Origin of the sequence: Pseudomonas sp. TH37 (assembly GCF_016650735.1) — a bacterium.
Classification (GTDB): Bacteria; Pseudomonadota; Gammaproteobacteria; order Pseudomonadales; family Pseudomonadaceae; genus Aquipseudomonas; species Aquipseudomonas farris.
Map to the genome: position 1 here is coordinate 454,408 of NZ_JAEKFD010000004.1, position 49,987 is coordinate 504,394.

Genomic DNA, 49,987 nt, shown 5'->3' on the forward strand with positions numbered 1-49,987 from the left:
CTGCGCCTGAACCATCAGTTCACCGAGTTTGCCGCCGACAAAATTGAGGTCGGTGTCGATGCGTTTCGGCGTGAGTTTGCTGGTGAGTTTCAGGGTCTGGTACGGGAAGTCCAGCCATTGCTCCTTCTCGCGCATACGCAAGGTGCCGCCACTGGCGTCGATGCTGATCTGGCCGTTCGGGCCGCTGGCCGGCAAGTCCAGTTGCAGGTCGGCGTTGAGCTTACCCTTCCAGGCAAAATCCTTCGGCAACCATTGCGCGAGGCTGTCGATGGGGAACTGCTTGAGGTGATAACGCAGCTTCGGCTCGGGCATCAAGCGCTGGTCTTCGCCGCACAGGCTGGCCGGGCCGGACATCCAGCAATGGGCGCCGAAGTTGATTTTGCCATCCGCCAGTCGCTCGAGCTTCGCCGGATTTTGCAGCTTCCAGTCCTGACCACCAGCCTGGATATCGCCACTGGCCAGGCGCCCGCGCCAATTGCCCTTATCCAGCGTGCCGTCGAGACCGAGCGCCAGTTTCAGCTTCGGTCCTTGCAGGTCGAGGGCGAGTTTTTGGTTTTTGATGTCGCCCTGACCGCTGGCGGTCAACGTGCCCAGTGACGTGTCGCCGGTCTGAATGCCGCCGCCCTTGAGGTCGATCTTCGCCCGCTGGGCGCTGTCGAGGGTGGCGTCCAGATTGAGGCTTTGCAGGCGATTGTCTTCGAAGGCCAGTTGCGTGCCTTGCAGGCCGAGCTTGCCTTGGGGCGCCTTGAGCGTGCCGGCGACATCGACCCGGCCATTGAGCTGACCGCGCAATTGAGGCCAGAGCTGCGCCAGACGCGGCATCTTGATGTCGATCCGGCCGGCGAGTTTCTGTTGCAGGCTGCCCTGGCCATTGATGCTGTTGTCACCAAGGCGAATCTGCAACGCGCTGAGGTTCCATTGCTCGCCGCCGCCATCGGCCTTGGCTTGCAACACCGCCGGTTGCCCGCGCAGCTTGCCTTTCAAGTCCAGGTCGGCGGTCAGGCTAAGCGTTTCGTTCTTCATCTCACCTTTGCTGCGCAATGGCCCAGCCAAGGTGCCTGGCAACTCCGCGAGCCAGTACGCCGGGTTGATTGCCGAGAGGTCCAGCGCCGTATCCCAGGCGATACCGTCGGCAAACTGCAGATTCAGGTGCCCTTCGGCCTTGCCCTGCCCGGCTTCGAGTTTGAATTGCGGCAGGTGGATTTTGGTCAGATCGCCGCTGAACGGGCTGTTCAGACTGAACGCCCCGGCCGGGCCATCCAGTGCGGCTTTGAAGTTACCGATGTAGTTGCCGTCGGTGTAGGAGACTTCACCGTTGAAGCTGCGCAGCGCTACTTGCGGCTCGTCGATCAGCGGATAGAGACGGTGCCATGGAAAATCCAGCCAATCGATTTTTGCATCAAAACTCAGGCCTTTGCTCCAGTCCACTTTCCCGGTGAGCTTGAGGCTTTGTTTGTCGTTGGCCGTCAGATCAAGGCCGGCGATTTGCGCGCCCCTGGCGTCGACCTTGCCTTGCAGCACCAGCGCAACCGGGCCTTGCTCTGCGGGTAACGTGGCTTTGCCGAGCAACTGGTAACCGTTTTTCAGGTCGCCGTCGCCAGTGAGTTCCAGTTGATTGAGTTGCAAGGTATCCGGTAGATCGGTGCTGGCCTTGAAGCCGTCGGCGGTGATGCGCACTTTGGCCGGCAGGTTTTCCGCCAGCGGTTGCAGCTCGCCAGTGAGTTGGCCGTTCAGGTAGCCGCTGCTGTCGGCTTTCAAGTTCAGGGTTTTCAGCAGATCACCGTCGACCTTCAGGGCCAGTGCCCATGGTTCGGTACCCGGCGACGGCAGGGTCAGTTTGCCTTCAGCGGTCAGCGGCCAGTTACCGCTCGGTTGCAACAGACCGGACAGGTTCAGACTCAGTTCATCACGCTGCAAGTGCACCGAGTCGATCTGCAAACCCTTCTCGGTCCAGTGCGCCGCCAGTTGCAGCCCCTTGAGTTCTTCACTGCCGTTGAACAGCAGGCGGCCGATTTTGACGTCACCCAATTCGATGGCCAGCGGCAATTTCAAGTCCGGGAGACTGATCGGGCCGCTGCTTTCCTCTTCCACGCCCGGCGGGAATTGCAGGCTGACCTGCTCGGCCTGCAATTGCTCGATGCACAACGTCATGCGCATCAGGCACAGCGGCGACCAGGCAAAAATTGCTTTGTTCAGCTCAACCCGGCTGCTGTCCTGCTGCCACACCAGATGATCGGCGCTCCACTGCCCACCCAAACGGCCCTGGAAATTTTCCACGGTCAAACCCGGCACAAACCCGAGTGCCCAGCGACTGCCCGTCGGAGTGCCCAGCACGGCGACCAGTGTCAGCACGATCAGCATCAGCAGCGCCGGAATCGCCAGCAGCGTTATTTTCAAACCACGCTTCACAGCTCAGGCCCCATGGAAAAGTGCAGTCGAATGCCGCCGTCGTCGTCCATCGCGTGGGCCAGGTCGAGGCGAATCGGCCCCACCGGCGAAACCCAGCGTACGCCGATACCGACACCCGTCTTCAGGTTCGGCAGTTCGAGTGTGTTGAAGGAGTTGCCCTGGTCGATGAAGGTAGCGACCCGCCATTTTTCGGCGACAGAGTATTGATACTCGACGCTGCCGGCCACCATGTAGCGGCCACCGATACGGTCGCCATCGGAGTTTTCCGGGGACAGGCTCTGGTAATCGTAACCGCGCACGCTCTGATCGCCACCGGCGAAGAAGCGCAAGGACGGCGGCACCGATTTGTAGCCGTTGGTGGCACTGCCGCCGACCTGCACCCGACCGAGCAAGCGGTGTTTGTCGAAGACCGTGGTCAGGCCTTTGACCAGCGCCGTGCCGTAGACCAGATTGGTGTCCGAACCCAATCCTTCCTTGGCGACTTTGGTTTCGAATTGCAGGCGATAACCGTTGTGCGGATCGATGCGGTTGTCACTTTTGAGGTAGGAATAGCTCACGCCGGGCATCAGTAAGGTGCTGAGCCCCGAATCGTCACCGAGTTTGTATTCCTCGCGTTGCCACTTGAGCGACACCACCCGCTGCCAGCCGCTGGGCAACTTGCTGTGCCACTCGGGGCCGAGGGTCAGCAGTTTGCTGAGGGTATCGGTGCCAGAGATTTCTTCATATTGATAACCACCGGCAAAGCGCAGTTTGTCGGTCAATGGTGGATCCAGCGGAACGTCGTAAAACAGCCCGACGTTCTGCCGTGGCGCCGAAATCTCGGCTTCCCAGCCGTAACTGTGCCCTTGGGGATTGACCCAATGCCGGGTCCAGTTGGCTTTGACCCGTGGACCGACGTCGGTGGAAAAGCCCAGACCGAGGCCCATGGTCCTTGGCTTGCGGGTTTCCAGTTTGACCGCCACCGGGATCACGTCGTCCTTGGACGCGATCGGTGCCGCATCCACGCGCACGCCCTCGAAATAGCCGCTCGATTGCAGCGCCTGATTGAGTTCGGCGATCAGTTCGGAGTCATAGGGCGTGCCGGCCTTGAACGGCACCATGCGTTGCAGCAGGTCTTCGTCGAATGGCGTATCGCCTTCAAAACTGACCTTACCCAGCGCATAGCGCGGGCCGCTGTCGTAGATCAATTCGATGTCGGCGACGCCGGCACGCGGGTCCACCAAGAGCTTCTGGCGGGTGAAGCGCCCACTGAAAAAACCGTAGCGCGAGGCCTGGTTCTGGATCAACCGCTTGGCGTCCTCGTAACGGCCGTGGTTGAGCACCGCGCCGGGTTTCAGTAGATCGCTTTGGGGTACACGGAAGGATTTGAACGAGGCCGCCGGGCCTTCGATGCGCACCGTGACATTGCGCAAATGGATTGGCTCACCGGGCTCGATGTTCAGCACCAGGCGCGGTGTCTTGCCGCCCTTCACGTCGCTGTCGATTTGCGGCTGGTAATAGCCCAAAGCCTGGGCGGCCTTGCGCGCCTGTTCTTCGGCGCCACGACTGAAGCGCAGCAAGGCTTCTTCATCGCGATCGCCGAGGCTACCGATATAGCCCTCTATATTGGCCTTCAGTTCATCGTTGGACGGTTTGATCCGCACATCCAATTCACTTTGCGCCAGCGCCGCGCAGCTGGAGATCAGCATCAGCACGCCACTGGTAAATCTTCGTGGAAACTTCATAGGCGCGGATGCTATCACGAGCTTGGGAGCGTGATAGAGCCTGGCGTGCGCTGAAAGTTCTACCGTTATGCTGTTGCCGTTTGTAACACCTGCGGATTCGCGTGAAAAAACACGTGTTCAAGAATCGGTCCTACTGCCACTTCGCCGATTTCCTCATAGCCCTGACGCTTATAGAACTCCAGATAACGAGGATTCCCGGTGTCGAGGATCACGCCTTGGGAGTGTTCATCGACCGCGCACCAGTTGTGCACCGCTTGCAGCAATTGTTCGCCGAAGTGCTTGCCCTGGAATTGCGGATGAACCCCCAGCAATGGCAAAACGTGTACCGAATCGGACGGCACGCACGCCATTACGGCGGCGTGGTAATCGAGGTAGCGTCGGGTGCAACGAAACCCGGTGCTGAGCACCATCCGCAAGCGCCAGGCCCAGCTTTCGGTGATACCCAAGCGGCGTTGCGGCGGTGCGATCAGGGCGATGCCGATCAAACGGTCATTCACCAGCAGGCCGATGGCTGGCAAATCCTGCAAAAAGTGCTGTTTGACCAGTTCGCGCACCGTTGCCCTTACCCGTTGTTCATAACCAGGGCGCTCGGCCTCGAACAGGTAGCCGAACGTCGGCTCGTGCCGGTACGCCTGGTACAACAGGGAACGTGCTTCGCGGGAATAGCCGCTGTCGAGCATGTGAATATCGGCGATGACAGTCGAGGTTTCGGGCATAACGGTAGATCTCCCCTGGGCGCGGCTCAGAAGGCCGCGTTCTTATTGGTACGAGCCTTTGGGTGGCGTCACAGTTCCCCAGACAAAGGTATAGACCAAGCCAGGATCTTCATCGACTGAACTGACGCCTTCGCGGGCAAGCCACGCTCCCACAGTATCCGTGGCGCTCATAGATTTTGTGTACGCCACGGACACTGTGGGAGCGGGCTTGCCCGCGAAGAGGCCCGATTTGCCAACACATCTCTGACAGAACACAACGAATCCCCTCACCCCAAGGCTGGCCCCATTCCTACATGTCAGCTAGCATCGCACTTTTGCCAGGACTGCCGACCATGAAGATCGTCTCCTTCAACATCAACGGGCTGCGCGCTCGCCCGCATCAGCTGGCGGCGCTGATTGAGAAACATCAACCAGATGTGATCGGATTGCAGGAAACCAAGGTCCACGACGACCAGTTTCCCCTGGCCGAGGTTCAGGCACTGGGTTATCACGTGCATTTCCATGGGCAAAAAGGCCACTACGGCGTAGCCCTGCTCTCGCGCCAGGAACCGATTGCCTTGTACAAAGGTTTCACCACTGACGAAGAAGACGCTCAGCGACGCTTCATCTGGGGCACTTTCGCCGACACCAATGGCGTGCCGGTAACCATCATGAACGGCTATTTCCCACAGGGCGAAAGTCGCGATCACCCTACCAAGTTCCCAGCCAAGGAACGTTTCTACAGCGATTTGCAGCAGTTGCTGGAAAGCCAGTTCAGCAACGAGCAGCCGATTGTGGTGATGGGCGATGTGAATATTTCCCCGGAAGACTGCGACATCGGAATCGGCCCGGACAACATGAAACGCTGGCTGAAAACCGGCAAATGCAGCTTCCTGCCCGAAGAACGCGAATGGATGGCCCGCCTGAAGAATTGGGGCCTGGTGGACAGTTTCCGTCACTTGAACCCGGACGTTGCCGACCGTTTCAGTTGGTTCGACTACCGCAGCCGTGGTTTTGAGGATGAGCCCAAGCGCGGGCTGCGGATTGACCTGATCATGGCGTCCCATGGGTTGTTGCCGCGAGTGAAGGATGCCGGCGTGGATTACGATCTGCGCGGGATGGAAAAGCCTTCCGATCATGCGCCGATCTGGCTTGAGTTGAGCTAAAAGCAAAAGATCGCAGCCTTCGGCAGCTCCTACAGGATGTACGCCGACCCAGTGTAGGAGCTGCCGAAGGCTGCGATCTTTTGATCTGTCATCGTTCAGAAACCTTACTGACTTATTCTCCCGGCACTTTCCCAGGCTTATAAGGTGCCGGCATGACGCTGCGCGTGTTGTTTCTGTCGATGCTCGCCGCCCTGCTGCCGTTAACGGTATCGGCCGGCGACTTGCCGACGCCCGAACGTGGTCCGGTGCTGCGCATCCAGGGCTCCAACACTATTGGCGCGGCATTAGGCCCGGCGCTGGTCGAGGGGTTGATGCGTGAACAGGGCCTGCTCAAGGTTCATCGCGAAGCCCCGGACAAAGCCAACGAACAACGCATCGTCGGCGAAACCGTTCAGGGACGCCGAGTCGAAGTGGAAGTCGCGGCCCACGGCTCCAGCACAGGATTCAAAGCCCTGAAAAACGCCGCTGCCGATCTCGCAGCCTCGTCGCGCCCGATCAAGGACAGCGAACGGGTGGATCTCGAACCACTAGGCGACCTGAAAAGCCCGATTGCCGAGCAAGTCATCGCCATCGACGGGCTGGCAATCATCCTTCATCCGCACAATCCGCTGAAGCAACTCAACACCGTACAGCTGGCGCGAATCTTCAGCGGCGAAGCGAAAACCTGGGAAGAACTCGGCGGCACCGGCGGGACGATTCATCTCTATGCGCGGGATGATCAATCGGGTACCTATGACACGTTCAAGGAATTGGTCCTCAGCCCGCGTGGGAAAACCCTGAGCGGCAACGCGAAACGCTTCGAATCCAGCGAGCAATTGTCCGACGCGGTCAGTCTGGACCCGCAAGGTATCGGCTTCATCGGGTTGCCTTATGTGCGCCAGGCCAAAGCCGTGGCCATTGTCGATGGCGACTCCCAGGCCATGCTGCCGCTCAATAGCCTGATCGCGACGGAAGATTACCCGCTATCCCGTCGGCTGTTTTTTTACCTACCGCCGACCGGGAAAAATCCCTGGGCCAAGGCCTTGGTGAAGTTTGCCCAAAGCAGCAAAGGCCAGGCGATCGTCGCAACCAATGGCTTTATCGCACAGACTGTTCAGGCCATGGCGGTCACGCCGAATGCGTTGATGCCCGAGGGTTATCAGGCGCTCAGCCGTCATGCCCAGCGGCTGACGGTGAATTTCCGTTTCGAAGAAGGCAGCGCGACGCTGGACAACAAGGCCCGACAGGATCTGTCGCGGGTGCTCGACTATATAAAGCAGCACGACAAAACCAATCGGCAAGTGACGCTGGTAGGGTTTGGCGACGCCAAGAGCGACCCGGCGCGGGCCGACCTGCTGTCGAAACTGCGGGCCATGGCGGTGCGGCGAGAGCTGGTGAAAAGCGGTGTGGTGTTTCGCGAGATTCGCGGTTTCGGCGCCGAGATGCCGGTGGCGACCAACAGCGGGGATGAGGGGCGGATCAAGAATCGGCGGGTTGAGGTTTGGGTGTATTGAATCTGATGTTGATGGGTTGAATGGGCCGACGCCATCGCGGGCAAGCCCGCTCCCACAGTTGCAGTGGTGTTCACAGATTTTGTGTACGACACGGACACTGTGGGAGCGGGCTTGCCCGCGATGAACGATGACGCGGTGCCTGTCAGTGCCCGCTGCGCGAAACCAGACAACCCGGTACATCTGAAACAACCGGGTTGCCGTATTTCAGGGCCGCTTCGCGCCCCAGCGGGAGCAAGCTCCCTCGCCACAAAAGCCCACCAGTCTTACTGCCCGCTACGCATCATCTCTTTCGGCACGTACTTGCCGATCTCGAACTTGCCGATCGCCGCGCGGTGCACTTCGTCCGGGCCGTCGGCCAGGCGCAGGGTGCGTTGCATGGCGTACATGTAGGCCAGCGGGAAATCGTTGGAAACCCCTGCCCCGCCATGGATCTGGATCGCCCGGTCGATCACCCGCAATGCCACGTTCGGGGCCACGACTTTGATCTGCGCGATTTCGCTCTTCGCCACCTTATTGCCAACGGTGTCCATCATGTACGCCGCTTTCAACGTTAGCAGGCGCGCCATGTCGATCTCCATCCGTGAGTCGGCGATTTTGTCGATGTTACCGCCCAGACGCGCCAAAGGTTTGCCGAACGCAGTGCGGTTGACCGCACGTTTGCACATCAGCTCCAACGCACGCTCGGCCATGCCGATCGAACGCATGCAGTGGTGAATCCGGCCTGGGCCGAGGCGACCTTGAGCAATTTCAAAGCCGCGTCCTTCACCCAACAAGACGTTTTCGTACGGCACCCGGACGTTTTCGAACAGTACTTCGGCGTGACCGTGAGGCGCGTCGTCATAACCGAACACTGGCAGCGGACGCACAATCTTCACGCCTGGGGTATCCACCGGCACCAGAATCATTGAGTGCTGCGCATGGCGCGGAGCATCCGGGTTGCTCAGGCCCATGAAGATCAAAATCTTGCAGCGTGGATCGCAGGCCCCTGAGGTCCACCATTTCTTGCCGTTGATCACCCATTCGTCGCCATCACGCACAGCGCGGGCGGCCATGTTGGTGGCGTCGGACGAGGCCACGTCCGGCTCGGTCATGGCGAACGCCGAGCGGATCTCGCCGCGCAACAGCGGTTCGAGCCAGCGTTGCTTCTGTTCTTCATTGGCGTAACGCACCAGCACTTCCATGTTGCCGGTGTCTGGCGCGGAGCAGTTGAACGGCTCAGGGCCCAGCAGCGAGCGGCCCATGATTTCCGCCAATGGCGCATATTCGAGGTTGGTCAGGCCGGCACCGAGTTCGGATTCAGGCAGAAACAAATTCCACAGGCCTTCAGCTTTGGCCTTGAGTTTGAGTTCTTCCATGATCGCCGTCGGCTGCCAGCGATCGCCCTCGGCGACCTGGCGTTCGAACACCGCCTCAGCGGGATAAACGTAGGTGTCCATGAACGCGGTTACGCGCTCACGCAGTTCTTGCACTTTGGGCGAATAAGCGAAATCCATGGGCAGCTACCTTCTTACTTAAGGGAGGTTGTTCAGGGCATGCATTCGATGCTAGAACAGCGCTGATAATTTACCTAGCCTATTCTCGGCGTGTATTAACATTCATCACCGATATATGATCGACTGATAGAGCCACCTTCCTAAAACAAGAAGCAGAGAGCGCAGCGCAATGAATCTGAGCAAGGTCGACCTCAACCTTTTCATCGTCTTCGACGCGATCTACACCGAAGCCAACCTGACTCGCGCCGGGCAAATTGTCGGCATTACTCAACCGGCAGTCTCGAACGCTCTGGCCCGCCTGCGCGAGACCTTCAACGATCCGCTTTTCGTGCGCACCGCCCAAGGCATGGTGCCCACGCCAATGGCGCAGAACATCATCGGCCCCGTACGCAACGCCCTCTCCTTGCTGCGTGTGTCGGTGCAGGAAAGCCGCATCTTCAACCCGTTGCAGGCGGTCAAGACCTACCGGATCAGCATGACCGACCTCACCGAAGCGGTGATCCTGCCGCCGCTGTTCCAGCGCCTGCGACGCTTGGCGCCGACGGTGATCATCGAAAGCTTCCTGTCCAAACGTCGTGAGACCACCAAGGAATTGGCCGCCGGTCGTCTCGATTTCGCGGTGGATGCGCCGCTCAACACTGACCCGCAGGTGCGTCACGTCAAGTTGATGGAGGACCGTTACGTGTGCGCCATGCGCAAGGGCCATCCGTTGGCGGGCAAAGAGAAATTCACCCTCGACGATTATCTGTCCCTGACCCACATCCATATCTCCAGCCGTCGCAGCGGTCTGGGTTATGTCGACCTGGCCCTGGGCAAAATGGGCATCCAGCGCAAAATCGCCCTGCGCTCCCAGCATTACCTGATGGCGTCCCAGGTGTTGCAGCAGACCGACATGGTCATGACCGTGCCGGAACGCTTCGCCCGTCGCCATGACTTGTACTCGGTGAACCTGCCGGTCAAAGAAGTTCCGCCGGTGGAAACTCACCTCTACTGGCACGAAAGCACTGACCAGGACCCGGCCAACCGGTGGATGCGCGAGCAGATGATCGAGTTGTGCCAACAGGTCACGGCGCATGAGAAGAAGTTCGATAAGGTGTAGGGCTTTTGACCGCGTCATCGTTCTTCGCGGGCAAGCCCGCTCCCACATTTGATCGCATTCCCCTGAGAGAACGCGGTCACCTGTGGGAGCGGGCTTGCTCGCGAAGAGGCCGGTGATACCAACGAAGATCCATGCCCCTTGACGTAAACGTCAACCTGCCATTAGCTTAGCGCCATGACCTTTTTCGAGCGCTTCCATGAGCAGCCAGACCTATAGCATTTCCGACCTCGCCCGCGAGCTCGACATCACCACCCGGGCCATTCGCTTCTATGAAGAGCAAGGCCTGCTCAGCCCCGAGCGTCGTGGCCAGGAACGCATTTATTCGCCCCGTGACAAGGTCAGCCTGAAGCTGATCCTGCGGGGCAAGCGCATTGGTTTTTCCCTGGCCGAATGCCGCGAGCTGATCGAGCTCTATGACCCCTCCAGCGGTAACACCAAGCAACTGCACAGCATGCTGGCGAAAATCGCCGAACGTCGGGAACAACTCGAACAGCAATTGCTGGACATCGAACAGATGAAACTGGAACTCGACACGGCCGAAGAGCGCTGTACCCAGGCGCTGGAGCAAACGATCAAGAGCCAGCAAGCGGTTTAACAATCCCATTGTGGGAGCGGGCTTGTGTGGCGAGGGGGCTTGCCCCCGTCCGAGTGCGCAGCGCTCGCAGATCCTGGGTCCGCTACGCGGCCCAACGGGGGCGAGCCCCCTCGCCACACAAGCCCGCTCCCACAGGGTTCTCTGAACATTCAGACAATCAGCACAGGTCGATTCCCATGTCCCTACCCACCCACGTACGCCTGGTCGAAGTCGGCCCTCGCGACGGTCTGCAAAACGAAGCCCAGCCCATCAGCGTTGCGGACAAGGTGCAACTGGTCGACGCGCTGACAGCCGCAGGTCTGGGTTATATAGAAGTCGGCAGTTTCGTCTCGCCCAAATGGGTGCCGCAAATGGCCGGTTCCGCCGAGGTCTTCGCGCAAATCCAGCGCAAGCCGGGCGTGACCTATGGCGCCCTCGCCCCCAACCTGCGGGGCTTTGAAGATGCCATCGCCGCCGGGGTCAAGGAAGTCGCCGTATTCGCTGCAGCATCCGAAGCGTTTTCCCAGCGCAACATCAATTGCTCGATCAGCGAGAGCCTGGAGCGCTTCGTGCCGATCATGGACGCCGCCAAACAACACGGCGTCAGTGTGCGCGGTTACGTGTCCTGCGTGCTGGGCTGCCCTTACGAAGGTGACATCGCACCGGAACAAGTCGCCCGGGTTGCTCGCGAGCTCTATGCGATGGGCTGCTACGAGGTTTCGCTGGGAGACACCATCGGCACCGGCACCGCTGGCGCGACCCGCAAGATGTTCGAAGTGGTTTCGGCTGACGTACCACGTGAAAAACTGGCCGGACACTTTCACGATACCTATGGCCAAGCCATGGCCAACATCTACGCCAGCCTGCTGGAAGGCATCGCGGTGTTCGACAGCTCCATCGCCGGCCTCGGCGGCTGCCCGTATGCCAAAGGCGCCAGCGGTAATGTCGCGACCGAAGACGTGGTTTACCTGCTCAACGGCCTGGGTATCGAGACCGGAATCGACCTGGACGCCTTGATTCGGGCCGGCCAACAGATTTGCGCGGTGCTGGGGCGCCCTACCGGTTCGCGCGTGGCCAAGGCTCGCAGCGCACAGTGACAGTGTGAATGTGTCCGGGTGTTACCGCGTGTTCTGAAACGTGGGCGGAAACGAGTAACACGGAAACAAATTGTCGGGTTTGGGTTGGATGAAAAATCCTACGAAAAACTCAAAGTATTGATTTTAAAGGGTTTTTAAAAGTTGGCACGGCTTCTGCTATCTCTATGGCATAACAAGAATAAAAACTGCAAACCAATAAAAATAAGACGTAACGACTCTGACATAACAAGAACAACACGGCAGAGACGCAGCTAACAGATTTTTTTGGAGAGGATGTGCTTTTCAGGGTGCTTTTCGAAGTAACCCGCAACCGGGCAGAGAACAATAAAACTACCTTCAGGTAGCTCCCGAACTGGTTGGATCGCTTAGCGAAAAAGTAGATCAGCGCTCAAAAAAATACGTTTGCTCTTGATCCCGGATGGGGATCGACAAAAACAGCGGTAAAGGGCCACGGTTACCAAAAACAACAACAGACCGCCCCTCAATAATAAAAAAAGAGCACGTACGACAAAATTAAAGGGGAGCTTCGGCTCCCCTTTGTGCTTTCTTGCCTTTCGGTTTTTCTCGATCCAAATGTGGGAGCAACTGTCTTGATGACCTTTATTTTGAAGGCATATTGATAGACAGCTGAACTCCCACAGCTTTAGGCCATGCGATGCCCTACAGGAACACCGCGACCCGTTTAGGCCAAGGGTTCTTTCCACTCAGTTCGGTCTCGGATCATGGCGTTCAGCCGTATCAACAACACGCGCATACAGGCGATGAGCGCTACTTTTGCGCATTTGCCCTTATGACGCAGTGCGTCATACCGCGCTTTGAACTCAGGCTGTCGCTGAATCACCACCCAGCACGCCATGTACATCGCCCGACGCGCAGCAAACCTGCCACCGCCAATGTGGCGGGGGCCTTCATGTTTGCCGCTGTCGTCGTTGTAGGGGGCTATGCCTGCCAGCGCTGCGATCTCGTGCCGTCCAACCTCGCCCAGCTCAGGTAAATAGGCCATCAAGCTGGCTGCCGTCACGAGCCCTATACCCTTGACCGAACACAAACGGGCCGTTTTATCACTGTCCAGGTCTTTAGCAGTTTGACGGATCAACCTTTCTATCGACTTTATTGCTTGGCATAAATAGTCGATATGACTTCGCAGACAGGGTTTTACCGTGTCAGCAGAGGCTGTTTTGAGGCGCCGTAAATCGTCGCCATGTTGCTGAACAAAGTTTTCACGTTGCTGTACCAGCGCACGTAAATTGTCCTGTTCAGGGCTGGTGATTCGGTTGCTTGGCGACTTTATGACTTCGGCAAACTGCGCGAGCAGCCGCGCATCTATCGGGTCGGTTTTAGCGCGCTGCCCCATGGCCTTGGCAAAGTCTCTGGCTCGGCGAGGGTTGATCCGCAAGACTTCGAAGCCGGCAGCCTGAAGCGCTTTCATGACCTCTCGCTCATAGCCGCCGGTGGCTTCCAGCAATACGCGGCTGACCTGGTAGCGCTTTAACCAATCAATCAGCCCAAGGAAGTCACTGGCGGTATTGAGGTAACTGGCGCCAATGTCTTGCGGGTTAATCCAAATTTCAAGGGTATCTTTGGAAACATCGATGCCTGCGCAGGAAAACATAGCCGAACCCTCTTACACTCAAAGGTGAGAGCGCTCTGGCTGGGCACCACGCTTGTAATGTTCGAGGTCGGCTCGTTCAACTGTTCGGGCTCAATAACCAGAGCGGAGAGGTGAATGGCAGCATGGGCTCCCACACGTGCTTTAAGCACTCCGGGCATTCAGCTTGCCACTCACCGCTCTCACCCTCAGTCTAATTCCTGCCCAAGACACAAGCGGGCTTGCTCGCAAATGCGGTGTGTCAGTCAATACTAATGGTGACTGATCCCCCGCATTTGCGAGCAAGCCCGCTCCCACACTGGTTATGCGTCAGGCGTTTTTACTGCGCAGCTCCTCAATGCTGATCTCTCGCATCCGAAACTTCTGGATCTTGCCGGTCACCGTCATCGGAAACTCCTCGACGAACTTGAAGTAACGCGGCGTCTTGAAGTGTGCAATGCGCTCCTTGCACCAGGTTTGCAGTTCCTGCTCGGTGGCGCTGTGGCCGGGGTGGAATTTGATCCAGGCGACGATCTCTTCGCCGTAGCGGGAGCAAGGAATGCCGATCACCTGCACGTCGGCGACCGCCGGATGGGTGAAGAAGAACTCTTCCAGCTCCCTTGGGTAAACATTCTCACCGCCGCGGATGATCATGTCTTTGTTACGCCCGGCGATGCACACGTAGCCTTCGTCGTTCATGCTCGCCAGATCGCCGGTGTGCATCCAGCCCGCCTCATCGATAGCCTCGGCGGTGCCTTGCGGGTTATTCCAGTAGCCGAGCATCACGCTGTAGCCCCGAGTACACAACTCACCGATGGTGCCGCGCGGTACCAGGTTGCCCGCCTCGTCGATAATTTTGCTTTCCAGTTGCGGCTGGGTTCGGCCAACGGTGGTGACACGCAATTCCAGCTCGTCTGACGGACCGGTCTGCAAAGACACGGGGCTGGTTTCCGTCATGCCGTAGGCAATTTGCACTTCGCTCATGTGCATTTCGCTGATAACCCGGCGCATTACCTCGATCGGACAGGTCGCCCCGGCCATGATCCCGGTGCGCAGGCTCGACAAATCAAACTCGGCGCGCTTGGGTTGATCGAGCATGGCGATGAACATGGTCGGCACACCGTAAAGCGCGGTGGCTTTTTCTTCGGCGACGGTGCTCAGCGTCAGCAATGGATCGAAGGCGTCGTTGGGGTAAATCATGGTGCTGCCGTGGGTGACGCAGCCAAGATTGCCCATGACCATGCCGAAGCAGTGATACAGCGGCACCGGAATCACCAGCCGATCATTGGCCGTCAGCCCGAGGCTTTCGCCGACCATGTAACCGTTGTTGAGAATGTTGTAGTGGCTGAGGGTCGCGCCCTTGGGGAATCCGGTGGTGCCGGAGGTGTACTGGATGTTTACCGCTTGATCGAAATGCAGACTGTCCTGACGTTCGCGCAATTGCTCGACCGACACGCTGGCCGCCAGATCGGTCAACTGCGACCACGGCAGGAAACCCGATGGCGGCTGCTCATCCAGGCTGATCACCCCGCGCAGTTCCGGCAGGCGTTCGCTCTGCAACTGGCCGATGGATTGCTCCGCCAATTCCGGTACCAGCCCTTGCAGCATGCCGTGATAGTCGGAGGTCTTGAAAGCCCCGGCACAGACCAACCATTGGCAACCGGACTGCTTCAACACGTATTCGAGTTCGGAACTGCGGTAAGCCGGATTGATGTTGACCAGGATCACGCCGATTTTCGCGCTGGCGAACTGGCTGATGCACCACTGGGCACAATTCGGCGCCCAGATGCCGAGCCGGTCACCAGCCTGCAAGCCCAGCGCCAACAACGCTCTGGCGTGCAGATCGACGGTTTCTGACAACTGCTGCCAGCTGTAGCGCAACTGCTGATGGCGCACGACCAGCGCCTCCCCGTTCGGGTATTGCGCGACCGTGTTATCAAACGCCTGACCGATGGTCATCGCCAGCAAGGCTTTGTCCTGGGAACCACGGGTATAGCTGCGCTGCGGGTTTGCACTGGGTTGATCCATGACGACCCCTATTGTCTTTATTAGTGGGTTTGACCGGCGACCTGTGGGAGCGGGCTTGTGTGGCGAGGGGGCTTGCCCCCGTTGGGCCGCGCAGCGGACTCAAGATCTGCGAGCGCTGCGCACTCGAACGGGGGCAAGCCCCCTCGCCACACAAGCTCCCTCGCCACAGAGTGCGACGCTGGTCTTTCAGAACTGGCTCTACTCTCGCCCAAGTTGACGTTAACGTAAAGGGTGATTGACAGCTATTCATCACAGGCTTACGTTAACGTAAAGGTGAGAGCCGAATCACTGCCCTCCCCACCCTACAAAAAAGCCAAAAGGTGCCCCATGAGCTACCCATCCCTGAACTTTGCCCTCGGTGAAACCATCGACATGCTGCGCGATCAGGTTCAGTCCTTCGTCGCCAAAGAGATCGCCCCGCGCGCTGCTCAGATCGACATCGACAACCTGTTCCCCGCCGACCTGTGGCGCAAATTCGGCGACATGGGCCTGCTGGGTATCACCGTGCCGGAAGAGTACGGCGGCGCGGGCCTGGGCTATCTGGCGCACGTCGTCGCCATGGAAGAAATCAGCCGTGGTTCGGCCTCGGTCGCCCTGTCCTACGGCGCCCACTCCAACCTGTGCGTCAACCAGATCAACCGCAACGGCACTCACGAACAGAAAAGCAAATACCTGCCGAAACTGATCAGCGGCGAGCACATCGGTGCCCTGGCCATGAGCGAACCGAATGCCGGCTCCGACGTGGTCTCGATGAAACTGCGCGCCGACAAACGTGGCGACCACTACGTGCTCAACGGCAGCAAAACCTGGATCACCAACGGCCCCGACGCCAATACTTACGTGATCTACGCCAAGACCGACCTGGAAAAAGGCCCGCACGGTATTACCGCGTTCATCGTCGAGCGCGACTGGAAAGGCTTCAGCCGCAGCAGCAAGTTCGACAAGCTCGGCATGCGCGGTTCGAACACCTGCGAGCTGTTTTTCGATGACGTTGAAGTGCCGGAAGAAAACATCCTCGGCGTGCTCAATGGCGGTGTGAAAGTGCTGATGAGCGGCCTCGACTACGAGCGTGTGGTGCTCTCGGGCGGCCCGACCGGGATCATGCAGGCCTGCATGGACCTGATCGTTCCGTACATCCATGACCGCAAACAGTTCGGCCAGAGCATCGGCGAATTCCAGCTGATCCAGGGCAAAGTCGCCGACATGTACACCCAACTCAATGCCAGCCGTGCCTATCTTTATGCGGTGGCCCAGGCGTGCGAGCGCGGCGAAACCGCGCGCAAGGACGCCGCCGGAGTCATCCTCTACAGCGCCGAATGCGCGACCCGAATGGCCCTCGACGCGATCCAGATTCTCGGCGGCAACGGCTACATCAACGAATTTCCGGCCGGTCGCCTGCTGCGTGACGCCAAGCTGTACGAAATCGGCGCTGGCACCAGTGAGATCCGTCGCATGCTCATCGGTCGCGAACTGTTCAACGAAACCCGCTAAACGGAGCTGCACATGGCTATTCTGCATACCCAGCTCAACCCCCGTTCGGCGGAGTTCACGGCCAACAGCGCGGCGATGCTCAAACAGGTCGACGCCCTGCACACCCTGCTCGCGCAAGTGCAGCAAGGTGGCGGCCCGAAGGCTCAAGAACGCCACACCTCGCGAGGCAAATTGCTGCCGCGTGAACGGATCAATCGTCTGCTCGATCCGGGTTCGCCATTTCTGGAAATAAGCCAACTGGCGGCCTACGCGGTGTATGGCGAAGACGTTCCCGCCGCTGGGGTGATTGCCGGTATCGGTCGGGTGGAAGGCGTCGAATGCATGATCGTCGCCAACGATGCCACCGTGAAAGGCGGCTCGTATTACCCGCTGACCGTGAAAAAACACCTGCGCGCACAAACCATCGCCCAGCAAAATCGCCTGCCCTGCATCTATTTGGTGGACTCCGGCGGCGCCAACTTGCCGCGTCAGGATGAAGTGTTTCCGGACCGCGAACACTTCGGGCGGATCTTCTTCAACCAGGCCAACATGAGCGCCATGGGCATTCCGCAGATTGCAGTGGTCATGGGCTCGTGCACCGCCGGTGGCGCTTATGTACCAGCGATGGCCGATGAAGCAATCATGGTCCGTCAGCAGGCAACGATCTTCCTCGCCGGCCCACCGCTGGTGAAAGCCGCGACGGGTGAAGTGGTCAGCGCCGAAGACCTCGGCGGGGCCGATGTGCACTGCAAGATTTCCGGTGTCGCCGACCACTATGCCGAGAGCGATGAACACGCCCTCGCATTAGCCCGGCGCAGCGTCGCCAACCTCAATTGGCGCAAGCTCGGTGAACTGCAACAACGCACGCCGATCGCGCCGCTGTACAGCAGCGACGAGTTGTACGGCGTGGTGTCGGCGGATGCCAAGCAACCATTCGACGTGCGTGAAGTGATTGCGCGCCTGGTCGACGGCTCTGTGTTCGATGAATTCAAGGCGTTGTTCGGTACGACATTGGTATGTGGTTTTGCCCACCTGCACGGTTACCCGATCGCGATCCTCGCCAACAACGGCATCCTCTTCGCCGAAGCCGCGCAGAAAGGCGCGCACTTCATCGAACTGGCCTGCCAGCGCGGCATTCCGTTGCTGTTCCTGCAAAACATCACCGGCTTCATGGTCGGCCAGAAATACGAGGCCGGTGGCATCGCCAAGCACGGCGCGAAACTGGTGACCGCCGTGGCCTGTGCCAAGGTGCCGAAATTCACCGTGATCATCGGCGGCAGCTTCGGCGCCGGTAACTACGGCATGTGCGGTCGGGCCTACGATCCACGCTTCCTGTGGATGTGGCCGAACGCACGGATCGGCGTGATGGGGGCCGAACAGGCGGCGGGCGTGCTGGTGCAGGTCAAGCGTGAGCAGGCCGAGCGCAGTGGTCATGGTTTCAGCGCCGAGCAGGAAGCCGAGATCAAGCAACCGATTCTCGATCAGTACGAAGAACAGGGGCATCCCTATTATTCCAGCGCTCGACTGTGGGACGACGGTGTCATCGACCCGGCGCAAACCCGCGACGTGTTGGCCCTGGCCTTGTCGGCGTCGCTGAACGCGCCTATCGAACCGAGCCGCTTCGGCGTGTTCCGGATGTGATCTGGAGAAAACCATGAGCGACTTCAACACCCTCGAACTGCTGAGCGATCCAAGGGGTTTTGCGACCTTGTGGCTCAGCCGTGAAGAAAAGAACAACGCCTTCAACGCCGAAATGATCCGCGAACTGATCCTCGCGCTGGACAAAGTGTCGAGCGATGCCAGTCTGCGTTTTCTGCTGATCCGTGGGCGCGGCAAGCATTTCAGCGCAGGCGCCGATCTGGCCTGGATGCAGCAATCGGCCGAACTCGATTACCACACCAACCTCGACGACGCCCGGGAACTCGCGGAGTTGATGTACAACCTCGCCAAGCTGAAAATCCCGACCGTGGCGGTGGTGCAAGGCGCGGCCTATGGCGGCGCGCTGGGCCTGATCAGTTGCTGCGACATGGCCATCGGTGCCGACGACGCGCAGTTCTGCCTGTCGGAAGTGCGCATTGGCCTCGCGCCGGCGGTCATCAGCCCGTTCGTGGTGCAAGCCATCGGCGAACGCGCGGCACGGCGCTATGCCTTGACCGCCGAACGTTTCGGCGGGCAGCGGGCTCGGGAAATCGGCTTGTTGTCGGAAAGCTACCCGATGGCTGAACTGGAACAGAAAGTCGATCAGTGGATCGACAACCTGCTGCTCAACAGTCCGGCGGCCATGCGCGCCAGCAAGGATTTACTGCGTGAAGTCGGCCATGGCGCGCTGACCCCGGCGCTACGACGCTACACCGAGAACGCCATCGCCCGAATCCGCGTCAGTCCCGAAGGCCAGGAAGGCCTGCGCGCCTTCCTGCAAAAACGTCCGCCGAACTGGCAAGCCGAAACCACCCTCAAGGAGCCGCGTTGATGAGCGCACCTGTTCTCACCACTTTGCTGGTAGCCAACCGCGGCGAAATCGCTTGCCGAGTGATGCGCACCGCCAAGGCTCTGGGCCTGACCACCGTGGCCGTGCACAGCGCCACCGACCGTGACGCCCGGCACAGCCGCGAAGCCGATATACGCGTCGACCTGGGCGGCAGCAAAGCCGCCGACAGTTACCTGCAAATCGACAAACTGATCGCTGCCGCGAAAGCCAGCGGCGCTCAGGCAATTCATCCCGGTTATGGCTTTCTCTCGGAAAACGCCGGGTTCGCCCGCGCGATCGAAGCGGCCGGCCTGATCTTTCTCGGCCCGCCCGCCTCGGCCATTGACGCCATGGGCAGCAAGTCCGCGGCCAAAGCCTTGATGGAAACCGCCGGCGTACCACTGGTGCCCGGCTATCACGGCGAAGCCCAAGACCTCGACACCTTCCGCGACGCCTGCGAACGCATCGGTTATCCGGTGCTGCTCAAAGCCACGGCGGGTGGCGGTGGCAAAGGCATGAAAGTGGTCGAGGATGTCAGCCAACTGGCCGAAGCCCTGGCCTCGGCGCAACGTGAAGCGCAGTCGTCGTTCGGCGACTCGCGGATGTTGGTGGAAAAGTACCTGCTCAAGCCACGCCACGTGGAAATCCAGGTGTTCGCCGACCAGCATGGCAACTGTCTGTACCTCAACGAACGTGATTGCTCGATCCAGCGTCGGCATCAGAAAGTCGTCGAAGAAGCCCCGGCTCCGGGTCTGAGCCCGGAACTGCGTCGGGCCATGGGTGAAGCCGCTGTGCGCTCGGCACAGGCCATCGGTTACGTCGGTGCTGGCACCGTGGAATTTTTGCTGGATGCGCGCGGTGAGTTCTTCTTCATGGAGATGAACACGCGCTTGCAAGTTGAACACCCGGTCACCGAAGCCATCACCGGACTCGACCTGGTGGCCTGGCAGATTCGCGTGGCTCGCGGTGAAGCGCTGCCAATGACTCAAGACCAGGTGCCGCTGATCGGCCACGCGATCGAAGTGCGGCTGTATGCCGAAGACCCGAGCAACGATTTTCTACCGGCCACCGGACGTCTGGCGTTGTACCGCGAGTCTGCCGAAGGACCGGGTCGTCGCGTGGACAGTGGCGTCGAAGAAGGCGATGAGATTTCGCCGTTCTACGACCCGATGCTCGGCAAGCTGATTGCCTGGGGCGAAGACCGTGAACAGGCGCGGCTGCGTTTGCTGAGCATGCTTGATGAGTTTGCCATTGGCGGCCTGAAAACCAACATCAACTTCCTGCGCCGGATCATCGGCCATCCGGCGTTTGCCGCGGCCGAACTCGATACCGGGTTCATTCCGCGTTATCAGGAACAACTGCTGCCAGCACCTTCAGACCTCAGCGATGAATTCTGGCAAGCGGCCGCGCAGGCATTTGCCCAGAGCCAGCCGAGCACGACCCGCGCTGATGACCTGAGTTCGCCTTGGGGTATCGGCAACGGATTCCGTGCCGGACTGCCGACAGAAATCACCCTGCATTTGAGTTGCGAAGGGCAAGACCGGGCGCTGACCTTGGGCGATGCCGACGTTCATACCGCACAGCTCAAGGGTGAATACCTGCTGACCGAACACAACGGCTTGCGCCGCCAGCATCGGGCAATCCGCCGTGGCGATATGCTGTATCTGCAATGGGACGGTGAACTGCGCCGCATCGAGGCGTACGACCCGATTAGCGCTGTCGAAGCCAGTCACAGCCATCAGGGCGGACTCACCGCGCCCATGAACGGCAGCATCGTGCGAGTGCTGGTGGAGGCCGGGCAAACGGTCGAAGCCGGGGCGCAATTGGTGGTGCTGGAAGCGATGAAAATGGAGCACAGCATTCGCGCGCCCCACGCCGGAGTGATCAAGGCGTTGTATTGCCAGGAAGGCGAGATGGTCAGCGAAGGCAGTGCGTTGGTGGAGTTGGAACACGCGTGAAATGAAGATCGGTCCTACGCGTTGCGAGGACCGATCTGATTAGAATTTGGCAGTCGCCTGAACCACTACGCCGATGATTCGGCATTCTTCGGTGTAAAGGGCTTTCGGATAGGTCGGATTGAGCGGGACCAGATAACGCTGCCCGCCCTCTTCGATCAATTTGCGAAAAACCGCCTCGGCGCTGCCGGGCCATTGGGCGATCACCAGTTTGCCAGGCTCCGGCACGATGGCCGGGTCCACCAGAATCAACATGTCCGCAGCAATGCTCACACCCGAGGGTGCGGTCATCGCATCGCCAACCACCACCAGCCAGAACGCCGCGCCCTGTGCGTGGTAATCGGACAGCTCGAAGCGCGGCTTGCTGACAGCCGATGAAGCGCCGTAGCTCGATAACTCCCCGTCGCGCACCTCCCCGGTTTCCCGCCAGTCACTGACCGGGTAGCGAAAGTACGGGTTGTACTTTTGCGTCAGAGAGATCTCCTCATCCTGTGAGACCTGCGGTTCCCTGATCACCATCGCGACTTCCAGATAGTCCATTCCCAGCGCCTGCAAGACACGGTTCATCTCTTGGATGCGGGGCTGACGACGTTTATTCAGCCAATGGCCGACGCCGCCCTGGGACATTCCGATGCGCTCGGCGAGTATCTCTTGAGTGACTTTGAGTTCACTCATTTTGGCCTTGACCAATTCAATCCATTTATCCATGTGCGGCACGATACGTGGGGTACTCCGACCAACAAAACACAAATTGTAGTATTTAAATTCAAGACACAAATACAGTACGTACTAAGCTGGGCTCACGGATTTGAATCTATCACGGAGCTTGCCATCGTCATGACCATCCCCAGCATTACCCTGCCTGACACGCAATTCGACACTACGCTCAACTCGCCAAAAGGCTCTGCCGCCGCGCAGCGGGCGCTGGACTATTACTTGAAACCAGCTGTGTCAGAAGAGGTCAGCGAAGAACGTTTCTTCGATGTGAACCGTAACATCAGCAGCGAAGAGGCACTGGTCCATGCTTCGGATCTGTTGCGATGTGCCGCCGCCACCGCGCATGAATCAGCCAACCAGCTGCAGGGCGCAAGCCGGGATCTGGCGTTTTCGACGGTGCACATGATCGACATGGCCAAGGCGATGGTCGACCGGTCCCTGGAGGGCAATCAGAACGATTGACGAGGAAGCGCTTTGGAGGAGGACAGGAAAAATTTTCCAATCGCGCAGATAAAAACATTTGACTTGCAAATGATAATGATTATTATTGCATCAACTGGTCGCGAGATCAGTCGATGGCCCAAGGGACCTTAGGTCGGTCTCCTGGACTATCTCCTCATCAGGCTAATCACGGTTTTTGACCCGGCTTTTTGCCGGGTCTTTTTTTTGCCAGTTATTCTGGCTTTGGCTTCAGGCTAATGAAGTCTGTGGGTGCTGAAAATTCGATTGGCGCGGATGATATCAAATGAATATCTGTTGGCAAGAGAGGCCCGGTAGCATTGGGCCAAACTAACGCAAAATAGCACTTGAGAATCACTTGCACAGTCACTAAGCTGCATCGGCGTCAAGGAGGACGCCCCCCCTTTTCAACCCCGCAATTTCCCCCCGGTTTATCCTTCCCTTGCGTGTAAAGTAGCAGCCATAAAAATCATATTCAGGAACCGATTATGGCCGTGGGTAAATCTTCTTTCGACATCAGCGCAAACTTCGACAGCGGCAACATCGAAGTGCTGGACATCAGCAATCCGCTGCAAGCGCTGCTGGCGATCAAGCCAGACACCCGCAGCCAGCACTTCCAGTGGTTCCACTTCAAGGCCAGCGGTCTGCACGTCGGTCAAGATCATTGGTTTCGTCTGAACAACGCCAGCAAATCCTCGTACAACAAAGCCTGGGATGGCTATCAGGCGGTGGCGTCCTATGACCATGTCAACTGGTTCCGGGTGCCAACCATCTTCGAAGGCGACTGCCTGCGTTTCAGCCTTGAAGCCACTGCCACCCATGCCTGGTTCGCCTACTTCGAACCTTACAGCCGTGGCCGCCATGACTGGCTGATCGAACAGGCCCTGACCAAGGCCGGCACCGAACTGCTGGCCACCGGCAAGAGCGTTGAAGGTCGCGACATCCAGTTGTTGCGCAAGGGTACGGGTGCCGAAGGTCAGCGCAAGGTCTGGATCATCGCCCAGCAACACCCCGGCGAACACATGGCGGAATGGTTCATGGAAGGCGTGATCGAGCGCCTGGAAAAACACGACGACCCAGTGCTGAAAAAACTCCTGGCCAGCGCCGACCTGTACCTGGTGCCAAACATGAACCCGGATGGCGCCTTCCACGGTCATTTGCGCACCAACGCCATGGGTCAGGACCTGAACCGCGCGTGGCAGAACGCCAGCCAGGAAATCAGCCCGGAAGTGCTGTTCGTTCAGCAGCAGATGGAAAAGTATGGCGTCGACCTGTTCCTCGACATCCATGGCGATGAAGAAATCCCCCACGTGTTCACCGCCGGTTGCGAAGGCAACCCGGGCTATACGCCGCGGATCGAAAAACTTGAAGAACATTTCCGCAGTCATCTGAAACATCAGACCAAAGACTTCCAGACCAAACACGGCTATACCCGCGACGAGCCGGGCAAAGCCAACATGACCCTGGCCTGCAACAGCGTCGGTCAGAAGTTCGACTGCCTGTCGCTGACCCTGGAAATGCCCTTCAAAGACCACAACGACGCACCGAACCCGCTGACCGGCTGGTCCGGCAAACGCTCGAAGCAGTTGGGCAAGGATGTGCTGGCGACCATCGCCGACATGGTCGATGCTCTACGTTGATTATTTAAAATCAAAAGATCGCAGCCTTCGGCAGCTCCTACAGATGTTCACAAAAATCCGTAGGAGCTGCCGAAGGCTGCGATCTTTTTACTCAGCCGGGAGCCGCACACAATCCTCCGGCCCCAACAAGCGCCCATCCTCCGCACGCAATTCCAGAGCCCGCACCGGTCGACCATTCTCACGATCGACAACCCGCGAATGCGCCTCCCCCGCCTCATAGAAAAACGCCTCGCCCCACTGCCGTAACCCGATGATCAACGGGAACAGGCCCTTGCCCTTCTCCGTCAGCACGTATTCCTGATATGCGCTGCCGTCCGACGCTGGCACCAGATCGAAAATCCCATGAGCCACCAAGGTGCGCAGGCGTGCCGAGAGAATGTTTTTGGCCATGCCCAGATTGCGCTGGAACTCGCCGAATCGCCGCAGGCCATCGAACGCATCGCGCACGATCAATAACGACCACCAATCACCAATCGCGTCCAGTGAACGGGCGACCGGGCATTCGGCGCCTTCCATGCTTGTACGTTTAACCATGACCGCGTTCCGCCGGCAACAAATGTGGTTGCAATATAAAACCAGACTCCCTACCGTACAACTGGTTTTATTTTGAAACCACACAAGGAAGCCTGTGATGAAACGTGACCACCCGTTAAGCGGCGCAGTGGTGCTGCTATTTGCTGTTGCCTGCGGCCTGGCCGTCGGCAATGTGTATTACGCACAACCGCTGCTCGATGCCATGGCCGAGGCCTTCGCCATGGACCCGGCAACCATCGGCATCGTCGTCACCCTTACCCAGATCGGTTATGGCGTGGGTCTGTTGTTGCTGGTTCCGCTAGGGGATCTGCTCAACCGTCGACGGCTGATTGTTGTGCAAACCCTGCTGTCGGCGCTGGCTTTGTTGATGATCGCGTTTGCCTCGAACAGCATCTGGCTGCTGCTCGGCATGGCGCTGACCGGATTACTGGCGGTCGTGACACAAGTCCTTGTGGCCTACGCCGCGACCCTGGCCATCCCGGCGCAACGTGGACGAGTGGTGGGTGTGATCACCAGCGGCATTGTCGTCGGCATTCTGTTGGCACGAACGGTGGCGGGCGGCATGGCCGATCTGGCCGGTTGGCGTTCGATTTATCTGTTGTCCGCCGGGTTGACCCTGCTGATGGCGCTGCTGTTGTTTCGTGTGCTGCCCAAGCACGAAGATGCGCGACCGGAAAGCGCTTACGCCGCGTTGATCGGCTCGGTCTTCACGCTGTTCAAGGAAGAACCGGTATTGCGTCAACGGGCCATGCTCGCCCTGCTGACCTTCGCCAGCGCCATGGTGCTGTGGACACCCTTGGTATTGCCGCTGAGTGCCCCGCCGCTTTCACTTTCCCACACCGAAATCGGGCTGTTCGGCCTGGCCGGTGCTGCCGGTGCGCTGGCCGCCGCTCGCGCCGGGCATCTGGCCGATCGCGGTCTGGGGCAATGGACCAGTGGACTGTCGTTGCTGCTGATGCTTGTCTCATGGTTACCCATCGCACTCACTCAATCCTCGCTATGGGCGCTGCTGCTCGGGGTGATTACGCTGGATCTGGGTTTGCAAGCCGTTCATGTCACCAGCCAGAGCATGATCTATAGCGTGCGCCCCGAAGCGCAAAGCCGACTCACCGCTGGCTACATGCTGTTCTATTCGATCGGCAGCGCCTTGGGTTCTATCGGTTCGACGGCGATGTACGCCTGGGCGGGATGGATTGGAGTGTGTTGGCTGGGTGCGGGGATCAATGCCGTGGCGCTGATTTATTGGTGGATGACGTTGGCCACGAAGGACCGATCTGTGGAAGCAGCTTCACACTGACGCGTAGGAGCTGCCGCAGGCTGCGATCTTTTGATCTTCGCGGTCTTACGGCGCCAAGATAAAAAGATCGCAGCCTGCGGCAGCTCCTACATGACCGTGTACATCCGCAGAATTTGGCTGCAGCTGTTGGGATCACCCGCGATCCTTACCCCGCAGCATGCTGTTCAGCACATTATCCCGACGCACCCAGCCATGAAACAACGCCGCCGCCAAATGCAGCAGCACGGTCAGGAACAGCAGATACGCCAGATACCCATGCGCCTTGCGCAGGAACGCAAACACCTGGGCATTCGCCGGCAAGATCGACGGCAACTGCAACGAACTACTGAGCATCACCGGGTCGCCAGCCGCGGAAATCATCGCCCAGCCCAGCAGCGGCAAAATCAGCATCAAGGCGTACAGCAAAAAATGCGAAGCCTTGGCCGCGACCACTTGCCAACCCGGCAGGTCCGCCGGCAGCGGTGGTTGGCGAGTCGAAAACCGCACGGCCAGACGCACGATCACCAGCAACAGAATCGCAACGCCCAAAGGTTTGTGCAGATGGATCAGCCACTGATGGCGCTCGGACACCGAGGCTGCCATACCCGCGCCGATAAACAGCATCGAGATGATCATCAGCGCCATCAGCCAGTGCAGCAGCCGCGCCAAAGGTGCGAAATGGTTCGGTTGAGCACTCATTGTTGAGACTCCTGTTTGGCGTTGGGCAACTGCTTCACTTCGCTGGTGCGGCGCAGGTAAGAACGGGCGTAACCCGCTGAGCGAGCGGCAAGCAGCGGGTCGTCGGAGCCTTCGATACCGCTGGGCAACACCAGCGGGTCGTAGTTGATGTCACGGCACTCGCCATTGAGTTGCGGCTGAGTACTTTCGAGCACCAGCGTGCCGGCGTTCAGCACTTTTCTACCCTCGGGCCAGGCCTTGCTCGCGTCGTTGACCGAGTCCCCGGGGTTCGCCAGGGTGATGTTCAACTGCCAACGCAACGGTCCGGCGGACAAGCGCTGTACCAGATCTTTCTCAAGGAAATCACCACCTTCGGGGGCCGTTGCACCTGCCGCGTCCTGAGCCACTGGCGTCATGCTCCAACGCACCGCTTGCCGCTGACCGACCGCGTTCACCAGGTAAAACGCGTTGACGCTGTTATAGGTTTCCGTCGCGTAACTGGCCGACGGTTTGGCGGTCTTGACCCAAGTCAGAAACGGCACGGCTTCGGGGTGCGCCGCAAAGAACGCTGGCACAGCCGCCGGGTTCGGTTTTCCGGTAGCCGGATCCGGTGACTGCGCTTGTTGCAACTGATAGAACGCCTCGGGCGTGCCCACCGGGAACACCGGCATGCTGTTCATTCCGGTGCGCCACTGCTGACCGTTGGCCTGGGTGAAACGCAACGCCAGGCTGCGGATCGGCACGCTGTTGTCCGGCGCGTAAGGATTGCCCGCAGGCAGCGCGAAACGCCCGACCACCGGGGTCCGCGCGTCACTGAACACTTGGGCGCTGGAGTACTCGCGCGCCTGGCTACTGCTCTCGAAATGCCCGATCACGCAAACGCCTTTGGCGTGATTACGACGGAATCCCGGGTGCACGCCGTTGTTTTTCTCCAGCACATTGACCAAGTCTTTCGGCGTCAGGCGCTGTGGGTCGAGTGTGCCGTTGACGTAGGCAAAAGCCCCGGCCAGCGCGGCGACCACCACGGCAATGCCGGTCAGGCGCAACGTCAGGCTCGCGGCACTCAGCGGTGGCCGGCCAGGCCCCGTTGGCGGTGATGAGCGATCTACCATGAATGACTCCAGGGCCATCGGCCACAAGTGAGAAGAATCAGGCAGACGAACCGCGCCAGGGTTTATTCCATCGCCCGGTGTTTATTTTTCCAGGCGTGGAATAACCTCGAATGCCGGGCGTCTTCCTGAACACTCACCACAGCGTAGTGACTGGTCAGAACTTCATGAACGATATCGACGAACAACTCAGGGAAGTCATTCCCAGGCTGCGGCGTTTCGCCGTATCGCTGACGCGCAACCCCAGCAGCGCCGATGATCTGGTGCAGGCCTGCCTTGAGCGCGCGCTGTCGAGTTGGGGCGACAAACGTCCCGAGGGCGACTTGCGTGCCTGGCTGTTTTCGATCCTTTATCGGCAGTTTCTCGACGCTCATCGCCGCTCCCGGCGTTATGCGCGGATGCTCGAATTCTTTACCGGCCGTGATGATGCGCAGCCTTCGGCAGAACGCACGGTGATCGCCCAATCGACCCTGCAAGCCTTCGATCAGCTCAGCACCGAACAGCGCGCGCTGCTGCTCTGGGTGTCGGTGGAAGGCTTGAGTTATAAGGAGGTCGCCGAGATTCTCGACGTCCCCATCGGCACAGTGATGTCGCGCCTGTCCCGTGCACGCCAGGCCTTGCGCCAGCTCAGCGACGGCGAAATCACCCACCCCTCTCTGCGGAGACTCAAATGATCAGCATGCCTCCCAGCGAACGTGACCTGCACGCCTACGTCGATCACCAACTCAACGATGCCGATCGACATTTGGTGGAAACTTATCTGGCCAACAACACCGAAGTGGCCGCGCAAGTACGCGCCTGGCAACACGATGCCCAACAATTGCGCGCGGCCCTGAGCGGCGCCTTGCAGCAACCGGCCAACCCGCAACTTGACCCGGCAATGATTCGCCAGCGAGTCAAACGCCAGTCGCGCCGCCATCTGGCCAGCGCCGCGGTATTGCTGATCGCGGTCAGCGTCGGCGGTTTGAGCGGTTGGCAGGCGCGGGAAATGACCCTGGTCCGCGCCCCGTTGCCGATGACCGACGCGATGCAGGCCTACCGGCTGATTGCCCAGCAAGGCATCCTGCCGGCGGATTACAAAGTCAGCGATGACGGCGATATGCAGGGCTGGCTCGATCGGTATTTCAGCCAGGCCCATCGTCTGCCGAACCTGACCGCTGCCGGATACAAACCCATCAGCGGGCGGCTGCTCAGCACCGAACAAGGGCCGGCGGCAATGGTGGTATACGAGGATCAGAGCGGCCATAAAGTCAGCTTCTACGTCCGTCCACCCGGGCCGAAAAACACCCTGCTGCCTCGCGGTAGTCGCAGCGACGGTGAGTTGCAGGCCGAGTACTGGTCGGGGGCCGGCTACAACTACGCGATGGTCAGCCCGAGTGATACGCCGGCGGCGCAGATGCTCAAACAAACTGCGCAGTTCTGATCATCACCACCAATCTCTGTGGGAGCGATTATTTGGAGATTGCAGTCACCCCTGCCCGAAGACTTGCGAAGGCCTTCGCAACAGCGGATCGAACGGATTGATCCGCGGCCCGATCAGCGCGGCTTCACGCTTGAGCATTTCCACCACCGTCGGCAAGCGATCCGGCCCCAGGCGATCGCTGACCGTGGCCACACTCAGCGCCGCCACCGCCCGACCTTCGCGGTCGAGGATCGGCACGGCCACCCCGGCCATGCCTTGCAATACGCCGGTATTGCGCCCGGCGTAACCGAGGGTGCGCACACTCTCGACTTCCGAGCGCAGGAACACTTCATCGTACAGATGAAAATCCTTGAGCCGCGGCAAGTTGTAATGAATCACCGTGTCGCGCTCCTCTTCCGGCAGAAACGCCAGAATCGCCAGGCTGCCCTGCCCCACACCCAGCGCCACCCGCCCGCCGATGTCACCGGTAAACGTGCGGATCGGAAAAGGCCCTTCACTGCGGTCCAGACAGATCGCATCGAAGCCACTACGCGCCAGTAAAAACAACGAATCCCCCAACGATGCCGACAGCCGCAGCAACGCCGGCCGCGCCAGTTCGCGCAAGTTGCCGGTGTTGCCGGCACGGGCCGCCAAGGCAAAAAACTCCAGGCTCAGGCGATAGCGTTTGCTGCGCGCGTCCTGCTCGACCATGCCCTCGTCCATCAGGCTGCGCAGCAAGCGGTGGGTGGTTGGTTGCGACAAACCAATGCGCTGCGCCAGTTGCGTCACGCGTTCTCCGCCTTCGACGGTGTCACCCAGACTGCGCAGCACCGCAAATAGTCTTGAGACGGCACCGACGCCGACTTCATTTTTGTTTTCATTCCGTTCAATGGAATCAGGCATGTGATTTCTCGACAATAAATTTACTCACTGAATGAAACTGAAAATAGTCATCGCTTCAGTGAAATAGGCCATTGAGCCCATCCTATTCTTCGTCCTACTCTGCGTCCATCAGGGGCGATTCGAACAACAGCGGCAGCCGACAGAAGTCGAGCGCCAACGCACCCCGGCAACATCCTTTTCGTATCTGCCCATACAAAAAAGCGCGCCTTTGGCGACGCATAACAATCTCAGGTGGAGCGCAGTCATGGCCTTCGTGCAACTTGAAAACCTCGGCAAACGTTATGGTGAGATCGACGCGGTCGTCGCCACCAATCTGTCGGTGGAAAAAGGCGAGTTCGTTTCCTTGCTCGGCCCCTCCGGCTGCGGCAAAACCACCACCCTGCAAATGATCGCCGGCTTCGTCGAAGTCAGCAGCGGGCGCATTGTCCTGGACGGTCGCGACATCACCCACGCCAAACCCGCCAGTCGCGGTCTGGGCGTGGTGTTCCAGAGTTACGCGCTGTTCCCGCACATGACCGTGCAAGACAACGTCGCCTTCGGTCTGCGCATGCGCAAAGTGCCCAACGGCGAGTTGCAGCAACGGGTGGATCGGGTGCTGAAACTGGTACGTCTGAACCAACACGCCGAGCGCTACCCACGGGAGCTTTCCGGCGGCCAGCGCCAACGTGTCGCGCTGGCCCGGGCGTTGGTGATCGAACCGCCGGTGCTGCTGCTCGACGAACCGCTGTCCAACCTCGACGCCAATTTGCGCGAAGAGATGCAGTTCGAAATCCGTCGTATCCAGCGCGAAGTCGGCATCACCACGCTGATGGTCACCCATGACCAATCCGAAGCGCTGTCGATCAGCGACCGGGTGGTGGTGATGCAGGCCGGGCGCATCACTCAGATCGACGCGCCCTACACCCTCTACGAACACCCGCGCACCGAGTTCATTTCCGGCTTCGTCGGCAAGGCCAATCTGCTGCCCGGCGAACGGAACAGCGCTGGCGTTGTGCAGGTCTGCAATCGTGGCGACGGCGAACTGACCCTGAGCCTGCGCCCGGAAAAAATCGACTTGCTGGATAAAGGTCAGGGCCGTCTGCCAGGCAAGATCGTCAGCCGCTTTTTCCTGGGCAGCCAATGGCTGTACGGCGTATCGACATCGTTGGGCGAACTCAGCGTGGTGCGCCGCAACGACGGTTCCGCCCCCTTGATCGAAGGCACGGCGGTCGGCCTCGATTGGGATGCAACATTGCTGCGGGTGCTGAGTGTCGACGAGGTGTCGGCATGAGTACGCTTACCGTCATCCGCCAGAGACGTCAGGGACATCAGGGCTATTGGTTATCCGCACCGGCCCTGGCGTTGTACTTCGGTCTGCTGGTGATCCCGTTGCTGCTGACGCTGGTGCTGTCGTTCAACGTCTTCGACTACAGCTCGGGGATCAACAGCGACGCCTACACCCTCGATCACTACAGCAGCTTGCTGGGCGATCCGTACTTCTACGAGATCTTTCTGAGGACGTTCTGGATCAGCGCCCTGACCACCCTGCTCTGCGTGGTGATCGGCGTGCCCGAAGCCTACATCCTCAGCCGCATGGGCGCGCCGTGGCGCTCGATTTTCCTGATTCTGATCCTCACGCCGTTGCTGATTTCGGTGGTGGTGCGTGCCTTCGGCTGGAGCCTGTTGCTCGGCGCCGACGGTCTGGTCAACCAGACGCTGCAAGCCTTCGGTGGTTCGCCAATGAAGCTGCTCTACACGCCGTTCGCGGTGGTGATCGCACTAGTCCACGTGATGCTGCCGTTCATGATCATTCCGGTCTGGACCTCGCTGCAAAAACTCGACCCGGCCGCCGAACAAGCCGCGTTGTCGCTGGGCGCCAGCCACCTCACGGTGATGCGCAAAGTGGTGCTGCCGCAAATCATGCCCGGCGTGCTCTCCGGCACCTTGATCGTGTTCGGCCTCGCGGCCAGTTCATTTGCCATCCCCGGACTGCTCGGCGGACGCCGGATAAAGATGGTCGCCACGCTGATCTACGACCAGTACCTGTCGGAGCTCAACTGGCCGATGGGCGCTGCGATTGCCGTCGCGCTGCTGTTGCTCAACCTGCTGATCATGCTGTCGTGGAACCGGATGATCGAAGGCCGCTACAAGAAGTCATTGGGATAATTCGTCATGTCCAGAAACGGTCCTTTCGCCCTGCTGTTTCATACCCTGGTGGTGCTGTTCATGCTCGCGCCGCTGGTGGTGGTGTGCCTCGTCGCCTTCACCCCGGAAAACACCCTGAGCCTGCCGACCACGGATTTTTCCCTGCGCTGGTTTCGCGCAGTGTTCGAGCGCGCGGACTTTGTCGATGCCTTCTACAACAGCCTGATCCTGGCGTTCTGCGCCGCCACGCTGGCGACGCTGATCGCGGTGCCGGCAGCCCTGGCAATCACTCGATTCGAGTTCCCCGGACGAGACTTTTTCAACGGTCTGTTCCTGTCACCGATCATCATTCCGCACCTGGTGCTGGGGGTGGCGTTGCTGCGGCTGTTTGCGCTGATGGGCGTAAACGGCAGCTTCGCCTGGCTGATCTTCGCCCATGTGCTGGTAATCACGCCGTATGTGTTGCGCCTGGTGTTGGCCTCGGCCATCGGTCTGGACCGCAGCGCCGAACACGCCGCGCAATCCCTGGGCGCCGGACGTTTCACGCTGTTCCGGCAAATCACCTTGCCGATGATTTTGCCGGGGGTCGCCGGTGGCTGGCTGTTGGCGTTCATCAACAGTTTCGATGAGGTCACGTTGTCGATCTTCGTCACCTCGCCGGCCACGCAAACGCTGCCGGTGCGCATGTACGTGTACGCCACCGAATCCATCGATCCAATGATGGCGGCGGTGTCGGCCCTGGTGATTGCGCTGACCGCGCTGACGATGATTCTGCTCGATCGGGTCTACGGCCTGGATCGGGTTCTGGTGGGTAAACAATGAGGGCGCCATGGCTCTGCTGAAACGACTGGCCGAAGGCGACCGCCCGGCCCTGGACTTTACCCTCGACGGCAAGCCTGCCAGTGGCTTGCTCGGCGACACCTTGCTGACCGCCGTACTGACCTGCAGCGAGCACCTGCGCGGCAGCGATTTCAGCGCCGAACCCCGCGCCGGTTTCTGCCTGATGGGCGCCTGCCAGGACTGCTGGGTACGCCTGGGCGACGGCCGCCGGGTGCGCGCCTGCTCAACGCTGCTTGAAGCCGGACAGCACATCAGCCGCGAACCGGGGCGATCGGTATGAACACGAATTCTCCCTGCAGAAACCCAATCCCCTGTGGGAGCCAGCCAAAAATAATGCGGCATACCTCAACCAACTGTGGGAGCGGGCTTGCCCGCGATAGCGGACTGTCAGCCACCACCGATGTTGAATGTGCCGCCGTCATCGCGGGCAAGCCCGCTCCCACAGGATTGGGGCGTCGATCACATATGGGGTGGGTATGAAGTCTGTAGTCATCATCGGCGCAGGCCCCGCCGGAATCCGGGCGGCGCAAACCCTCGTTGCCCATGGCGTGCACCCTGTTCTGCTAGATGAAGCCGCGCGCGGTGGCGGGCAGATTTATCGACGTCCACCGGCGAATTTCAAGCGTTCGGCGGTCAAGCTGTATGGCTTCGAAGCACGCAAGGCCAAGGCACTGCATCAGACAATCGACGCACTGCGCGAGCAACTCGATTACCGTCCCGACACGCTGGTGTGGAACGCCGAATCTGGGGCGCTCGACACCTTGCATGAGGGCCGCGCCGCACGGCTGGAGTTCTCCCGGGTGATCGTCGCCACGGGCGCCACCGACCGGATTCTGCCCGTACCAGGCTGGACGCTGCCGGGGGCATACAGCCTCGGCGCGGCGCAGATTGCCTTGAAGTTTCAAGGCTGTGCCATTGGTGAACGCGTGGTGTTCGCCGGCAGCGGACCGTTGCTGTATCTGGTGGCGTACCAATACGCCAAAGCCGGCGCCAACGTGATCGCCGTGCTCGACAGCTCGCCCTTCAGCGCTCAGGCCCGTGCCCTGCCCGGCCTGCTGTCACAACCGGCCACTCTCGCCAAAGGCGTCTATTACCGCACCTGGCTAACCGCCCACGGAATCCCGGTGCACCAGGGCGCCACCTTGAAACGCATCGATGGCGAACAGCGCGTGCAATCGCTGAACTGGCATAACGCAGCAAGCGAACATCGAATCGACTGCGACGCCATAGCCTTCGCCCATGGCCTGCGCAGCGAAACCCAACTCGCCGACCTGCTGGGCTGCGAATTCACCTGGAATCCGCTCAACCGCGCCTGGCTGCCGCAGCGCGACAGCGCCGGTCGCAGTAGTGTCGCCGAGGTGTACCTGGCCGGTGACGGCGCCGGCATCATGGGCGCCGATGCGGCGGAAATGGCCGGCGAACGGGCAGCCCTGGCGCTGCTCGAAGACATCGGTTACCTGATCCCGCCACAGCGAGCCATTCAGCTGGAACAGTCGCTGAACACTATCGGCAGATTCCGCCAAGGCTTGGAGCGCGCCTTTATCTTTCCCGAAGGCTGGGCCACCAACGCTGTGGATGACCTGATGATCTGCCGCTGCGAAGAAGTGCGCGCCGGCGACATCCGCCAAGTGGTGCGCGAAGGCCATTGGGAGATCAACCGGGTCAAGGCCCATTGCCGGGTCGGCATGGGTCGCTGCCAGGGACGGATGTGCGGCGCCGCCGCAGCGGAAATCATTGCCTGCGAAAGCCAGCTCAACCTGTCCGACATCGGCCGGTTACGGGCTCAGGCGCCGATCAAACCCTTGCCGTTCGGTCTGGAGGTCGAGCCATGATCGAGGTCGATGCAATCATCATTGGCGGTGGCATTGTCGGGGCTTCCGCCGCTCTGTTTCTGAGCAAGGCCGGCCGGCGCGTTGCATTACTGGAGCGGGACTTTTGCGGTTCGCACTCCAGCGGCGTGAACTACGGCGGCGTGCGGCGTCAGGGCCGGCCTCTGTCGCAATTACCGCTGTCGCAACGGGCTCACGAGATCTGGGGCCAACTGCCGCAGCTCATCGGAATCGACGGCGAGTACCAGCGCAGCGGTCACCTGAAACTCGCCCGCAGCCTCAACGACCTGCACGCCTTGCAGGATTACGCCGCCAGCAGCCAGGGGTTCGGCCTCTATTTGCAGGTACTCGACCGCAATGAGCTGCGCGCACGTTTTCCGTGGGTCGGAGAGGTCGCGGTCGGTGCCTCGTTGTGCCCGGACGATGGCCACGCCAACCCGCGCCTGGTGTCCCCGGCCTTCGCGCAGGCGGCGCGTCGGCACGGTGCGCAGATCCATGAACAATGCGCAGTGACGGCGGTGGTGCATGACGGTCAGCGCTTTCACGTCAGCACTCAATCCGGCCTCGAGCTGCACGCCCCCTGGCTGCTGAATTGCGCTGGCGCCTGGGCCGGAAAGCTCGCCGCGCAATTCGGCGAAGCGGTGCCAATGCACGCCGGTCACCCGGCAATGCTGGTCACCGAACCGTTGCCGCTGGTGATGAACGCCAGCACCGGCGTCGAGGGCGGCGGCATCTATGCCCGTCAGGTTGCTCGCGGCAATTGTGTGTTGGGCGGCGGCCAGGGCTTTGCCCTCGATAACGCCCGCGCCCGGCCTGGTCAGAACGCCGTCATCGAGATCCTGCGCCAGGCCGTCGAACTCTACCCGTTTCTTGAACGTGCCCAGGCGATTCGCACCTGGAGCGGCACCGAAGGTTATCTGCCCGATCGCCAACCGGTGATCGGGCACAGCAGCACTCAACCCGGTCTGTTGCACGCGTTCGGCTTTGCCGGCGCGGGCTTTCAGATCGGGCCTGCGGTGGGCCAGGCGCTCACCGAGATCATCTGTAGCGGCGCGTCAAAGACGTCGCTGCATGCGTTTTCCATCACCCGGTTTCACTCCATCTCCGTTGCTTGATAGAGGAAGGTCGCGCCATGAATAATTTCAAACGCAGTGCACTGCTCGGTTTCTCTAGCTTGGGCGCCATGCTCACGGTCAGCCAGGCCCAGGCCGAACCGACGCTTTACCTGGGCATGAACGGCGGAACCATGGAGCGGCTCTACGCCGACAAGGTGCTGCCGGCTTTCGAAAAAGCCAATAACGTCAAAGTGGTGATCGTGCCGGGAACCTCCGCCGATATTCTGGCCAAGGTCCAGGCCAGCAAAGGCAACCCGCAGATGCACGTGATGTTCCTCGACGACGGCATCATGTACCGCGCCATCGCCATGGGTTTGTGCGAAAAACTCGAAGACAGCCCGCCCCTGGCGCAGATTCCGGCCAAGGGCCGCATCAAGGATCAAGCCGTGGCGGTCAGCCTCGGCGTCACGGGGCTGGCGTACAACACGCGGCTGTTCAAGGAAAAAGGCTGGAACGCGCCGACCTCATGGATGGACATGGCCGACCCGCGCTTCAAGGACAAACTGGTGTTCCAGTCGATGGCCTCGTCGACCTTCGGTCTGCACGGTTTCCTGATGTTCAACCGGATTCAGGGCGGCAGCGAAACCGACGTCGAACCGGGGTTCAAGGCCTGGCCGAACACCGTCGGGCGCAACGTGCTGGAGTACATTCCGAGCTCCGCGAAGATTTCCGAAATGCTCCAGACTGACGAAGCGGCGCTGTTCCCGCTGACGCCGACCCAGGTCACCGCGCTGAAACTCAAGGGCATGCCAGTGGAATATGCGCAGCCGAAGGAAGGCGCCGTGGTGCTCAACGTCGCCGAATGCGCCATCGCCAACAACACCCAACCGGAACTGGCGCAGAAGCTCGCAGCTTTCCTGCTGACGCCCGAAGCGCAAGCCGCTGCGCTTGAAGATGGGGATCAGATTCCATCCAACCCGAATACGCCAACCACCGACAAGACCCGCGGCCAGGTCGAGGCAATGAAGCAGTATCTGACGACCGCGATCGCCATCGACTGGGATCAGGTCAACGAACAGCGCCCGGCGTGGAATGCCCGGTGGAATCGCAGTATCGAGCGCTAACCTCGAAGATCAAAAGATCGCAGCTAGAAATTTGAGCGACGATAATCCTGTGGGAGCGTGGCTTGCCCGCGAAGAACGATGACGCGTAATACCTGAAAAACCGCGGTGCATTCTTCGCGGGCAAGCCACGCTCCCACAGGTTCTGCGTCTTGACTTACAGGCCTTTAGGGCAAGCCCGACTTTCCCGCTATCATGTCGCCCATTTCCAGGCCCCCACGCCCTCCCCCTGATCAATAGCGAACCTGCCCATGGATACCCTCGCCCAACTGCGCGCCGGCCAACTGTCGGGCATCACCCGTCTGGATCTGTCCTGCGGCCTGACCGAGTTCCCCCGGGAAATCTTCGACCTGGCGGACTCGCTCGAAGTGCTCAACCTCAGCGGCAACGCCTTGCGCAGCCTGCCGGACGACCTGCACCGCCTGACCCGTTTGCGCGTGCTGTTCTGCTCGGACAACCAGTTCACCGAACTGCCCGCTTGCCTTGGCCAGTGCACCGCGCTGACGATGATCGGCTTCAAGGCCAACGCCATCGAAAACGTGCCGGGCGCCGCCCTGCCGCCGCTGTTGCGCTGGCTGATCCTGACCGACAACCGCCTCACGGATCTGCCGACCGAACTGGGTGAATGCGCGCAGCTGCAAAAGCTCATGCTCGCCGGCAACCAGTTACAGCGTCTCCCCGAAAGCCTGAGCCGTTGCCATCAACTCGAACTGATCCGCATCGCCGCCAATCAGCTCACCGAGCTTCCCGAATGGCTGCTGACCCTGCCGAGCCTGACCTGGCTGGCGTACGCCGGTAACCCGCTGGAAACCGAAGCCGATGCCGCCGCCCTCGAAGCCACGACGAGCATTCCCTGGTCCCAACTGAACCTGGAGAAAAAACTCGGCGAAGGCGCGTCGGGGGTTATTCATCAGGCGTTGTGGGAGCAGACGAAACAGGTCGCGGTGAAACTCTACAAAGGCGAAATGACCAGCGATGGCTCGCCGTTGCACGAAATGAACGCCTGCATCACCGCCGGCATCCACCCCAACCTGATCCGGGTCGAAGGGCGGATCGTCGACCATCCGCAAGCGCAGGCCGGGTTGGTGATGCAACTGATCGATCCGAGCTACCGCAACCTGGCCGGGCTGCCGAGTCTGGCGTCCTGCACCCGCGACGTCTACGCCGATGACACCCGGTTCAGCGCTAGCGTGGCGCTGCGCATCGCCAGTGGCATTGCTTCAGTGGCTGAACATTTGCACCGCCAAGGCATCACCCACGGCGACCTCTATGGTCACAACATCATGTGGAACGAGCACGGTGATTGTTTGTTGGGGGACTTTGGGGCGGCGTCTTTCCATGCCACTTCGGACAGCCTTGAAAGCCGCGCACTGCAGCGGATCGAGGTGCGGGCGTTCGGGGTGCTGCTGGGGGAATTGCTGGAGCGGATCGACTCGGGGTTGAGCGATGAAGGTCGTGAGTCGTTAGAGGCATTGCAGCAGCGCTGCTGTCAGCCGGATGTGCTGGCGCGGCCGGGGTTCAGCGAGGTTGTGCGGGAGTTGGCTGCGTTCAACTAGCGGCAAATATAAAACCTGTGGCGAGGGAGCTTGCTCCCGTTGGGTTGCGAAGCGACCCCAAAAGCGACGGCTGCTGCGCAACCGAACGGGGGCAAGCCCCCTCGCCACAGGCAAGCTCCCTCGCCACAAATCAGATCACAAACTGTCGGAACCGCTTAACCCGCCAACCCGACAAACATGTCCTGCACGTCATCATGGTTATCGAGGCCTTCGAGGAATGCTTCGACTTCTGCCATCTGCTCATCGCTCAAACCACTGACCGGGTTTTTCGGCTGGTAACCCAACTTGGCCGACAACACGGTGAAACCCTGCTCCGGCAGCGCTTTCTGTACCGCATCCAGGTCCGCAGGTTCGGTCAGGAACAGCGTCGCGCCGTCTTCACCCGGTTCGAAATCCTGGGCACCGGCTTCGATCGCAGCCATTTCCGGATCGGCGTCAGGGCTGTCCGGGGACGCCTCGATCATGCCGACGTGGTTGAAGTCCCAGGCCACCGAACCGGAAGCGCCCAACTGGCCCTTACGGAACGCGACGCGGATTTCAGCGACGGTACGGTTGATGTTGTCAGTCACGCATTCAACGATCAGCGGCACCTGATGCGGTGCGAACCCTTCATACGTCACGCGATGGTATTGCACGGTTTCACCCAACAGGCCCGCGCCTTTCTTGATCGCGCGATCCAGGGTTTCCTTGGGCATCGAGGCTTTCTTGGCCTGCTCGACCACCAGACGCAAGTGTGCGTTGGTGGCAGTATCGGCACCGTTGCGGGCAGCGATGGTGATTTCTTTCACCAGTTTGCCGAAGATCTTGCCCTTGGCGTTGGATGCCGCTTCTTTGTGTTTAACCTTCCACTGTGCGCCCATTACTCACTCTCTTGATCTGTGGCGCCGAGACATCTATTGGCCGACGCATGGCGCAAGTTTATACGGCCTAAAGATGCCAATCGACCAAAAATTCCAAGATCTTCACCCCGTGACGAATCGACATCTTCACCAGTGTTTGTAGGGCGATTCTGAAAAGTCGATTTGCGGTGACGCTTCAGGGCTGTGGTTTCGTACCCTCTGCGCCCATCCTCCCTGGCAGAAGCGCGCTCGATGCACAACGACAAGGAAAGCCCCTTCACCCTGACACTTCTTGACGGCGGTTTGAGTCTGCAGGTGTTGCAGTTCAGTGGCCGTGAAGGTCTCAACCAGCCCTATCGATTCGACATCGATGTGATCAGCCTCGCCCCGGCGCTGCACCTCGACCACTTACTGCAACAACCGGCGTTTTTGCGGCTGGCGGATGACCAAGGCATTCACGGCGTGATCCACAGCGTCAGTCGCGAACATCGCGGACCGCACCGGGTCGGTTACTCCCTGGTGCTGGCACCCTATCTTCAACAACTTCACCTGCACAGCTCGCGTCGGGTGTTTCATCGTCTCAGCGTGCCCGCGATCGTGCGTCAGTTGCTGGAGGAGCATCAATTGCCCGAGCACAGCTACCGCTTCGAACTGGCAAACGGGTGCTACCCGTCCCGACCTTTTTGCATTCAGTACGATGAGAGTGATCTGGCCTTCATGCAGCGGCTGTGTGAGGAAGAAGGTATCCACTATCACTTCGAACATCAGCACGACGGGCATGTGCTGGTGCTGGCCGATGACAGCCTGAGTTTCCCTCAGGAACCGCTGCTGATGCCGTTCCAGGACGACGCATTCAACGATTCCGCCTTGCCGGTGATCAGCGAACTGTTCCAGCGCCATGACCCGGACCTCGCCCCGGCACGGTGGGAGGCCAGAAACCGCGGCGCGCAGGTGATCGGCGATGGAGCGGCGAACCACCCGCTCACCAGAACGGGCCCGATGATGGCACGCCCCGCGCCCGAACAGCTGCATCACGACCAGCTCAGCCGCCGACGGCTGGAACGCCTGCGTTGCCAGCAACGGCAGATCCACGGCCAAAGCAATCAGAGCGAACTGTGCAGCGGACGGATCCTGCAAGTGGCAGAACACCCGCTCTCGAGTTTCAACGATCAATGGCTGCTCACCGATATCCGGCACCAGGGACAGCAGCCGTCGATTCTCGCCGAGGACCAGCCCGGCAGTGCCCGACGCTACAACAATCAGTTCACTGCCATTCCCTGGTCAACGGTGTTCAGGCCGGCGCTCAAACACGCCAGGCCGAGCATCCCGGGCTATCAGACCGCCCGGGTGCTGGGCTCCGTCGGGCAACCGGCGGCGCTCGATGATCAGGACCGGATACAGGTCAGGCTATGGCCGACGCCGGCGTTCGAGGTGGATGAATCCGACGGTCTCTGGCTACCGGTTGCCCTCGCAACACCGGACGGTCGGATCGATCCGTCCAGATTGCCCATGGCCGGCACCGACGTGCTGGTCAGTTTCCTCGACAGCGACCCGGACCGGCCGGTTTTGTGTGCCGGCATGGGCCATCCCCAGCCTTCCCGCCCCGCTCCCGAGCCACGTCGCGATGGTCGTCTGCTACTCGACTGGCTGATCAACCGCTCGGATCTCGCCCCCTGAGCCTCATCATCCCTTGTCGGTCTTGCCCGCCGCAGCGGCAAACTTCGCTAGCCGCACGTCGAGGTGCCGTGGCCGATGCCCGTGATCCTCGGCGCGCTCTTTGCGGCGGATGGCGTTGCGCACCATCAATGAGCCGAGATAACGGATCGGCTCGGGCGGAAAAAACCCCAACGGGCCATTCACCAACGGCGAGCGGGTCCAGGCATTGTCCAGCCCCAGCACCATCGAGGCGAGAATCTGCCCGCCCATATGGCAAGGCCCGACACCGCTGCCGGAGTAACCGAAACCGTAGAACACATTGCCGCTGGCGCTCATCTGGCCGAAGAACGGTAAACCGGTGACGGAGCGATCCGACGGCCCGTTCCAGGTGGCCTCGACCTTGACCTTGGCGAACGCCGGGAAGAACTCACTCAGGCTGTGCTGCAACAAGCCGGCATAGGGCGATGGCTGATCGAACACCGGCAGCATTCGACCACCGTAGGCGAAGGTATTGCCGCCCTTGCCGAGCATGATTCGACCGTCCGGGGTGTTGTGGTAGTAATGCACGAAAATCCGCGAATCAAGCACCGTCACGCCGCTGGTCAACCCAATCTCGTTGAGCAAATCCGGCCGCGGTTCGGTGATCAGCATGTCGCTGGAAACAATCGCCACACTGCGTTCGAACTGTGGAAACGCCCGGGCCATCCAGGCATTCATCGCCAGCACCACCCGGTCGGCGCGGACCGTGCCATTGGGGGTTTTAATCCCCGCTGGCTTGCCCTCCACCAGACCGGTCATCGCAGTGTTTTCATGAATTTTCACCCCCAGCTGCAAGGCCACCCGACGCAAGCCGCGCACCAGTTTGCCCGGCTGAACACTCGCAGCAGCCGGGGAAAACCAGCCCTCCAGGTGTTTGCTGGAACCGGCCATGCGCTGTACATCCGCCAATGGCCGCTGGGTGAAAGAGTTGATGCCGTTGCGCTCCAGCGCCGCAATCACCGCGTCAGTCGAGCCACATTGGGCGCGATTGGTGGCGGTGTAGAGCGTGCCGTCGAGGCGGTAATCGGCGTCCACCGCGTACTGTTCGCAAAAGGCACCGATGGCGTGGATGCTGCGCTCGGACTCCTTGACCAAGCGCACGGCTTCTTCGACGCCGAACAACCGTTCCAGGGTGAAATACTTGGCCGACCACGACAGCGCACAACCACCGTTGCGCCCACTGGCACCGGCACCGCAGATGTCCGCTTCGATCAGCAGCACGTCCAGTTCGGGGTTCTGCTGCTTGAGCATGATTGCGGTCCACAACCCGGTGTAGCCGCCACCGACAATGCAGACGTCGGCGCGGGTATCACCGGATAAAGGTTCGCACGGCGCGCAGGACTCGGCCGCCAGTGCCTGTTCCAGCCAGTAAGGTCTCATGGGGGTAATCCTTATGTACGCAGGGGTTTTACGGTCATCGGTTGGTTAGGCACAAATGCTCTTTCGGGACGCAGACCCGCCGGGCGACTGTTCCAGTGGGGAATCAGCACCAGCGACGAGAACAACGCGCAGCCGGCAAAGACGATGAATACCGTGACCGAGTCGAAGTAACCCGGCAGCAGCCCGCCGAGAATCGCCCCGACCGAACCGCAACCGTTGACGAAGCCCGCCGCCGTGGCGCCGGCCTTGGCGGTACCGAAATCGATCGCCGCCGCGCCGCTGATCATCGAGTCTGGTCCATACAGAGTCAGGCCCATGACAAACAGCAGCGCCACCACCAGCAAGACGCTGCCGGTATGCAGGGCGCCCATGAACAGCGCCAGGGAAACCGTGAGCGCCAACAAGCTCAGCACACAGGCCGGCATGCGTCGAGCGCCGAACAGTTTGTCCGAAGCCAGCCCCAGCAGGATCGGCCCGAGCAACCCGGCCAGTTCGAACGCCGTGGGAATGATCGCCGCGCCGACCTTGCCCACCGTGGGCATTTGCTCGAAGACGATCACCGGCCCCCACAGCAGAATCGCGTAGCGCGCCGGTTTCAACAGAAAGTACGCCAGCCCCAGCACCAACACCGTGCGGTTGCGCAGGATTTCCCGCAGCGGCTCCAGAACGCTGATCTTGCTTTGAGCGTGCGCCTCTTCGGCAGTTAACGCAGGTTCCGGCTCCACCGCTGGCAAGCCAACGTCTTCGGGTTTGTTACGTTGAAAAATAAAAAACAGCACGGCGACCAGCCCAACCACCGCCGCACTGGAAATGAACGCCGCATGCCAGGTGCCGATCAGCGTATACGCCCACCAACCCGCAAACGGCGAGGCCACCAGCCCGCCAAAGGCGTAGCAGGAACTCCATAAACCCAACACTCGCCCACGCTGCTCGGCGGGAAAGAAACTGCCAATGTTCTTGCACAGCCCCGACCATCCGGTGGACTGCGCCAGCCCTTGGATCAGCATGCAAGTGGCGAAAATCGGCAACGTGGCAAAGCTGCCCATGACCAACGCGGCCACCGCGGAAATCAGCAATCCGCCGAGCACCACGACCCGTGGCCCGAAGCGGTCGGCCAGGATGCCCCAAGTGAATTGCCCGATGGCGTAAGCCGCCAGGTAGATGGCGTCGAGGTTGGCCATGGCCATTTTGTCGAGGGTGAAGGTGGGGTCTTCGGCGATCCCCAGTTTGGCCACGGAAAAGGCTTTGCGGGTGAAGTAGAACGCGGCATACGCGAGCCAGGTGATGGCGAAAATCTGCACGCGCCAACGCTTGATGGTACCGATGGGACTGTTCATTGTGGTTCTGACCTCAGGGTGTGAGTGTGCCGGCAGAATTGGAAGAAAACGCCTGTGTTTTTATTGTTGAGCACTGCGGTATCGCCTGTTCCCTGAGGCGATACCGGTCAGATGAGTCCTGCTGATTGCATGCATGGGCTCATGACCACCGAGCTGTTCGACTGAACAGTCACCGGGGCTGAAGCGGATAAAAACAATTACTGATTAATAAGTGAAATCGATTTATCGTATTTCAAATATAAGCTCAGCTTGTTACTGGTTACGCTTGTTACTGGTTACGCTCGTTACTGGAGAGTTCGATGTCGGTATCCCACGCCCAGCTCAAAGCCTTCCACGCCGTCGCGGTCCACGGAAGCTTTACCAGGGCCGCCGAGCGGCTGTTTCTGACGCAACCGGCGATTTCCGACCAAGTGCGCAAGCTCGAAGAGCGTTTCGGTGTGTTGCTGTTCCACCGCAACAAGCGCTCAGTGCGCCTGACCGATCTGGGCGAGCGCCTGTTGAGCATCACCCAGCGACTGTTCGTCATCGAAGCCGAGGCGCAGGAGTTGCTTCACGCGTCTCAGGCGTTGCAAACCGGCAGCCTGATTCTGGCGGTGGATGCACCGGTGCATGTGCTGCCGCAGATTGCGCGGTTCTGCGAGCGCTACCCCGGCATCAGCGTGAAGATTGAAACCGGCAACACTGACGAATCGCTGTTTCGGCTATTCAACTATCAGGCCGATCTGGCCCTGTTGGGGCGCGATGTCAGCGACGAACGTTTGCTCTCGTTGCCACTGCGCAATGACCCGATGGTGGCCTTCGTTTCGCGCCATCATCCGTGGGCCGATCGCGAATCCATCTGCCTGGCGGACCTGGACGACACGCCATTGGTGCTGCGGGAAATCGGCTCGGTGACGCGGCAAACCCTGGAAGAGGAAATGACCCGCGCCGGGTTTCGCATCCGCCCGGCGATTGAAGTCGAAGGCCGGGAAGCGGCGCGCGAGGCGGTGGTGGTCGGGATTGGCGTGGGAGTGGTGTCGGCCGCTGAGTTCGGCGCGGATTCGAGGGTGTGTGCGCTGCCGATTACCGATTGCACACGGCGGCTGACGGAGACGCTGGTGTGCTTGCGCGAACAGAGTTCGCGGCGAGTGGTGGCGACGTTTCTGGAGATGGTTCGCGAGAGTCTGGTGTAGGCAGGTCCGGCCTCATCGCGGGCAAGCCACGCTCCCACAGGATTTATGCTGGCTGCAAATCTTGTGTACGACACAAATCCTGTGGGAGCGTGGTTTGCCCGCGAAGGCCGCGCCGCGGTCTATCTGCCAGGCGCCAACTCAAAAAACGCCTGTATCAACCGCAAATCCCGCCGCCGCTCCATGCACCCGATCATGTGCCGATTGACCAACCCCTCGCCAATAATCGGTACCGCCGCCACCCGCGGGTCGTGGCTGACTTCCACCGACGATACGACGCCCACGCCCAATTCTGCGGCCACGGCCTCGGTCACTGCCTCGCGACTGTCCAGTTCCAGCAACACCCGTGGATTGACCCTGGCCTGAACGCACGCCTCATCGAATGTGCGTCGGGTAATCGAACTCGGCTCGCGCAAGACCATGATCACTTGGTCCAGATCCTTGAGCTGCACCCCTTTCGACTTTTGCGCCCACGGATGGCCAGCAGGCACCAACGCGCAAATCCTCGACTCACTCAGCGCTTGCAGGTGCAGCCCCTTGCGCGGCTCGACCTCGGTCAGCACTGCCACGTCGGCATGCTCCGACAATAACGCCGCCAATGTTTCCTGAGCATTGCCCAACCGCAGGTTCACGGTGATCCCCGGATAACGCGCGCGCAAACTGGCGAGCATTGGCATGACCATGTGCGGCCCGTCCGCCGCCACTTCCAGGCGCCCAGTCAGTAACTGCCGGTTGGCCTCCAGCATCACCTGCGCTTCTTCGGCCAGGCCAAACATCGCCCGGGTGATCGCTGCCAGTTTGGTGCCCTCTTCCGTCAGTTCGACGCGCCGCGCGGTGCGTCGCAACAAGGTGATCTGGTAGTGCTCCTCCAACGCCTTGATGTGCCCGGTGACCGCCGGTTGGCTGATAAACAGGCGCTCGGCGGCGCGGGTGAAGCTGCCTTCCCGAGCCACAGCGTCGAAGGCGCGCAGCTGAAACAGATTCATGAATAACCCTCACTGATGGCTGGCATAACAACAAACAATTTGATTGATAGCTCACCGAATTGCAATTTATGTCCCGTAGCTTCATCCCACTGAGCTTTTGCGAGGACACAAGAATGAGTACTGCCGAGCCCATCCTGCTCACCCCCGGCCCATTGACCACATCGAGCCGCACCCGTCAGGCAATGATGGTCGACTGGGGCTCATGGGATGACCGCTTCAACCAACTGACCGCCAGCCTCTGCGAACAACTGCTGACGATCATCAACGGCGGCGACAGCCATCACTGCGTGCCGTTGCAAGGCAGCGGCACTTTTGCGGTCGAAGCGGCCATCGGCACACTGGTGCCTCGCGACGGTAAAGTGCTGGTATTGATCAACGGCGCCTACGGCAAACGCCTGGCGAAAATCTGCGAAGTGCTCGGCCGCTCGTTCAGCACCTTCGAAACCGCCGAAGACGAACCGACCACCGCCGCCGACGTCGACCGCCTGCTGCGGGCCGATGCCAGCATCACCCACGTCGCGCTGATTCACTGCGAAACCAGCACCGGCATCCTCAACCCGCTGGCAGAAATCGCCCACGTTATCGAGCAACACGGCAAACGCCTGATCATCGACGCCATGAGTTCGTTTGGCGCCCTGCCGATCGACGCCCAACACGTGCCATTCGACGCACTGATCGCCGCCTCGGGCAAATGCCTGGAAGGTGTGCCGGGGATGGGCTTCGTCTTTGCGCGCAAAGAAGCGCTGGCCAATGCCGCCGGTAACTCGCACTCACTGGCGATGGACTTGTTTGACCAGCACACCTACATGGCCAAGACCGGCCAATGGCGCTTCACCCCGCCGACCCACGTGGTCGCGGCGCTGCACGAAGCGCTGCTGCAATACAACGAAGAAGGCGGCTTGCCCGCACGGCATCAGCGCTACGCCAATAACTGCCAGGTGCTGCTCGATGACATGGCCAAACTGGGGCTGCGCAGCTTCCTGCCCGCCGCGATCCAGGCGCCAATCATCGTCACCTTCCACGCGCCGAAAGACCCGCGCTATCAGTTCAAGGAATTCTACGAGCGGGTCAAGGCCAAGGGTTTCATCCTCTACCCCGGCAAACTGACCCAAGTCGAAACCTTCCGCGTCGGCTGCATCGGCCACGTCAACCAGGCCGAAATGCACGCGGCGGTGGCGGCGGTCGCCGAGGTGCTGCGCGAGATGGAAGTGTTGGAAATTTAATTCACCCCAGATCCCTGTGGGAGCGGGCTTGCCCGCGATAGCGGTCTGACATTCATCATCGATGTCGACTGACAGGGCCTCATCGCGGCCAAGCCCGCTCCCACAGGTACATCGAATCCCGAATATCTCGTTCTCATAGGATTTATTTGCCATGAACTACACCAACCCAACCAAACTCCAAGCCGCCATCCTCGACTGGGCCGGCACCGTAGTCGACTTCGGCTCCTTCGCCCCGACGCAGATTTTCGTCGAAGCCTTCGCCGAGTTCGACGTCCAGGTTTCCATCGAAGAAGCCCGCGGGCCGATGGGCATGGGCAAGTGGGACCACATTCGTACCCTGTGCGATCAGCCGCAAGTCGCCGAGCGTTACCGCAACGTGTTCGGTCGCACCCCGACCGACGATGACGTCACCGCCATTTACAAACGCTTCATGCCGCTGCAGATCGAAAAAATCGCCGAACACTCGGCACTGATTCCCGGTGCCCTCGACACCATCGCCAACCTGCGCCAGCAAGGGATCAAGATCGGTTCGTGCTCCGGCTACCCGAAGCAGGTCATGGACAAAGTCGTCGAACTGGCCGCCACCAACGGCTACGTCGCCGATCACGTGGTCGCTACCGACGAAGTGCCCAATGGTCGCCCATGGCCGGCTCAGGCACTGGCCAACGTGATTGCCTTGGGCATCGACGACGTCGCGGCCTGCGTGAAGATCGACGACACAGTACCGGGCATTCTCGAAGGTCGCCGCGCCGGCATGTGGACCGTGGCGTTGATCTGCTCCGGCAACGCGCTGGGTCTGGACTACGAAGGCTATCGCGCCCTGAGCAGCGATAAACTGGCCAGCGAACGCAAGCGCATTCACGCCATGTTCGAAGGCTCGCGGCCGCATTACATGATCGACACCATCACCGACCTGCCCGAGGTGATCGCCGACATCAACAAGCGCCTGGCCAAGGGCGAGATGCCGCAAACCGACTGATTACACCTCTCGCTTCATAAAAAAGCGCCAGCTCCTTTAACGGAACTGGCGCTTTTTTGTGGCCGATTACTTGATCCAGAGCATTGAACAGCCCCTTCACCTCAGGCAAACCCACCAAACAGGATTACAGTTAACCCCACGCCGTCGAACAAGAACGGTGACTTCAGACCAGACCTGTGAGGAACGCCGTATGCCCTGGAAGAATTCAGAATCACGCTACAGCACCGTATCGATCGCGCTGCACTGGTTGATGCTGGTTCTGCTAATCGTGGTTTACGCCTGCATCGAATTGCGCGGGATATTCCCCAAAGGCAGTGGCGGCCGGACGCTGATCAAGGAAGCCCACTTCATGCTCGGCTTGACGGTGTTCGTGCTGGTCTGGCTGCGGCTGTTCGCCCGCAGCCAGGGGCCGGCGCCGCAGATCTTTCCCGCCTCGCCTCGCTGGCAAACCCTGATCGCCAAACTGATGCATTGGGCGCTGTATATTTTCATGATCACCATGCCGATTCTGGGCTGGCTGATTACCAGCGCCGAGGGGCATCAGGTGATGTTCTATGGCTTCGATCTGCCAGTGCTGATGGAAGAAAACAAACCGCTGGCCAAGCAGCTTGAGGGCTGGCATGTGCTCGGCGGGACGATCGGCTATTGGCTGATCGGACTGCACGCCGTAGCCGGGCTGTACCACCACTATGTGGTGCGCGATAACACCTTGCTGCGGATGATGCCCAAGCGCGGTTGAGCCCGGCCACTGAAAACACCGATCCCTGTGGCGAGGGGGCTTGCCCCCGTTGGGCTGCGAAGCGGCCCCATAATCTGTGACCGTGTCGAACCTGACACACCGCATTTTCAGGTTTTGGGACTGCTGCGCAGTCCAACGGGGGCAAGCCCCCTCGCCACAAAGGTTTGTGAACTGAAACCCCGACGGCCCTGCAAGCCGCCGGTGTGGATGAAGATCAAGCGCGTGCCCCGGACAAATTTACCCGCCTCGACTCGCTGCTTGAGCGCCAGCAGCGCTTTGCCGGTGTACAGCGGCTCTAGAGGAATGCCGCTGGCCTGTTCGGTCTGCTCGATGAACGCAAGCAACGGCGGATCGACTTTGGCAAAACCGCCACGGCTGGCGTCCAGCAGTTCATAGGCGGGATCGATCAGGCCGGCTTCCTGCACAATCCTCTCGACCTGCTGCGCCACGCCATGATCGTCAGGCACCGCCAACGCGCCATACACCGGATGCTCACCCGCCTCGGCCAGAACCAGCCCGGCCAGGGTCGTGCCCGTTCCGCAGGCCAGCCACCAGCCGTCGTAGTGGCTCCAGCCCAGACCGCTCAATTGCTCGCGGGCCAGAGTCACCAATTGCCCGCAGCCCTTCGCCCCAAGCAAGCCGCCACCACCTTCCGGCACTGGATGCAGCGCAGGGTATTGCTCCCGCCATGGCTGCCAGAAGCCCGGTTCGTGCCTCGCTCGATAACCGCCATAACCCAACCAGTGCAACTGCATGCCGAACGCCTGCAAGTCCTTCACCGTCGGGGTGTCTTGCGGATGCCCGCGCAGCAGGCCGACCGTGGTGAAACCAAAGCGTTTGCCTGCAGCGGCCAATGCGTGGAGATGGTTGGAATGAGCACCGCCCAGGCTGATGATGCCTTGGGCGCCGGTCTGGTCGGCGGCTTTCAGGTGTTCGATGAGCTTGAACCATTTGTTGCCGCTGATCAGCGGGTCGATCTGGTCCAGACGCAGGATTGCGACGTCGATGCCGGCGGTGGTGAGCCAGTCGAGGTGAAGGGGTTCGAGGGGGGCTTGGGGTAGCCAGTCGCTGGGCGGGAGAAGCATCGAGTTGCCGGCTCTGGGAAAGAAGCCGGCATCTTAGCAGCCTTGAGGATGCCA

43 protein-coding genes (1 of these 43 cut by a window edge) are annotated in these 49,987 nt (G+C 60.4%); 27 read left to right on the forward strand and 16 right to left on the reverse strand.

Annotated features, from left to right (window positions below; genetic code table 11):
* From JFU11_RS14155 to JFU11_RS14165, 3 genes are all read right to left on the reverse strand, one after another.
* Positions 1–2,409 carry the 5' portion of a translocation/assembly module TamB domain-containing protein gene (locus JFU11_RS14155; RefSeq protein WP_201121309.1) on the reverse strand. The gene continues 1,266 nt to the left of window position 1, outside the view, so the window shows 2,409 of its 3,675 coding nt (coding positions 1–2,409); the start codon lies at positions 2,407–2,409; the stop codon falls past the left edge of the window.
* Positions 2,406–4,133, reverse strand: coding sequence for an autotransporter assembly complex family protein (locus tag JFU11_RS14160; RefSeq protein WP_201121310.1), 1,728 nt, complete (start codon positions 4,131–4,133; stop codon positions 2,406–2,408). Before JFU11_RS14160 ends, JFU11_RS14155 begins: the two co-directional genes overlap by 4 nt.
* A gap of 65 nt (positions 4,134–4,198) precedes the next feature.
* On the reverse strand, positions 4,199–4,849 hold the full coding sequence (locus JFU11_RS14165) for a GNAT family N-acetyltransferase (RefSeq protein ID WP_123721999.1): 651 nt from the start codon (positions 4,847–4,849) through the stop codon (positions 4,199–4,201).
* Between the two features lie 332 nt (positions 4,850–5,181).
* Between JFU11_RS14165 and xthA the strand changes: the two genes are divergently transcribed.
* Positions 5,182–5,994, forward strand: a complete 813-nt coding sequence (xthA, locus tag JFU11_RS14170) for an exodeoxyribonuclease III (protein ID WP_123721998.1) — start codon at positions 5,182–5,184, stop codon at positions 5,992–5,994.
* A gap of 152 nt (positions 5,995–6,146) precedes the next feature.
* A complete protein-coding gene (locus JFU11_RS14175; protein ID WP_201060940.1) occupies positions 6,147–7,487 on the forward strand; it encodes a phosphate ABC transporter substrate-binding/OmpA family protein in 1,341 nt (446 codons plus the stop codon).
* A 263-nt stretch (positions 7,488–7,750) separates the two neighbouring features.
* On the opposite strand, the gene JFU11_RS14180 is transcribed toward JFU11_RS14175, so the two are convergent.
* A complete protein-coding gene (locus tag JFU11_RS14180; RefSeq protein ID WP_030130892.1) occupies positions 7,751–8,980 on the reverse strand; it encodes an acyl-CoA dehydrogenase in 1,230 nt (409 codons plus the stop codon).
* A 169-nt stretch (positions 8,981–9,149) separates the two neighbouring features.
* Here JFU11_RS14180 and JFU11_RS14185 point away from each other — a divergent pair, with 169 nt between their 5' ends.
* The 3 genes from JFU11_RS14185 (at position 9,150) to JFU11_RS14195 (ending at position 11,750) form a co-directional block, all read left to right on the forward strand.
* Positions 9,150–10,079, forward strand: coding sequence for a LysR family transcriptional regulator (locus JFU11_RS14185; RefSeq protein WP_123720450.1), 930 nt, complete (start codon positions 9,150–9,152; stop codon positions 10,077–10,079).
* Positions 10,080–10,275: 196 nt separating this feature from the next.
* Positions 10,276–10,674 carry a MerR family DNA-binding transcriptional regulator gene (locus JFU11_RS14190; RefSeq protein ID WP_052967733.1) on the forward strand — a complete coding sequence of 133 codons (399 nt, stop codon included), beginning with the start codon at positions 10,276–10,278 and terminating at the stop codon, positions 10,672–10,674.
* 176 nt (positions 10,675–10,850) lie between these two features.
* Positions 10,851–11,750: a hydroxymethylglutaryl-CoA lyase gene (locus JFU11_RS14195; protein ID WP_201060941.1), complete on the forward strand. Its 900-nt coding sequence runs from the start codon at positions 10,851–10,853 to the stop codon at positions 11,748–11,750.
* A 682-nt stretch (positions 11,751–12,432) separates the two neighbouring features.
* On the opposite strand, the gene JFU11_RS14200 is transcribed toward JFU11_RS14195, so the two are convergent.
* Together JFU11_RS14200 and JFU11_RS14205 are read right to left on the reverse strand one after the other, a co-directional pair.
* Positions 12,433–13,362: a transposase gene (locus tag JFU11_RS14200; RefSeq protein ID WP_123719003.1), complete on the reverse strand. Its 930-nt coding sequence runs from the start codon at positions 13,360–13,362 to the stop codon at positions 12,433–12,435.
* 306 nt (positions 13,363–13,668) lie between these two features.
* On the reverse strand, positions 13,669–15,366 hold the full coding sequence (locus tag JFU11_RS14205; RefSeq protein WP_201060942.1) for an AMP-binding protein: 1,698 nt from the start codon (positions 15,364–15,366) through the stop codon (positions 13,669–13,671).
* A gap of 327 nt (positions 15,367–15,693) precedes the next feature.
* On the opposite strand from JFU11_RS14205, the gene JFU11_RS14210 reads away from it, so the two are divergent.
* The 4 genes from JFU11_RS14210 to JFU11_RS14225 are packed head-to-tail and all read left to right on the forward strand — an operon-like array spanning position 15,694 to position 21,261.
* Complete coding sequence (locus JFU11_RS14210) at positions 15,694–16,857, forward strand: isovaleryl-CoA dehydrogenase (RefSeq protein WP_008014292.1); 1,164 nt, start codon at positions 15,694–15,696, stop codon at positions 16,855–16,857.
* Positions 16,858–16,869: 12 nt separating this feature from the next.
* Positions 16,870–18,477, forward strand: coding sequence for a carboxyl transferase domain-containing protein (locus JFU11_RS14215; RefSeq protein ID WP_201060943.1), 1,608 nt, complete (start codon positions 16,870–16,872; stop codon positions 18,475–18,477).
* A gap of 13 nt (positions 18,478–18,490) precedes the next feature.
* Positions 18,491–19,306: a gamma-carboxygeranoyl-CoA hydratase gene (locus tag JFU11_RS14220; RefSeq protein ID WP_123720329.1), complete on the forward strand. Its 816-nt coding sequence runs from the start codon at positions 18,491–18,493 to the stop codon at positions 19,304–19,306.
* Entirely contained in the window at positions 19,306–21,261 is a 1,956-nt protein-coding gene (locus JFU11_RS14225) for an acetyl/propionyl/methylcrotonyl-CoA carboxylase subunit alpha (RefSeq protein ID WP_201060944.1), read from the forward strand. The genes JFU11_RS14220 and JFU11_RS14225 overlap by 1 nt, the downstream gene beginning before the upstream one ends.
* A gap of 39 nt (positions 21,262–21,300) precedes the next feature.
* Here the strand turns inward: JFU11_RS14225 and JFU11_RS14230 are convergent, their stop codons facing one another.
* Positions 21,301–21,966, reverse strand: a complete 666-nt coding sequence (locus JFU11_RS14230) for a S24 family peptidase (protein WP_201060945.1) — start codon at positions 21,964–21,966, stop codon at positions 21,301–21,303.
* Between the two features lie 129 nt (positions 21,967–22,095).
* Between JFU11_RS14230 and JFU11_RS14235 the strand changes: the two genes are divergently transcribed.
* The gene (locus JFU11_RS14235) at positions 22,096–22,437 is read left to right on the forward strand and encodes a DUF3077 domain-containing protein (RefSeq protein WP_123720332.1); all 342 of its coding nucleotides are present in this window, start codon (positions 22,096–22,098) and stop codon (positions 22,435–22,437) included.
* Between the two features lie 485 nt (positions 22,438–22,922).
* Complete coding sequence (locus JFU11_RS14240) at positions 22,923–24,074, forward strand: M14-type cytosolic carboxypeptidase (protein WP_123720333.1); 1,152 nt, start codon at positions 22,923–22,925, stop codon at positions 24,072–24,074.
* 87 nt (positions 24,075–24,161) lie between these two features.
* On the opposite strand, the gene JFU11_RS14245 is transcribed toward JFU11_RS14240, so the two are convergent.
* Positions 24,162–24,608, reverse strand: coding sequence for a helix-turn-helix domain-containing protein (locus JFU11_RS14245; protein ID WP_123720445.1), 447 nt, complete (start codon positions 24,606–24,608; stop codon positions 24,162–24,164).
* A gap of 97 nt (positions 24,609–24,705) precedes the next feature.
* Between JFU11_RS14245 and JFU11_RS14250 the strand changes: the two genes are divergently transcribed.
* Positions 24,706–25,905 carry an MFS transporter gene (locus JFU11_RS14250; RefSeq protein ID WP_201060946.1) on the forward strand — a complete coding sequence of 400 codons (1,200 nt, stop codon included), beginning with the start codon at positions 24,706–24,708 and terminating at the stop codon, positions 25,903–25,905.
* 132 nt (positions 25,906–26,037) lie between these two features.
* Here the strand turns inward: JFU11_RS14250 and JFU11_RS14255 are convergent, their stop codons facing one another.
* Both JFU11_RS14255 and JFU11_RS14260 read right to left on the reverse strand, forming a co-directional pair.
* Positions 26,038–26,583, reverse strand: a complete 546-nt coding sequence (locus JFU11_RS14255) for a cytochrome b (protein WP_123720335.1) — start codon at positions 26,581–26,583, stop codon at positions 26,038–26,040.
* Entirely contained in the window at positions 26,580–27,674 is a 1,095-nt protein-coding gene (locus JFU11_RS14260) for a catalase family peroxidase (RefSeq protein ID WP_201060947.1), read from the reverse strand. The genes JFU11_RS14255 and JFU11_RS14260 overlap by 4 nt, the downstream gene beginning before the upstream one ends.
* A gap of 164 nt (positions 27,675–27,838) precedes the next feature.
* Here JFU11_RS14260 and JFU11_RS14265 point away from each other — a divergent pair, with 164 nt between their 5' ends.
* Together JFU11_RS14265 and JFU11_RS14270 are read left to right on the forward strand one after the other, a co-directional pair.
* A complete protein-coding gene (locus JFU11_RS14265; RefSeq protein ID WP_048396953.1) occupies positions 27,839–28,345 on the forward strand; it encodes a sigma-70 family RNA polymerase sigma factor in 507 nt (168 codons plus the stop codon).
* Entirely contained in the window at positions 28,342–29,094 is a 753-nt protein-coding gene (locus tag JFU11_RS14270; RefSeq protein WP_201060949.1) for an anti-sigma factor, read from the forward strand. Before JFU11_RS14265 ends, JFU11_RS14270 begins: the two co-directional genes overlap by 4 nt.
* Positions 29,095–29,139: 45 nt before the next feature.
* Here JFU11_RS14270 and JFU11_RS14275 read toward each other — a convergent pair whose 3' ends face one another.
* The gene (locus JFU11_RS14275; RefSeq protein WP_052967763.1) at positions 29,140–29,976 is read right to left on the reverse strand and encodes an IclR family transcriptional regulator; all 837 of its coding nucleotides are present in this window, start codon (positions 29,974–29,976) and stop codon (positions 29,140–29,142) included.
* Between the two features lie 244 nt (positions 29,977–30,220).
* Here JFU11_RS14275 and JFU11_RS14280 point away from each other — a divergent pair, with 244 nt between their 5' ends.
* The 8 genes from JFU11_RS14280 (at position 30,221) to JFU11_RS14315 (ending at position 38,501) form a co-directional block, all read left to right on the forward strand.
* Positions 30,221–31,246 carry an ABC transporter ATP-binding protein gene (locus JFU11_RS14280; protein WP_201060950.1) on the forward strand — a complete coding sequence of 342 codons (1,026 nt, stop codon included), beginning with the start codon at positions 30,221–30,223 and terminating at the stop codon, positions 31,244–31,246.
* Positions 31,243–32,121, forward strand: a complete 879-nt coding sequence (locus tag JFU11_RS14285; RefSeq protein ID WP_201060951.1) for an ABC transporter permease — start codon at positions 31,243–31,245, stop codon at positions 32,119–32,121. Before JFU11_RS14280 ends, JFU11_RS14285 begins: the two co-directional genes overlap by 4 nt.
* Positions 32,122–32,127: 6 nt before the next feature.
* Positions 32,128–32,922, forward strand: a complete 795-nt coding sequence (locus JFU11_RS14290) for an ABC transporter permease (protein ID WP_123720340.1) — start codon at positions 32,128–32,130, stop codon at positions 32,920–32,922.
* Between the two features lie 7 nt (positions 32,923–32,929).
* Positions 32,930–33,220, forward strand: a complete 291-nt coding sequence (locus JFU11_RS14295) for a (2Fe-2S)-binding protein (RefSeq protein ID WP_095053128.1) — start codon at positions 32,930–32,932, stop codon at positions 33,218–33,220.
* Between the two features lie 196 nt (positions 33,221–33,416).
* Positions 33,417–34,772: an FAD-dependent oxidoreductase gene (locus JFU11_RS14300; RefSeq protein WP_201060952.1), complete on the forward strand. Its 1,356-nt coding sequence runs from the start codon at positions 33,417–33,419 to the stop codon at positions 34,770–34,772.
* Positions 34,769–35,884 (forward strand): FAD-dependent oxidoreductase, encoded by a 1,116-nt coding sequence (locus JFU11_RS14305; protein ID WP_201060953.1) that lies wholly within the window; start codon positions 34,769–34,771, stop codon positions 35,882–35,884. Before JFU11_RS14300 ends, JFU11_RS14305 begins: the two co-directional genes overlap by 4 nt.
* Before the next feature lie 17 nt (positions 35,885–35,901).
* Complete coding sequence (locus JFU11_RS14310; RefSeq protein WP_201060954.1) at positions 35,902–36,948, forward strand: ABC transporter substrate-binding protein; 1,047 nt, start codon at positions 35,902–35,904, stop codon at positions 36,946–36,948.
* Between the two features lie 248 nt (positions 36,949–37,196).
* Positions 37,197–38,501, forward strand: coding sequence for a leucine-rich repeat-containing protein kinase family protein (locus JFU11_RS14315; protein ID WP_201060956.1), 1,305 nt, complete (start codon positions 37,197–37,199; stop codon positions 38,499–38,501).
* A gap of 155 nt (positions 38,502–38,656) precedes the next feature.
* On the opposite strand, the gene JFU11_RS14320 is transcribed toward JFU11_RS14315, so the two are convergent.
* Positions 38,657–39,361 (reverse strand): YebC/PmpR family DNA-binding transcriptional regulator, encoded by a 705-nt coding sequence (locus JFU11_RS14320; protein ID WP_052967776.1) that lies wholly within the window; start codon positions 39,359–39,361, stop codon positions 38,657–38,659.
* A gap of 231 nt (positions 39,362–39,592) precedes the next feature.
* Here JFU11_RS14320 and tssI point away from each other — a divergent pair, with 231 nt between their 5' ends.
* Positions 39,593–41,017, forward strand: coding sequence for a type VI secretion system tip protein TssI/VgrG (gene tssI, locus JFU11_RS14325; protein ID WP_201060958.1), 1,425 nt, complete (start codon positions 39,593–39,595; stop codon positions 41,015–41,017).
* 6 nt (positions 41,018–41,023) lie between these two features.
* Here tssI and JFU11_RS14330 read toward each other — a convergent pair whose 3' ends face one another.
* Together JFU11_RS14330 and JFU11_RS14335 are read right to left on the reverse strand one after the other, a co-directional pair.
* The gene (locus tag JFU11_RS14330; RefSeq protein WP_201060960.1) at positions 41,024–42,415 is read right to left on the reverse strand and encodes an FAD-dependent oxidoreductase; all 1,392 of its coding nucleotides are present in this window, start codon (positions 42,413–42,415) and stop codon (positions 41,024–41,026) included.
* Between the two features lie 11 nt (positions 42,416–42,426).
* The gene (locus JFU11_RS14335) at positions 42,427–43,752 is read right to left on the reverse strand and encodes an MFS transporter (protein WP_123720349.1); all 1,326 of its coding nucleotides are present in this window, start codon (positions 43,750–43,752) and stop codon (positions 42,427–42,429) included.
* Between the two features lie 299 nt (positions 43,753–44,051).
* Between JFU11_RS14335 and JFU11_RS14340 the strand changes: the two genes are divergently transcribed.
* Positions 44,052–44,924 carry a LysR family transcriptional regulator gene (locus tag JFU11_RS14340; RefSeq protein WP_201060962.1) on the forward strand — a complete coding sequence of 291 codons (873 nt, stop codon included), beginning with the start codon at positions 44,052–44,054 and terminating at the stop codon, positions 44,922–44,924.
* 119 nt (positions 44,925–45,043) lie between these two features.
* Here JFU11_RS14340 and JFU11_RS14345 read toward each other — a convergent pair whose 3' ends face one another.
* Positions 45,044–45,907 (reverse strand): LysR substrate-binding domain-containing protein, encoded by an 864-nt coding sequence (locus JFU11_RS14345; protein WP_201060964.1) that lies wholly within the window; start codon positions 45,905–45,907, stop codon positions 45,044–45,046.
* A 113-nt stretch (positions 45,908–46,020) separates the two neighbouring features.
* Here JFU11_RS14345 and JFU11_RS14350 point away from each other — a divergent pair, with 113 nt between their 5' ends.
* From JFU11_RS14350 to JFU11_RS14360, 3 genes are all read left to right on the forward strand, one after another.
* Entirely contained in the window at positions 46,021–47,130 is a 1,110-nt protein-coding gene (locus JFU11_RS14350) for a 2-aminoethylphosphonate--pyruvate transaminase (RefSeq protein ID WP_201060966.1), read from the forward strand.
* A 151-nt stretch (positions 47,131–47,281) separates the two neighbouring features.
* The gene (gene phnX, locus JFU11_RS14355; RefSeq protein ID WP_052967790.1) at positions 47,282–48,109 is read left to right on the forward strand and encodes a phosphonoacetaldehyde hydrolase; all 828 of its coding nucleotides are present in this window, start codon (positions 47,282–47,284) and stop codon (positions 48,107–48,109) included.
* A 190-nt stretch (positions 48,110–48,299) separates the two neighbouring features.
* Entirely contained in the window at positions 48,300–48,848 is a 549-nt protein-coding gene (locus JFU11_RS14360; RefSeq protein ID WP_201060968.1) for a cytochrome b, read from the forward strand.
* 107 nt (positions 48,849–48,955) lie between these two features.
* Here JFU11_RS14360 and JFU11_RS14365 read toward each other — a convergent pair whose 3' ends face one another.
* On the reverse strand, positions 48,956–49,933 hold the full coding sequence (locus tag JFU11_RS14365; RefSeq protein WP_201060970.1) for a pyridoxal-phosphate dependent enzyme: 978 nt from the start codon (positions 49,931–49,933) through the stop codon (positions 48,956–48,958).
* Positions 49,934–49,987 lie beyond the last annotated feature (54 nt).

Excerpts from the sequence above, each read along its gene's own strand:
- JFU11_RS14160 (WP_201121310.1), bottom strand. The coding sequence starts at position 4,133 with ATGAAGTTTCCACGAAGATTTACCAGTGGCGTGCTGATGCTGATCTCC.
- JFU11_RS14165 (WP_123721999.1), bottom strand. The coding sequence starts at position 4,849 with ATGCCCGAAACCTCGACTGTCATCGCCGATATTCACATGCTCGACAGC.
- xthA (WP_123721998.1), top strand. The coding sequence starts at position 5,182 with ATGAAGATCGTCTCCTTCAACATCAACGGGCTGCGCGCTCGCCCGCAT.
- JFU11_RS14175 (WP_201060940.1), top strand. The coding sequence starts at position 6,147 with ATGACGCTGCGCGTGTTGTTTCTGTCGATGCTCGCCGCCCTGCTGCCG.
- JFU11_RS14180 (WP_030130892.1), bottom strand. The coding sequence starts at position 8,980 with ATGGATTTCGCTTATTCGCCCAAAGTGCAAGAACTGCGTGAGCGCGTA.
- JFU11_RS14185 (WP_123720450.1), top strand. The coding sequence starts at position 9,150 with ATGAATCTGAGCAAGGTCGACCTCAACCTTTTCATCGTCTTCGACGCG.
- JFU11_RS14190 (WP_052967733.1), top strand. The coding sequence starts at position 10,276 with ATGAGCAGCCAGACCTATAGCATTTCCGACCTCGCCCGCGAGCTCGAC.
- JFU11_RS14195 (WP_201060941.1), top strand. The coding sequence starts at position 10,851 with ATGTCCCTACCCACCCACGTACGCCTGGTCGAAGTCGGCCCTCGCGAC.
- JFU11_RS14200 (WP_123719003.1), bottom strand. The coding sequence starts at position 13,362 with ATGTTTTCCTGCGCAGGCATCGATGTTTCCAAAGATACCCTTGAAATT.
- JFU11_RS14205 (WP_201060942.1), bottom strand. The coding sequence starts at position 15,366 with ATGGATCAACCCAGTGCAAACCCGCAGCGCAGCTATACCCGTGGTTCC.
- JFU11_RS14210 (WP_008014292.1), top strand. The coding sequence starts at position 15,694 with ATGAGCTACCCATCCCTGAACTTTGCCCTCGGTGAAACCATCGACATG.
- JFU11_RS14215 (WP_201060943.1), top strand. The coding sequence starts at position 16,870 with ATGGCTATTCTGCATACCCAGCTCAACCCCCGTTCGGCGGAGTTCACG.
- JFU11_RS14220 (WP_123720329.1), top strand. The coding sequence starts at position 18,491 with ATGAGCGACTTCAACACCCTCGAACTGCTGAGCGATCCAAGGGGTTTT.
- JFU11_RS14225 (WP_201060944.1), top strand. The coding sequence starts at position 19,306 with ATGAGCGCACCTGTTCTCACCACTTTGCTGGTAGCCAACCGCGGCGAA.
- JFU11_RS14230 (WP_201060945.1), bottom strand. The coding sequence starts at position 21,966 with ATGGATAAATGGATTGAATTGGTCAAGGCCAAAATGAGTGAACTCAAA.
- JFU11_RS14235 (WP_123720332.1), top strand. The coding sequence starts at position 22,096 with ATGACCATCCCCAGCATTACCCTGCCTGACACGCAATTCGACACTACG.
- JFU11_RS14240 (WP_123720333.1), top strand. The coding sequence starts at position 22,923 with ATGGCCGTGGGTAAATCTTCTTTCGACATCAGCGCAAACTTCGACAGC.
- JFU11_RS14245 (WP_123720445.1), bottom strand. The coding sequence starts at position 24,608 with ATGGTTAAACGTACAAGCATGGAAGGCGCCGAATGCCCGGTCGCCCGT.
- JFU11_RS14250 (WP_201060946.1), top strand. The coding sequence starts at position 24,706 with ATGAAACGTGACCACCCGTTAAGCGGCGCAGTGGTGCTGCTATTTGCT.
- JFU11_RS14255 (WP_123720335.1), bottom strand. The coding sequence starts at position 26,583 with ATGAGTGCTCAACCGAACCATTTCGCACCTTTGGCGCGGCTGCTGCAC.
- JFU11_RS14260 (WP_201060947.1), bottom strand. The coding sequence starts at position 27,674 with ATGGTAGATCGCTCATCACCGCCAACGGGGCCTGGCCGGCCACCGCTG.
- JFU11_RS14265 (WP_048396953.1), top strand. The coding sequence starts at position 27,839 with ATGAACGATATCGACGAACAACTCAGGGAAGTCATTCCCAGGCTGCGG.
- JFU11_RS14270 (WP_201060949.1), top strand. The coding sequence starts at position 28,342 with ATGATCAGCATGCCTCCCAGCGAACGTGACCTGCACGCCTACGTCGAT.
- JFU11_RS14275 (WP_052967763.1), bottom strand. The coding sequence starts at position 29,976 with ATGCCTGATTCCATTGAACGGAATGAAAACAAAAATGAAGTCGGCGTC.
- JFU11_RS14280 (WP_201060950.1), top strand. The coding sequence starts at position 30,221 with ATGGCCTTCGTGCAACTTGAAAACCTCGGCAAACGTTATGGTGAGATC.
- JFU11_RS14285 (WP_201060951.1), top strand. The coding sequence starts at position 31,243 with ATGAGTACGCTTACCGTCATCCGCCAGAGACGTCAGGGACATCAGGGC.
- JFU11_RS14290 (WP_123720340.1), top strand. The coding sequence starts at position 32,128 with ATGTCCAGAAACGGTCCTTTCGCCCTGCTGTTTCATACCCTGGTGGTG.
- JFU11_RS14295 (WP_095053128.1), top strand. The coding sequence starts at position 32,930 with ATGGCTCTGCTGAAACGACTGGCCGAAGGCGACCGCCCGGCCCTGGAC.
- JFU11_RS14300 (WP_201060952.1), top strand. The coding sequence starts at position 33,417 with ATGAAGTCTGTAGTCATCATCGGCGCAGGCCCCGCCGGAATCCGGGCG.
- JFU11_RS14305 (WP_201060953.1), top strand. The coding sequence starts at position 34,769 with ATGATCGAGGTCGATGCAATCATCATTGGCGGTGGCATTGTCGGGGCT.
- JFU11_RS14310 (WP_201060954.1), top strand. The coding sequence starts at position 35,902 with ATGAATAATTTCAAACGCAGTGCACTGCTCGGTTTCTCTAGCTTGGGC.
- JFU11_RS14315 (WP_201060956.1), top strand. The coding sequence starts at position 37,197 with ATGGATACCCTCGCCCAACTGCGCGCCGGCCAACTGTCGGGCATCACC.
- JFU11_RS14320 (WP_052967776.1), bottom strand. The coding sequence starts at position 39,361 with ATGGGCGCACAGTGGAAGGTTAAACACAAAGAAGCGGCATCCAACGCC.
- tssI (WP_201060958.1), top strand. The coding sequence starts at position 39,593 with ATGCACAACGACAAGGAAAGCCCCTTCACCCTGACACTTCTTGACGGC.
- JFU11_RS14330 (WP_201060960.1), bottom strand. The coding sequence starts at position 42,415 with ATGAGACCTTACTGGCTGGAACAGGCACTGGCGGCCGAGTCCTGCGCG.
- JFU11_RS14335 (WP_123720349.1), bottom strand. The coding sequence starts at position 43,752 with ATGAACAGTCCCATCGGTACCATCAAGCGTTGGCGCGTGCAGATTTTC.
- JFU11_RS14340 (WP_201060962.1), top strand. The coding sequence starts at position 44,052 with ATGTCGGTATCCCACGCCCAGCTCAAAGCCTTCCACGCCGTCGCGGTC.
- JFU11_RS14345 (WP_201060964.1), bottom strand. The coding sequence starts at position 45,907 with ATGAATCTGTTTCAGCTGCGCGCCTTCGACGCTGTGGCTCGGGAAGGC.
- JFU11_RS14350 (WP_201060966.1), top strand. The coding sequence starts at position 46,021 with ATGAGTACTGCCGAGCCCATCCTGCTCACCCCCGGCCCATTGACCACA.
- phnX (WP_052967790.1), top strand. The coding sequence starts at position 47,282 with ATGAACTACACCAACCCAACCAAACTCCAAGCCGCCATCCTCGACTGG.
- JFU11_RS14360 (WP_201060968.1), top strand. The coding sequence starts at position 48,300 with ATGCCCTGGAAGAATTCAGAATCACGCTACAGCACCGTATCGATCGCG.
- JFU11_RS14365 (WP_201060970.1), bottom strand. The coding sequence starts at position 49,933 with ATGCTTCTCCCGCCCAGCGACTGGCTACCCCAAGCCCCCCTCGAACCC.